The organism is Neobacillus vireti, from assembly GCF_036962465.1.
Lineage (GTDB): Bacteria > Bacillota > Bacilli > Bacillales > Cytobacillaceae > Neobacillus > Neobacillus vireti_B.
This window is the reverse complement of record NZ_JBALNF010000008.1, coordinates 4776-58560: the sequence shown is the minus strand read 5'-3', so window position 1 is coordinate 58560 and position 53785 is coordinate 4776. Positions and strand designations below refer to the sequence as shown.

Below are 53785 nucleotides of genomic sequence, written 5' to 3'. Positions count from 1 at the left end.
CATTCAAGATTAACACAGCAATATTAAAAGAAAAACTGCAAACCATTTGCAGTTTTTTCTTTTGATTGAAAGCTTATCCTCGCTCCTGTATAATTAGAAAGTCTGAGGGGTGAACGTACAATTGTTAAAATCAAAAACTAACTGGATTGTTCGCAAAACTGATCATAAACTTGCCCAAATGCTTGTAAATGAATTGAAAATAACACCTCTGGTTGCATCCCTGCTTGTAAACCGTGGACTGGATACCGTAGATTCTGCTCGGTATTTTTTATTTGGAAAAGATGGGTTTCATGATCCATATTTACTTATAGGAATGGAAACAGCGGTTGAACGAATTAAAGAGGCGATTGATAAACAAGAACCTATTCTTATTTTTGGGGATTACGATGCCGATGGAGTAAGCAGCACCTCGGTGTTAATGATTACACTTCGCGATTTAGGGGCAAATGTCCAATTTTATATCCCTAATCGTTTTAGAGAAGGATATGGACCAAATGAATCTGCTTTCCGTCAAGCGGCGGAAAATGGTATTAAATTGATTATCACCGTAGATACAGGAATAGCGGCTGTGCATGAGGCAGCTGTTGCAAAAGAACTTGGCCTGGACTTAATTATTACCGATCACCATGAACCTGGACCGGTTTTACCAGAGGCACTCGCCATCATTCATCCCAAACTGCCTGATAGCACTTATCCATTTCGCGAACTGGCTGGAGTCGGTGTCGCTTTTAAACTGGCCCATGCCTTATATGGGGAAGTTCCCGATCATTTATTTGAAATTGCCGTCATCGGAACAATTGCTGACTTAGTGTCGTTGAAAGGCGAAAACCGCCTGATCGCCAAAAAAGGTCTTGAAAAACTGAGAGTAACCCAAAATATTGGCCTCCGAGCTATTTTAAAAGTTGCTGGGGTTGACCTTAAGGCAGTTAATGAAGAAACGATTGGGTTTACAATTGCACCACGAATTAATGCGGTCGGCAGGCTCGAAGATGCAGATTTAGCCGTTCATTTGTTATTAACAGAAGACCCGGAGGAAGCTCAAAGTTTAGCTGAAGAAATGGATGCGTTAAACAAAACAAGGCAGGAGATCGTCAACACCATTACGGCCGAAGCAATCGCTGAGGTTGAAAAAAACTACCCGATTGAGACCAATAAAGTATTGGTGATTGGGAAAGAAGCCTGGAATCCCGGTGTTATTGGAATTGTGGCTTCAAGACTTGTCGAAAAGTTCTATCGGCCAACCATCGTGCTAAATTTTGACCCGGACAAAGGTGTCGCTAAGGGTTCGGCAAGAAGTATTCTCGGATATGATTTATTTAAAAATTTATCGACATGCAGAGAACTTCTGCCCCATTTTGGCGGACATCCGATGGCAGCTGGGATGACATTAAAACTTGAAGACGTTGCTGAACTCCGTGAGCGCCTTAACCGCCTCGCTGACGAGCAGCTGACAGATGAACATTTAATCCCATTAACGCAGCTTGATGAGAAGTTACATCTTCAAGATATCAGTTTATCTTCCTTAGATGAACTAAGTTTGCTCGCCCCGTTTGGCATGGATAACCCGAAGCCAAAAGTGTTAATCGATAATGTGGCGATTACGAGTATGAGAAAGATTGGCAGTGGACAAAATCATTTAAAGGTCTTAGTAAATGAAGAAGGCTCCACCCTTGATGGTGTAGGGTTTGGTTTAGGTGCGCTTGCTGACCAAATTTCTCCTGTCTCAAAAATTTCATTAATTGGAGAATTATCTATTAATGAATGGAATAATAATCGTAAACCACAAATCTTTATTCACGATATGGCTGTCCATTCGTGGCAATTATTTGATTTGCGCGGACAAAAACGAGCGAATCACTTCCAAACGATTGTACCTGCTGAAAACAGGAAAATTATTATTTTTAATCAAGAGCACCTTGAAAAAATAAACCCAGAGCTGCGTTCTGAGACGATCCTTATTCAAACTATTGAAGATGCCAAAGCCTTTGATGGATTAGGAGCCAATATTGCTTTAGTTGATTTCCCGCCAACCAAGGATCATGTAAAAGAATTAGTAGCTGGAAAAGAGCCTGCAAGGATTTATACTTATTTTTATAAAGAAGCAAGCGATTATTTTTCCACCCTGCCAACCCGCGACCACTTCAAATGGTTCTATGCCTTTCTGCTAAAAAAAGGCCCAATCGACTTGAAGCTTCATGGTGAAACCATAGCGAAACATCGCGGCTGGTCGCAGGAAACGATTAAATTTATGTCAAAGGTGTTTTCTGAACTAGATTTTGTTACAATAAACAATGGATTTATCACTTTAAATACGGGCGCGCCAAAGCGTGACCTGACTGATTCCCAAACTTATCAAACAAAACAGGCCCAGTATGCTCTTGAAAGAGAATTATTGTTTTCCTCCTTTCAAGAATTAAAAGGCTGGTTCGATCAAGTCATTCAAGGATCGGTTGAATCTGAGGAGGCAATTAAAGAATGGATTTAAGAGAATTTATCACAATCGTACCCGATTGGCCAAAACCGGGGATTAAATTTAAAGACATCACCCCTTTAATGAATAATGGTGAAGCCTATAAATACGCAACAGACCAAATTGTTGAATATGCAAAAGAGAAGCAAATCGATATTATCGTTGGACCGGAAGCACGTGGCTTTATTATTGGCTGCCCGGTTGCCTATTCGTTAGGAGTAGGCTTTGCCCCAGTCCGCAAAGAAGGTAAGCTGCCACGAGAAACCATTAAGGTAAGCTACGGATTGGAGTATGGTAAGGATGTTTTAACCATCCACAAAGATGCAATCCGACCTGGTCAACGAGTGTTAATTACCGATGACTTGCTGGCAACAGGCGGTACGATCGAAGCAACGATTCAATTGGTAGAAGAGCTTGGCGGTGTGGTAGCCGGAATCGCTTTTCTAGTGGAATTAAGCTATTTAGAAGGCCGTAATAAATTAGACGGCTACGATGTTCTAACATTGATGCACTATTAATGAAGGCATGAGGGCACTCAGGATACGAGTGCTCTCTTTATATAATGAAAAAGGTGGGCTTTTTACCTTGTATTGGGCGTCACAAAAACAACAAAAGCGACAAAATTATCGTATTTTAGTAAAAAAACAGCCCAATCCCTTTACAATTCCGCAAATTTTTTCGATAATGGTAACAATCATTCTAATTTAGTAACAATTTTTTTTAGAAAAGCATTCATATAGATAGATATTTTGTTCAGACCATCAGGTGGACTTACAAAATACGTTGATATAAAAAATGAGATGAAAATAAAGGTGATTTCATGGCGAACGATCAAGTGTTAACGGCCGACCAAGTCATCGACAAGACTAGAAAATATTTAAATGATGAGCATGTTGAATTAGTCAAAAAGGCTTATGAGTATGCGAAACATGCCCATCGTGAACAATATAGAAAATCGGGAGAGCCCTATATTATCCATCCGATTCAGGTTGCCGGTATTTTAGCGGACCTTGAAATGGACCCGGCAACGGTGGCGGCTGGTTTTCTCCATGACGTTGTAGAAGACACCAATGTAACCTTAGGGGATATTACAGAGGCTTTTAACAGCGAAGTGGCAATGCTTGTTGATGGGGTTACAAAGTTAGGGAAAATAAAATACAAGTCTCATGAGGAGCAGCAGGCCGAGAACCACCGGAAGATGTTTGTAGCAATGGCACAAGACATCCGCGTGATTCTGATTAAACTTGCTGACCGCTTGCATAATATGCGGACACTTAAGCATCTTCCTGTAGAGAAGCAGCGTCGGATTTCAAATGAGACACTTGAAATTTTTGCACCTTTAGCTCATCGTCTAGGTATTTCTAAGATTAAATGGGAGTTGGAAGATACCGCATTAAGATACTTAAATCCACAGCAGTATTACCGGATTGTGAACTTAATGAAGAAGAAACGGGCCGAACGCGAGCAATATTTAGATGATGTCGTCGATGAAGTGAAGAGCCGCTTAAATGAAGTATCGATTAAAGCTGAGCTTTCAGGACGCCCAAAGCATATTTACAGCATCTATCGTAAAATGGCCCTGCAAAATAAACAATTCAGTGAAATTTATGATTTGCTGGCTGTACGGATTGTAGTCAATAGTATTAAGGATTGTTATGCCGTTCTTGGCATTATTCACACTTGCTGGAAGCCAATGCCAGGGCGTTTCAAGGACTATATCGCAATGCCAAAGCCCAATATGTATCAATCATTGCATACAACGGTTATTGGGCCAAAGGGAGATCCGCTTGAAGTGCAAATTCGTACGTACGAGATGCACCAAATTGCGGAATTCGGGGTTGCTGCCCACTGGGCCTATAAAGAAGGTAAAACAATTAGCGACAGCTCAACCTTTGAACAAAAGCTTACCTGGTTTAGGGAAATTCTTGAGTTCCAGAATGATACCGCCAATGCCGAAGAGTTTATGGAGTCATTAAAAATTGACTTGTTTTCCGATATGGTATTTATTTTTACACCAAAGGGTGACGTGATCGAATTGCCTTCTGGCTCTGTTCCGATTGATTTTGCCTATCGGATTCACTCCGAAATTGGCAATAAGACGATAGGTGCCAAAGTGAATGGAAAAATGGTCACACTCGATTATAAATTGAAGACTGGCGATATTATTGAGATTCTCACTTCAAAACATTCGTACGGACCAAGCCAGGATTGGTTAAAGCTCGCTCAAACATCACAAGCCAAGAACAAGATTCGAGCGTTCTTTAAGAAGCAGCGCCGTGATGAGAATGTCATTAAAGGCAAAGAACTGGTTGAAAAAGAAATCCGCACAATGGAATTCGATATAAAAGAAATTTTAACACCGGATAATCTTAAAAAGGTTGCAGAAAAGTTTAATTTTTCCAATGAAGAAGATATGTATGCTGCTGTCGGCTATAACGGTGTTACCGCCTTGCAGGTGGCCAATCGTTTAACCGAGAAGTGGCGGAAAAAGCGGGATAAAGAACAATCAGCAACCATTGCGAATGCGATTACCGATTTAAAAGCCTTTCCGTCGACGAAAAAGCGGGAATCAGGTGTACGTGTGCAAGGGATTGATAACCTGTTAATCCGGTTGTCCAAATGCTGTAATCCTGTTCCGGGTGATGAGATTGTCGGTTTTATCACAAAAGGACGCGGGGTGTCTGTTCACCGTTCTGATTGCCCAAATATTGATTCGAACGATGCTCAATCTAGATTAATTCCGGTTGAGTGGGAATCTTCCTTAAACGATCGTAAAGAGTATAACGTTGATATCGAAATCAGTGGTTATGACCGACAGGGGCTGCTTAATGAGGTTCTCCAAGCGGTTAGTGAGACGAAGACCAATATTTCAGCTGTTAGCGGGAAGTCGGATCGTAATAAGATGGCGACGATTATTATGTCAATTGCCATTCACAATGTCAGCCACCTCCAAAAGGTTGTGGAGCGCATTAAGCAAATCCCGGACATTTATTCAGTTCGCCGGATTATGAATTAAGGAGTTTCTAGCATGAGAATAGTAGTGCAGCGCAGCAAGAAAGCCAAGGTTACTGTCGATGGTGAAATAACCGGGAGGATTAAGCAAGGCTTTGTCCTTCTGGTTGGGGTGACACATGAGGATAAAGAAGAAGATGCCCTCTATTTAGCGGATAAAATTGCGAACCTTCGAATTTTTGATGATCATGAGGGAAAAATGAATCTTTCGTTATTGGATGTGGGCGGTGAAATTCTCTCGGTTTCTCAGTTCACCCTTTATGGTGACTGCCGGAAAGGGCGGCGGCCAAACTTCATGGACGCTGCAAGGCCCGAACAGGCAGTGGTCTTATATGAAGCCTTTAATCAGATGCTTCGGGACAAAGGGATTACGGTTGAAACGGGTGTGTTTGGCGCCATGATGGATGTAGAATTAATCAATGATGGACCTGTTACGTTGATTGTAGAAAGTAAGTAGGCTGCCTTGGCATTCGTGCCGGGCTTTTTTTGTTGAGCCAGCCAACCGCAAAAAAGCTCTGGAAGAGTCATCTTCCAGAGCTTTTTGTTTAATTATTTTTAAAATACCTTGCTAAGCCTTCATAAAGCCCTGAGGCGGCGTTTTCTTGAAATACTCCAGAGTTAAGAGTAATTTCCTCTTGTGGGTCGCTTAAATATCCCAGTTCAATTAGAGCAGCTTTTTGACTGTTTTCCCGGATGACATGGAAATCACCAAATCTTACCCCGCGCCCCTCCAATTTTGTTTGAGCAACTGTTGAGGTATAGAGCGAATCCGCCAATCCTTCTTGATCGTTATAATAATAATATCCTGTCATTCCCCGCACACTTCGATCTAAACTGCTGTCGTAATGCAGGCTGATAAAGGCATCGGCATCATTGGCAGTGGCCGCATTTACCCTTGATGGCAGAGTAATAAAGGAATCACTGCTTCTTGTCAAGGTGACATTAGCTCCGGCAGCTCTTAGTTTATCGTACAAAAGCCGTGCGGTTCTTAATGTTAGTTCCTTCTCAAGCGTTCCATTTGCACCGGTAGTCCCATTATCCCCTCCGCCATGACCAGGGTCGAGGACAATCGTTTTGTTTTTTAGATAGCTTTCGGCGCCGCTCTTTTGAATTTGAGTATTGGACCCATTCATTGAAGCAATCCAGCCGGCGACGAACCCAGTACGGCCGTTCTTTAACTTGATCTCATACCAATCGTTGACAATCCTTTTTACTGTAAAAGTATCTCCTTCGTTAGCAAGAGCGACCACATTCGATTGGACCTTTGCTTCTTGTCTAATATTTGTTCCGTTATGTAAGATGGTCACTTTGCTATCCTTTAATGACTGCTTGGCAGGAGTGGAAGCAGTTGTTTTCTCCAAATACCATCCGGAGACCCATCCGTAACTGCCAGACTCATACTCTATTTTTGCCCAATTATTATTTTCTTCTAAAATAGCAAATTGCTGACCCTTTGCAACACTGCCAATAATGGCCGCATTTAATGAAGAGTCTGAACGGACACTAAGGCTTTCGGCTGTTACGGTACTGTATTCCCCAGTTGAAGTGTTCTTCGGTGTGTCTTTAGCAGTCCCAGATTGTTCTTCAATAAATTCAGCCTTTACCCAGCCTTTTAGACTTGAATAACTAATTTCCAGCCAGCTATTTTGTTTGGAAGTAATGGTGACGTTCGTACCATATGTTAGTTTACCAATAATAGGACTCGATGCAGACGCTTCCGTTCGGATGTTTATAGTATCTGCGGTGACTGTACCCATCTTGGGATTGCTAGATGAAGCAGAGGGACTGTTACCGCTTTGGATATCTAAAAATTCTCGGATTACCCATCCTTCGCCAAAGGACGAGGTGATTTTATACCAGTTTTCATTTTGATCAAGGATGGTTACTTCTTGTCCTTGATTGATAAAGCCGACAATCGGGAAACTTGTCCCAGGACCAGAACGAATTCTTAATTGGTCAGTGTTGGCCTTGGCCATTTTCTTTCCTGTTGACGTGGAAGCCTGTTCAGAGTTGGTTTCGTTATCCTTTGTGACCAGCCAATTAACGATCCAGCCTGTTTGGCCTAGTGCTAGTTTGATTTCAATCCAATCTCCAGTCTCTTTTACAATCGAATATTTTTCGCCTCTTTTTACGGTGAAAGTGAGAGGGTAACTTAATCCTGGGCCGCTGCGCACATTAACCGTATCAGTCGAAATGGTTACAGTTCCGCTGGAGGCCATGCCTTTTCCTTGCGGCAGGAAGGTACCGAAAATGAGAATAATAGAGAAGAGAAACAGTGTGAATTTTTTTGACATCGACAACCTCCTTTATCCGTTTATATTTTATCGTAAAAAGTAAAGAAATTCATTCCTAAAATGGCTAATTAAGTTAAATTTACTAGAAAACTTGCTTAAAAAAATTAATTTCCTGCAAGTTTTATGTAATTGGTGGAAATACTAGTAAAAAAGACAGAGGTGATGGGTGATGAGATCAAGTGAGAAGGGCATGAACATACAATCAATGGAGGGCCGTCTTTTTGGGGTGGATTTCCATGACTTTATTCAAAAAGAAGGTCATACGAACTCGATTGAGCTTGCATCGGAATTTGGGATCACAATGGGCGATGTCAGAAAGTTAAAAAAACACTTAGGAAGGTCTTAAATCTTTCTTGACATTACCACGGTTGCTCCGTATTATTAAATAAATATAGTCATATTAGGAATAACCAATGATGGAGCATAGTAATTAAGATCATCCATGGAAAGAGAGGAAGTGCCTTAGGCTGAGAGCATTTCTCCATGTACCTTAGTGAAAGAACACTCCGTAGGCTTCTCTTTGAAAAAGCAGCGCTTTAGTAGAAGATGAACGTAGCAGGCGTTAACTGTTTAAGAGGAAGAGCATATACGATGTTCTTCAACTAGGGTGGCACCGCGGGAACCAAACTCTCGTCCCTTGTATAATTACAAGGGATGGGAGTTTTTTTGTTTTTCCAGAAAAAGCAAGCACCTGTTATTGTGTCCATTTAACTATATATACATAAGCTTTATGTTTATAAGGAGGTATACCACCATGTCTATTAGCATTCCGAGAGGTACGCAGGACATTCTGCCTGGTGAAGTTGAAAAGTGGCAGTTAATTGAAGCAAAAGCTAGAGAACTATGTGAAAAATATCAGTACCAAGAGATTCGTACGCCAATCTTTGAACATACAGACCTTTTTTCAAGAGGTGTTGGTGACAGCACGGATATTGTTCAAAAGGAAATGTACACCTTTGAGGACAGAGGCAAACGCAGCATAACACTAAGGCCAGAAGGAACAGCAGCAGTTGTCCGCTCTTTTGTGGAGAAGAAAATGTTTGGCCTTCCTAATCAGCCTGTAAAGCTGTATTACATGGGACCAATGTTCCGGTATGAACGTCCTCAGGCAGGCCGCTTCCGCCAATTCGTCCAATTTGGGGTAGAGGCATTAGGCAGTAATGACCCGGCGATTGATGCCGAGGTAATCTCATTAGCGATGAATCTCTACAAAGAAATGGGTTTGCGTAAGTTAAAGCTTATTGTCAACAGTCTTGGTGATAAAGAGAGCCGCACAGCCCACCGTGAAGCGCTTGTCAATCATTTCAAACCGCGGATTGGCGAATTTTGTCATGACTGTCAAAATCGTCTCGAAAAAAATCCGCTTCGAATCCTTGATTGCAAACAGGACCGTGATCATGAACTAATGAAAACAGCACCTTCCATACTGGATTACTTAAATGATTTTTCAAAAGCCTATTTTGAAAAACTACAGCAGTATTTAACGCTGCTTGATATCCCGTTTGAGGTCGATTCAAACTTGGTTCGCGGCTTAGATTATTATAATCACACAGCATTTGAGATTATGAGTAATGCGGAGGGATTCGGAGCCATTACGACCCTATGTGGAGGCGGGCGCTATAATGGGCTGGCCGAAGAAATTGGCGGTCCAGAAACGCCTGGTATTGGTTTCGCCTTAAGTATTGAGCGGTTTATTGCTGCCCTTAACGCAGAAGGCATTGAACTGGAAATCAACCAGGGAATCGACGTGTTTTTAGCATCACTTGGAGAAGAAGCAAAAGATTATACGGTTGGACTATTACAGCAGCTCCGCACGGCTGGCTTTTCAGCGGAAAGAGATTATCTTGACCGAAAAATCAAGGCCCAGTTTAAAGCCGCTGACCGTTTAAAAGCGAAATATGTAGCAGTACTCGGAGACGATGAGCTTAAAAATAATAAAATTAATGTTAAAAATATGGCTACAGGTGAACAAGTAGAATTTGACCTAAACACATTTATTAAACAATTTCAGGAATTGCAAGCTTAAAAGGGGGATAATCATGTTTGGCAGATCGTATTTTTGTGGGGAAGTTCCAGAGTCAGCAGTTGGGGAGAAGGTAACGTTAAAGGGCTGGGTTCAAAAGCGCCGCGATTTAGGCGGGTTAATTTTTATTGATTTGCGCGACCGTTCTGGAATTGTTCAGGTTGTGTTTAATCCAGATTTATCAAAAGAAGCACTGCAAACCGCAGAAAAAATCCGTAACGAATATGTTTTGAATGTGGTTGGAACTGTTGTTCGTCGTGAAGAAGGAACCATCAACCAAAATATTGCAACAGGAACGATCGAGGTACAAGCTGAAGAAGTAACGATTATCAATGAAGCGAAAACTCCTCCGTTTCAGATCTCTGATCGAACAGATGCTTCAGAAGATGTCCGCTTAAAGTATCGCTATTTAGATTTCCGCCGTCCGGTTATGTTTGAAACACTGAAGATGCGTCATCAAGTAACAAAGCATATTCGAAACTACCTTGACAGTGAAGGTTTCTTAGATATTGAAACACCAATTTTAACAAAAAGTACCCCAGAGGGAGCACGTGACTATTTAGTTCCTAGCCGTGTCCATCCTGGTGAGTTCTACGCATTGCCACAATCACCACAATTGTTTAAACAATTATTGATGGTAGGCGGGGTTGAACGTTATTATCAAATTGCCCGTTGTTTCCGAGACGAGGACTTGCGTGCTGACCGTCAGCCAGAATTTACTCAAGTCGATATTGAAACCAGCTTTTGGAGCCAAGAAGACATCATGAGCATGATGGAGAACATGTTGTCTGGATTAATGAAAGAAGTTAAAGGGGTAGAAGTCCCTGCAAGTTTTCCGCGGATGACCTATGCTGAAGCCATGAGCCGCTTTGGGTCTGATAAACCAGATACCCGGTTTGGTTTAGAGCTTGTCGATCTTTCAGAAATTGTGAAGGATTCTGGCTTTAAAGTCTTTGCAGCAGCTGTTGCAAATGGCGGCCAGGTAAAAGCGATTAATGTTAAAGGCGCAGCTGAAAACTATTCACGTAAAGATATCGATGCGTTAACCGAATTCGTTGCTGTCTATGGTGCAAAAGGACTTGCTTGGTTAAAGGTTGAAGCTGAAGGATTAAAAGGACCAATTTCAAAATTCTTCTCTGAGGAGGATGCACAAGCGATTAAGGCTACGCTTGAAGCAACAGACGGTGATTTGCTTCTTTTTGTGGCTGACAAGAAAACTGTTGTCGCTGACGCACTTGGCGCCTTAAGACTCAAACTCGGAAAAGAATTAGGCTTAATTGACCCGAGTCAGTTTAACTTCCTATGGGTTACGGACTGGCCGCTCTTAGAGTATGATGAGGAGGAAGGCCGTTATTATGCTGCCCACCATCCATTTACAATGCCATTTAGAGAGGACCTTGAACTGTTAGATACAGATCCGTCTAAAGTTCGTGCCCAAGCATATGACATTGTCTTAAATGGATATGAACTTGGCGGCGGCTCACTAAGGATATTTGAACGTGAGGTTCAAGAAAAAATGTTTAGCGTGCTAGGTTTTACTCCTGAAGAGGCAAGAGAACAATTCGGATTCCTTTTAAATGCATTTGAATTTGGAACACCGCCACATGGTGGAATTGCTATTGGTCTAGACCGTTTGGTTATGCTGCTTGCTGGCAGTTCCAACCTCAGGGATACCATCGCATTTCCTAAAACAGCAAGTGCAAGCTGCCTGCTGACAGATGCACCGGGTGAAGTCTCCGAGGCACAACTGAAAGAATTAAATTTGTCATTAAATGTTAATAAATAACAGGAATTCGCTTTCATGAATCCTTGATGACTGTTGTAAATTATGATATGATAAAGGCAATTAAGAAGAGTCCTGAAATGTACGTTGTGTTACCTGAAGTTTTGACCGAACATTATTGATTCGGGAGTCTAGCGTTTTCTGCCATGCGTAAATGCCCCACCTATACGGTATAGGGACTTACAATCGCGGAAACAGGACACCCACCTGCTAGTAGCGGGATCAAAACGAAGGATTTAAGCGACGGCACCATTGGGACTCTTCGTTACTTACAAAAACCACCTTTCGCTCTCCGCGGAAGGTGGTTTTTGTAAGTAATCCCTACTATTTTACTTGTTTTTATAAGTGGGTATGATATATTCTTATGGTGAAAAAATATATATAAGTGATTATAAATTTGGAGTGAATCTAATGCTGCATCAATTTTCCAGAAACGAGCTTGCTATTGGTAAAGAAGGATTAACAATTATGAAAAACAGCACGGTTGCTGTTTTAGGAATCGGCGGAGTTGGCTCGTTTGCGGCTGAAGCTCTAGCGCGATCCGGTGTGGGCAAATTAATTTTGATTGATAAAGATGATGTTGATATTACTAATATCAACCGTCAGCTGATTGCCCTCTTGTCAACGGTCGGCAGACCAAAGGTGGATATCATGACCGAGCGGATTAAGGATATTAATCCTGATTGTGAAGTAATTCCATTAAAAATATTTTATACCGAAGAAACATATGAAGAAATTTTCAGTCATAAATTGGATTTTGTTGTCGATGCTTCTGATACCATTGTTTATAAAATTCACCTCATGAAAGAATGCCTAAAACGAAATATCCCGATTATTTCCAGCATGGGTGCAGCAAATAAAATGGATCCAACTCGGTTTCAGATTGCCGATATTTCGAAAACTCATACGGACCCGATTGCAAAGGTCATTCGGACTAGACTTCGCAAAGAGCGGATTCATAAAGGCATTCCAGTTGTCTTTTCTGATGAAAGCCCAATTGTGATACGTGAGGATATTAAAAAAGAAGTAGGAAATGAAAATGCCCCTATCCGTAAAGCACAAATGCCGCCAGCATCCAATGCCTTTGTTCCATCGGCAGCCGGTTTGATTATGGCAAGCTATGTGGTAACACAATTGTTAAAAGACATTAAAATCCAGCGTGTTGCGGATGAGAAATAAACTGTTAGCCCTAAACTGCCTAAGTTTAGGGCTTTTATTTTTCGATCAGTCATGAAATTAAGGAAATTTTTGCTAGATTCAGGTACACTTAATTTGGATTGTTCGCTTTGAAAGGAGATTAGAATTTGGAGACAATTGTAGAACTAAAAGATGTCACTAAGATCATTAAAGGGAGAAAAATAATAGACAGGATTAGTTTCAAAGTAAATAAAGGGGAAGTGTTTGGATTTTTAGGTCCAAATGGAGCAGGGAAAACAACAACCATTCGGATGATTGTTGGCTTAATGGGAATTACCTCTGGTGACATTCTGATTGGCGGGGCTAGTATTAAAACACAGTTTGAACAGGCTGTAGGTCATGTCGGAGCGATCGTTGAAAATCCTGAAATGTATAAATTTCTGACCGGATATCAGAATTTAGTTCATTATGCGCGAATGTCAAAAGGTATCTCACATGAAAAAATAGCCGAAACAGTAGAATTGGTGGGTTTATCTGGACGAATCCATGAAAAGGTAAAAACGTATTCGCTTGGAATGAGGCAGCGGTTAGGCCTGGCTCAATGCCTCCTCCATGACCCAAATGTCTTAATCCTTGATGAACCTACTAACGGGTTGGATCCTGCTGGTATAAGAGAGATTCGTGACTATGTCCGCCTTCTCGCCCGGGAAAAAAATATGGCAGTGATTGTTTCGAGTCATCTATTGTCTGAAATGGAAATGATGTGTGACCGTATCGGGATTATCCAAGATGGCAGGCTGGTAGATGTACAGCTTGTCCAAGAATTTGTTCATGGTACTGCATCCGCCTATGAATTAGAAGTAGTTCCCAGCGATAAGGCGTTGGATTTGTTATCGGCCAATTATCCAAACAATAAAGCAAACCGTTCTAGAAATGGATTAACCGTAGAAATGGATAGAGAGGAAATTCCACATTTGGTAAAATTGTTGGTGGCTGAGGAGATTTCTGTATTTGGGATAAAAGAAGTATCGAAAACATTAGAAGATCGCTTCCTTGAAGTGACATCGGAAAAGGAGGCGGGTGTACGTGGTTAATTTAATCAAAAACGAATCGATGAAAATTTTCAGACGACCCGGGACGATTGTTATGATTGCAATTTTGGTTCTATCCCTAGCCCTGGTTGGCATTGTTATTAAGTCTCAACAAAATAGTATGGATATTCAGCAAGATAAAAACTGGCAGCAGATATTAAAAGAGGAAAATGATGCCTTAAAGCAACAGATGGTGAAAAGCCGGACTGATACGGAAAAACAGTATTTCAAGAAAGAAATTGCGATAAATGATTATCGAATTAAACATGATATGCCGCCAAAAGAAAAATATACGGTTTGGTCGTTTGTTAAAGATTCATCACAGCTGATTTTACTGGCAGGTGTCTTTATTATTATTATATCTGCAGGTATTGTGGCCAGTGAGTTTAATTGGGGAACCATAAAACTATTATTAATCAGGCCGATCAATCGGACTAAAATTTTATTCGCAAAGTATGTAACAGTGCTATTATTTGCTATTATGATGTTGGCAATTATGTTTATTTTCTCCAGCTTACTGGGTGCGATTTTGTTTGGTATGCCTGACAAAGCAGTTCCGTATTTAAATTATTATAATGGCCATGTGACTGAACAAAATATGGTTGTTCATTTACTGATTTATTATGGGCTGAGTTCCATTGATACAATCATGTTAGTAACAATGGCATTTATGATGTCTGCTGTGTTTCGAAACAGTTCCCTTGCAATCGGACTTTCCTTATTTTTGCTATTTACCGGCGGTCAGTTTACCGCATTGTTAGCAATGAAATTTGACTGGGCTAAATATATATTATTTGCCAACACAGATTTAATGCAATATTTTGAAGGAACGCCACTAGTCGAAGGCATGACTATTCCCTTCTCCATATTCATGTTAGTCATTTACTTCGCCTTATTCCAATTTCTCGCTTTCTACGTCTTCCAAAAACGAGATGTAGCAGCATAAACACAAACGGTGACAGGCACCTTGTGAATTCTTCACATGGTGCCTGTCACCGTTTCTACCCTATCTACTTTTTTGATCTTGTTAATTTTTCATATACTGTAGCTAAAGCTTGTTCGAATTTTCCTGTTTTCTTAGGCTGATAGTATTTTTTGTTTTTTAGTTTGTTCGGTAAGTATTGCTGTGGTACCCAGCCATTTTCAAAGTCGTGCGGATATAAGTAGCCGATACCTCTGCCAAGCTCTTTTGCGCCTTTGTAATGGGCATCCTTTAGATGATCTGGCACTTCGCCGACGATTCCTTTTTGAATGTCATCTAAGGCCGCTTGAATCGCCAGCACGGCTGAGTTTGATTTAGGGGATAAGCACAGCTCAATCACAGCGTTTGCAAGTGGTATCCTTGCCTCGGGAAATCCAATTCTTTCAGCTGTTTCAATTGCTGCTAACGTCCGTGCCCCTGCTTGGGGATTAGCTAATCCTATATCCTCGTAAGCAATCACAATCAATCTGCGGCTGATACTAGGAAGGTCACCTGCTTCAATTAAACGGCCAAGATAGTGAAGGGCGGCATCCACATCGCTCCCGCGAATCGACTTTTGAAAGGCTGAAAGGACATCGTAATGACCGTCTCCATCTTTATCGGCAACCAAACTTTTCTTTTGCAAACACTCCTCTGCTGTCTCTACATCGATATGGATCACACCATCCTCATTCTTATCTGTTGATAGAATGGCTAGTTCTAATGCGTTTAAGGAGCTGCGAACATCCCCGTTAGAACCTTGGGCAAAATGCAGTAATGCTTCCTCGGAAATGTCTACTTTTTCTTTTCCATAACCACGTTCATCATCCTGGAGTGCCCGCAATAAGGCTTGCTTCACTTCATCAGGCGCTAAGGGCTTTAGCTCAAATATTTGACAGCGGCTCCGAATCGCCGGGTTAATCGCATGATAGGGATTGCTGGTTGTGGCTCCAATTAAGACAATCATTCCGTTTTCCAGATAGGGAAGAAGGAAATCCTGTTTGGCTTTATCTAAACGGTGGACTTCATCTAAAAGCAAAATGACTTTCCCTGACATCTTTGCCTCTGCTGCTACAATCTCCATATCCTTTTTATTATTCGTTACGGCATTTAAAGTTCGAAAGGCATATTTTGTACTGCCCGCAATAGCGCTTGCGATCGAGGTTTTGCCAATTCCCGGCGGTCCATATAAAATCATTGATGTCAGCTGTTTTGCTTTCACCATTCTTGCGATAATTTTTCCATCCCCGACAAGATGCTCCTGACCGACAATTTCTTCAATCGTTCGTGGACGCATACGGAATGCTAAAGGTTTTTGCTGCATAATCATCTCTCCAAAATTGAACTCGTGTCTAGCTCAAAATTTTGATATAAGGTAAATAGACTTTTAATTTATAAGTTGTTAAAATAGATTTTCTCAATTTAACTTTACCATTTTCCCTTGAAAAAGCATATTAAACAAGAATATGATATAATTTTGAATGCCTATCAATTTACTGAGAATTTTTTTATATAAAATAGATCCAATAACGAATAGGAGTGCAAGAGATGAAGATATCAACTAAAGGTCGTTACGGTTTGACCATTATGATCGAACTAGCAAAAAAACATGGTGAAGGGCCGACCTCTTTAAAAACGATTGCTCAAGCAAATGAACTATCCGAGCATTACTTAGAACAATTGATTGCTCCATTACGGAATGCCGGATTAGTTAAAAGTATCAGAGGGGCTTATGGCGGCTATGAATTAACAAGTGCGCCTTCCAAAATTACTGCAGGTGATGTGATTCGTGTGTTAGAAGGGCCGATTACTCCTGTCGAAGGAATAGAGGATGAAGAGCCTGCTAAGCGTGAGCTTTGGATTCGCATTCGCGATGCCATTAGAGATGTTTTAGACAATACAACATTAGAAGATTTGGCCAGCCATAGTGAAGACCACGAGCCAGAGGGTTATATGTTTTATATTTAAGGTTAAAAATAAAAGCGAGTTTGTTAAAGTGTGATGACCACTTTTCAACGATACTTTTACGTTTTAAACTGAATGATAAATGAGAATTATTTGATTGAAGGTGTAATAATGGAACGAATCTATCTCGACCATGCGGCAACGAGTCCGATGCACCCTAAGGTGATCGACAAGATGATATCGATTATGAATGCTACATTTGGGAACCCATCAAGCATTCATTCCTACGGAAGAGAGGCACGTCATTATATTGATTTAGCGCGGGCTGCACTTGCCCGCAGCATCGGAGCACAAGAAACCGAGATTATTTTTACAGGCGGCGGCACAGAGGCGGATAATATGGCATTATTTGGTGTGGCTGAGAGCTATCAAACGAGGGGCAAGCATGTGATTACAACCCAGGTTGAACATCATGCCGTCCTCCATGCCTGCAAAAGGTTAGAAAAGATGGGCTTTGAAGTAACCTATCTCCCAGTGGATGAAACAGGTAGAATTTCCATGAGTGACCTGCAAGCGGCGTTAAGGGAAGATACGATTCTAGTATCGGTGATGTACGGTAATAACGAAGTAGGAACAATCCAGCCTATTAATGAAATTGGCCAACTGCTTGAAGGACATCAAGCCCTATTTCATACAGATGCCGTCCAAGCTTACGGAATAGTGGACATAGATGTTAACGAAAGTAAAATTGATTTATTATCTGTTTCAGCTCATAAAATTAATGGCCCAAAAGGGGTCGGCTTTCTTTATGCAAGGTCAACTGTTAAATTAGCGCCACGCCTTTTTGGCGGTGACCAAGAACGAAAACGCCGGGCCGGGACAGAAAATGTTGCCTCAATCGTTGGTTTTCATGAAGCAGTTTTAATAGCAAGTGAAGCGCGTCCAGCCAAGCGTGAAACGTTTGTTGAACTGAAGGAAACGTTACTTGAAAAGCTGCATGATGGACAGGTTGAATTTAACATAAACGGATTGCTTGAATATTCTCTGCCACATGTATTAAACTTAAGCTTTCCGGGAACTAGTGTGGAGGCAATGCTGGTCAACCTTGATTTAGCAGGTATTGCTGTATCAAGCGGCTCAGCTTGTACGGCTGGATCAATTGAGCCATCCCATGTTCTTGTTGCCATGTTTGGTAAACAATCAGAGCGGCTGACCAATTCCATCCGCTTCAGCTTTGGCTATACTACGACGAAGGAAGAGGTTAGTAAAGCGGCTGATGAAATAACGAAAATTGTAAAGCGCCTGAAAAAATAGAGGTAGAGGAAGTTGTTAAAAGAGAGGTGAAAAACATGGAAAGAAAGGATCCAAAGGATACACGGGTAGTAGTCGGGATGTCAGGTGGAGTCGATTCCTCCGTTGCAGCGCTATTATTAAAGCAACAGGGCTATGATGTCATCGGTATCTTTATGAAAAACTGGGATGACACTGATGAAAATGGCGTTTGTACAGCTACAGAAGATTACGAGGACGTAATTCGTGTCTGCAATCAAATTGGCATTCCCTATTATGCAGTAAACTTTGAAAAACAATATTGGGACAAGGTATTTACCTATTTCCTTGATGAATATAAAGCGGGCAGGACGCCAAATCCTGACGTAATGTGTAACAAAGAAATCAAATTTAAGGCCTTCCTGGAACATGCGATGAACTTAGGGGCAGATTATCTCGCGACAGGGCACTATGCCCGCGTCGAGTTCCGCGATGGTGAATATAAGATGCTTCGCGGGCTTGATGAAAATAAGGACCAAACGTATTTCCTAAATCAATTATCGCAGGAGCAGATCAGTAAAGTGATGTTCCCAATTGGTAATCTTGAAAAGTCACGGGTTCGGGAAATAGCCAAGGAGGCAGAGCTTGCTACTGCAACGAAAAAAGACAGTACCGGGATATGCTTTATTGGCGAACGGAATTTTAAAGAGTTCTTAGGTCAGTATTTACCCGCACAGCCCGGGAATATGGAGACGTTTGAGGGTGAGGTCAAAGGCAAACATGAAGGGCTGATGTATCATACGATCGGCCAGCGTCATGGTCTTGGGATTGGCGGATCTGGCGAGCCATGGTTTGCGATTGGTAAGGATTTAAAAAGAAATATTCTTTATGTCGGCCAAGGCTTCCATCATGAAAAACTCTATTCCGATGCAATTACAGCTGTGAATGTCAGCTGGGTTTCAAATCGTGAAAAAACAGCTGAATTCGAATGTACAGCGAAATTCCGTTATCGCCAGGAAGACCATAAGGTCACAGTTCGCCTGTTAGAAGGTGATAAGGTTCAAGTCTTGTTCCATGAACCGATCAGAGCGATTACACCTGGACAAGCTGCCGTTTTTTATCAAGGAGACGAATGCCTTGGAGGCGGAACGATTGATGAAGTTTATAAAAATGGTGAACGTTTAACATATGTTGGCTAACTAAGACCCTGATTCCCTTGCTGGAGTCAGGGCTTTTCTGCTAGTTGGCGGAAAAAAACTGACTAAAATATGGTATACTTTCTTTTAGAAATGGAGTTGGAAAAATGGATAAAAACCAATTAGGTGTACAATACATGCAAGAAGGTAACTGGGAAGAGGCAGCAAAAGCGTTCAACGATGCGATCGAACTAAACCCATCAGACCCAGTTGCCTATATTAATTTTGGCAACGTTCTGTCAGCAGTAGGCGACGATGAAAAAGCAATTAAATTCTACCAAAGAGCCATCGAAATAGACGAAAATGCCGCTGCTGCTTACTATAGTATCGGAAACGTCCTTTTTAGCCATGACCGTTTCGCAGAAGCAAAGCATAGTTTCGAGCAAGCCATGAAAAAAGGCCTCGAATCGAGCGACTTGTATTTTATGTTAGGTCTTACCCACCTGCAATTAGACCAAGGCAGACTGGCTCTCCCGTACCTGCAGAGAAGTGTCGAACTAAACGAAAATGATGGAGAAGCTAGGTTTCAGTATGGATTATGTCTCGCACAGAATGAACTCATCGATGAAGCCATCATCCAACTACATAAATGCATCGAACTTGATCCCGGCCATTCGGATGCTTATTATAACTTGGGCGTTTCGTATGCATTTAAAGAAGATCAGACACAAGCATTAGCTATGTTTAACAAAGCATTAGAAGTTCAGCCTGATCATCTGCTCGCAGGTCACGGTAAAAAATTACTTGAACAAAATCTCTAATACTAAATTGAACTGAAAGGAGGGAGCAGAATGGAAAAGCAAGACACCCTTGATTTATTCGCTGAGCAAGGAAAATTCGTAAAAGGAAGGCCGATTGTAACTATTTTCCATAACGAGCAAAATCTCTATACGGTCCTTAGAATCCGTGTCGATGAAACCAATGATCAATATGATGACAAAGAAGCAGTGGTAACCGGTTATTTTCCAAAAATTCATGAACAAGAAACATATGTGTTTTTTGGGGAGTTTAAAGAACATCCAAAATTTGGGGTTCAATTTCATACCCAACATTTTCGGAAGGATATGCCGCAGACGAAACAAGGGGTTATTGCTTATTTATCAGGTGAAATGTTTAAAGGCATCGGGAAAAAGACAGCGGAGAACATCGTTGAGACACTTGGCGAGAATGCCATCTCCAAGATTCTTAATCAGCCATCCATACTTGATTCCATTCCAAAGCTTCCTCCTGAAAAAGCGAAAATGCTGTATGATACCTTAATGGAACATCAAGGGCTTGAACAGGTAATGGTAGCCCTGAATCAATATGGATTTGGACCACAGATTTCAATGCGTATTTATCAAGCCTATAAAGACGAAACGCTATCGGTTATTCAAAAAAACCCCTATCAACTCGTTGAGGATATTGAGGGGATTGGGTTTGGCCGGGCAGATGAACTAGGTTACCAATTGGGGATCTCAGGAAATCACCCTGATCGAATAAAAGCAGCCTGCCTTTATACCCTCGAAAATGAAAGCATGCAAACAGGTCATGTTTATTTACATGCTGAAACATTACTCGAGCAGGTAAAGTCACTTTTAGAAGATAACAAACGCGATCAAATTGACTTTACTGATATCTCAGGAGAGCTAATCAAGCTTGAGGAAGAGGGCAAAATTATCGGGGAAGAAAGACGCATTTATCTGCCGTCCTTATTTTTTGCAGAAAAAGGGTTAGTTACAAGTATCAACCGAATTTTAAAGCAAAGCGAATATCGTGAGCAATTTCCTGAATCAGAATTCCTCTTGGCCTTAGGCGCCCTTGAGGAACGTCTTAGTGTTCAATATGCCCCGTCACAAAAAGAAGCCATTCAAACGGCGCTCATGTCGCCCATGCTCATTTTAACTGGAGGCCCGGGAACTGGGAAAACAACGGTTATTAAAGGAATTGTCGAGCTATACGGTGAACTTCACGGCTGTTCACTTGAACCTAAGGATTATTTTAAAAAAGATGAACCGTTTCCAATTTTACTAGCAGCCCCGACAGGGAGAGCGGCGAAACGAATGACCGAATCCACTGGTTTGCCTGCAGTGACGATTCACCGCTTACTTGGTTTTAATGGAACAGAAGGATTTGACCGTGATGAAGTTAGTCCGCTTGAGGGGAAAATATTAATTGTCGATGAGACGTCGATGCTCGATATCTGGTTAGCCAATCAATTATTTAAGGCTCTGCCAGAACATATCCAAGTCATCATGGTAGGGGACGAGGACCAGCTTCCATCCGTTGGGCCTGGACAAGTCTTAAAGGACTTGCTTCAATCACAAAGAATTCCTACCGTCCGACTTACCGATATTTACCGCCAGGCCGAGGGTTCTTCCATTATAGAACTAGCCCATGATATAAAAAAAGGCTATCTTCCGGAAAATGTGACAGCAAAGCAGCCAGACCGTTCTTTTATTCGATGTTCAACCGCACAAGTTGCACAAGTTGTCGAAAAAGTGGCCCAGAATGCTAAGAATAAAGGCTATACCGCAAAGGATATTCAAGTGCTGGCACCGATGTACCGCGGTCCGGCCGGAATTGACCGCCTAAATGTCTTATTGCAGGAAATATTTAATCCGAATCCGGATGGCAAGCGCAAGGAAATAGTGTTTGGCGACGTCAAATACCGGATTGGAGATAAGGTGCTTCAACTTGTGAACCAGCCGGAAGACAATGTTTTTAACGGTGATATTGGAGAAATTATTTCCATTATCTATGCCAAAGAAAATACTGAAAAACAAGATATGATCTATATTTCATTTGAAGGAACAGAAGTGGAATATACCAGACAGGACTTAAATCAAATTACACATGCCTATTGCTGTTCGGTTCATAAGTCGCAGGGCAGTGAGTTTCCGATTGTTATTATGCCCATCACGAGAAGTTATTACAGAATGCTGCAAAGGAATCTAATCTATACGGCCATCACTAGGAGTAAACAATCGTTGATTATTTGCGGTGAGGAAGAGGCCTTCAGGCTGGGGGTCGAACGGGCAGATGAGCTTCAAAGACAAACGACACTCTGCCAAAAGCTGCAGGAATCGATTACAATTGGCACTCAACTAGAAGAAGATCCTTCAAGTGAATTATCCTATGAGGAGCAGTTAATGCAAGTCCATCCTATGGTTGGAATGGAAAACGTTACACCTTATGATTTTTTAACAAATGACGGAAACTAAGAAATGTTCGGGGGTGGAAACTCTTTGCGGACATTCTCTTTATTAAAAGGGCAGCCTGTTTTTGAAACAAAAAGTGGAACAAAGATAGGTGAGATTACGGACCTTTGTATATCCGGCACCGGAAAAGTGAATGGCCTATTGGTCAAAAAAGGAATACTCTTCAAGCAACTCTATTTCCTTGAGATCGAAAAAGTGGCTTCCTTTGGCTGGGATGGGGTAATGGTCCAGGATGGCAGTTACTTAGAGAAACTAAAAGTGAGTCCTGAATATACCTTAAACCATCAACATTCTTTAGATGGGATGATGATGCTCTCTAAGAGCGGTGAGTCACTTGGATTGTTAACGGATGTATATTTTCAGGAAGAATTGGGCACAATCGTAGGGTATGAAATTACGGATGGCTTCTTTTCGGAGATTACGGAAGGTAAACAAGTCATTCAATCCGGGAAGCCCGTTGCGATCGGAAAGGATGCCATTATCGTAGATGTTAAAAATACGTGAGGTGTCTTTTCATGTTCAAGTGTCCCAATTGCCAAAGCAAAGATATTGGCAAAATAGGTATTAACCAATATTATTGCTGGAATTGTTTTATCGAACTCTCCGTTAACAAAGGGATTATCAATACCCATCAGGTTGAAGAAGACGGGTCACTAAGTTCCTTGGATGATTTGTTTGAAGAAGAAGAACGTCGTTATACGATTTAAACCGGGGTTCCCTCGGGATGTTTAGTCTGGCCAATCTGTCGAAGAGGTGAGACGATGAATAAAATGATGACGACAATGCTTGTTTTTGGTGCAGGGATGGCAGCTTACAATATTGCCCAAAGAAATAATATGATGTCAGCCCGCAATATGAAAAGGATTCAGAAAAAGGTAAAGCGCGCGATATTTTAGATGGATCATCCTCCTCAAGGACATTGAGGGGGATTTTTAGCATAAACGCTGTATATTTCCAACGTCAGTCTCCAAAACTAATTGAAGGAGGGCCTTGACGTGGATATTCGTGTGAAATGGTATTATCGAATTGGGTTTTTGCTCCTTTTATTAATAGCAATTTTTGTTTTCCTTAAGATTAGTTCATTATGGATGCCGATTATTAAAATAATTGGAACGATTATTTTTCCTTTCATTATTTCGGGGTTTATTACCTATTTGCTGCACCCAATTGTGGAGAAATTGCATGAAAAAGGACTACACCGTGGTCTTGCGATTATCCTCATTTATATTATCTTTTTTGGCGGAATTGGCTTTTCTTTATATAAAGGGATACCAGTTGTTATTGATCAAATCAAAGATTTATCAGAAAGTGCGCCCGCTTTTGCTGAGCAGTATCGGGAGTGGATTACACTCCTGCAAAAGCATACAAGAGAATGGCCTGATGGTCTTCAGGCACGGGTGGATGAAGGAATTGATGCATTTGAAAATAAACTTGATTCCTTATTAACGATTATCGTTAACATCCTTGTCAATCTGTTAAATTCCGCCTTACTAATGATGATCATTCCGTTTATTACCTTTTATATGCTAAAGGATTATCCGTTATTAAAAAGGACAGTCTGGTACCTAACACCGAAGAAATGGCGAAAGAAAGGAACGTTATTTCTAAAGGATGCCGATCAATCACTGGGCGGTTATATTCGCGGTCAGCTGCTGGTTTGTATGATCATCGGAAGTATCTCTTCGCTATTATTTTGGATTTTTGATTTGAATTATCCGCTGCTTTTAGGTCTGATTGTAGGGGCCACAAATGTGATTCCTTATTTTGGTCCTCTCATTGGGGCCATACCGGCCGTGTTTGTTGCGGCTACTGTTTCAATGAAATTAGTCATTATTACAATTGTGATTGTTTTTGGCTTGCAGTTTATCGAAGGGAACATTTTATCTCCCTATATTGTCGGAAAGAGTCTCCATATGCATCCATTATTGATTATGGCCGCTTTAACAACTGGCGGTGAAATTGGCGGAGTTTTAGGATTGATCCTTGCTGTGCCCATTCTAGCTGTCCTGAAAGTGGGCATAGTCCATGCAAAAAAACATCTTATGAACGAATCAAATTGACAAACGTTTTGATGGTGGCTATAATTCGTCATATAGAATATTTGTTTGAAAATGTAGAAGGATTGAGTATGTTGTAGTCCATCTGTAACGCTTTTTTGCGTAAAAGAGAGGAGCTTCCCAGGCTGAAAGAAGCTCTAGATGAAGGATAACAGAAAGCTAATCTGGAGTGCAGCTAATCCCTGCCGTCCTTGCCGCGTTAAGGCGAATTTTGAGAGATGGATACATATGTTTGTATTCATAATCAGGGTGGTACCGCGAGATCAGCTCTCGTCCCTGTTTTGGGATGAGGGCTTTTTTGTATGCTTTTTTATATTAAAGGAGGTCTGTAATTTTATGAAGAAATTAACAGGAGCACAAATTCGTTCCATGTTTCTACAGTTTTTTAGTGAGGAAAAAGGTCACAATATTGAACCAAGTGCCTCACTTGTCCCGCACGATGACCCATCATTATTGTGGATCAACAGTGGAGTGGCAACCTTAAAAAAATACTTTGATGGTCGTGTGGTTCCAGAAAATCCTAGGATTACAAATGCACAAAAATCGATTCGTACAAACGATATTGAGAATGTCGGAAAAACTGCCCGCCACCATACTTTTTTTGAAATGCTTGGAAATTTCTCAATCGGAGAATATTTCAAGGACGAAGCAATCGTTTGGGCATGGGAGTTTTTAACCTCTGAAAAATGGATGGGGTTTGATCCTGAACTGCTAAGTGTTACGGTTCATCCTGAGGATCATGAAGCCTATGAAATTTGGCATAAAACGATTGGCATCCCAGAGGAACGCATTATCCGCTTGGAAGGGAACTTCTGGGACATCGGGGAAGGACCAAGCGGACCTAACACAGAAATTTTTTATGACCGCGGTCCTGAGTATGGAGACGACCCTAGTGATCCTGAATTATATCCTGGCGGCGAAAATGAGCGGTACCTAGAGGTTTGGAATCTTGTATTTTCTCAATTTAACCATAACCCTGATGGAACCTATACACCGCTTCCAAAGAAAAATATTGATACCGGGATGGGACTAGAGCGGATGGCCTCCGTTGTTCAAAATGTGGCAACCAACTTTGATACTGATTTGTTTATCCCAATTATCCGGGCAGCAGAAGAAATCTCTGGTGTCAGCTATGGCGTAGACAAGGAACAAGACGTTGCATTTAAAGTCATTGCTGACCATATCCGGACCGTTGCCTTTGCTGTTGGGGATGGAGCCCTTCCTTCAAACGAAGGCCGCGGCTATGTGCTGCGCCGTTTACTGCGCCGGGCAGTACGCTATGCAAAGCAAATCAATATTAACCGTCCGTTTATGTTTGAACTTGTTCCGGTTGTAGGCGAAATTATGCAGGACTACTATCCAGAGGTAAAGGATAAAACCGAATTTATTCAAAAAGTAATTAAAAACGAGGAAGAGCGTTTCCATGAAACCCTTCATGAAGGCTTGACCATTCTAGCTAGTGTCATCAGCAAGGAAAAAGAAAAAGGCAGTGATACGATCTCTGGCGCAGATATTTTCCGTCTCTATGACACTTACGGTTTCCCTGTTGAATTGACAGAAGAATATGCAGAAGAAGAAGGCATGAAGGTTGACCATGAAGGCTTCGAGATAGAAATGGAGCAGCAGCGTGAGCGTGCCCGTGCCGCCCGTCAAGATGTTGATTCCATGCAGGTTCAAGGCGGTGTCCTCCGGGATGTAACGCTTGAAAGTAAATTTGTTGGTTATGATCAATTAAAAACCGAATCAATCGTGACCGCCATTATTAAAGACGGTAACCTTGTTGATCAGGCTGGAACAGGTGAAGAAGTTCAGGTAATCCTTGATATCACTCCTTTTTATGCAGAAAGTGGAGGTCAAATTGCGGACCGAGGCTTACTAAAGGGTGATGGTGTGACAGTTGCGGTGAAGGATGTTCAAAAAGCACCAAATGGTCAAAACCTTCACAAGGTTATGGTAGAAAGCGGACAACTGAAAACCAATCAACAGGTAACGGCTGAAGTTGATGCGGAAAATCGAGTCAAAATTATTAAAAACCATACAGCCACACATCTTCTGCATCGTGCTCTAAAAGATGTGCTTGGGGAACATGTTAACCAGGCAGGCTCCCTTGTTGAACCTGATCGTCTCCGGTTTGACTTTTCGCACTTTGGTCAAATTACACCAGAAGAATTGGAACATGTTGAACGAATTGTTAATGAAAAAATTTGGCGCAATATCGCCGTAGATATTAGCTTAAAGCCAATTGCGGAAGCAAAGGCACTTGGAGCAATGGCCTTGTTTGGTGAGAAATATGGGGACATTGTCCGCGTTGTTAGAGTGGGCGATTACAGCTTAGAGCTTTGCGGGGGATGCCACGTACCGAATACCTCTGTTATTGGTTTGTTTAAGATTGTATCAGAGGGCGGAATTGGTGCAGGAACTAGAAGGATTGAGGCGGTAACCGGTGAAGCAGCTTATCAATCATTAAATGATCAAGTTGGTTTATTAAAGGATGCAGCCGAAAAGTTAAAAACCAATCCTAAAGATATGGGCAGCCGAATTGAAGGGTTACTGGCTGAAATTAAGCAGCTTCAGCGTGAGAATGAATCACTTGCTGCAAAGCTTGGAAATATCGAAGCAGGCAACCTTGTTTCAAATGCAAAGCAAGTTGAAGGTGTAACAGTTTTATCGGCAAAAGTTCAAGCTGCCGAAATGAATAACTTGAGAAATATGGCCGATGACTTGAAACAAAAGCTGGGATCTGCGGTTATTATTCTTGGCAGTGTCCATGAAGGCAAAGTGAATTTAATCGCGGCAGTGACAAAAGACCTAATTGAAAAAGGTTTCCATGCTGGTAAATTGGTTAAAGAAGTTGCCACACGCTGCGGCGGCGGCGGCGGCGGACGTCCGGATATGGCGCAAGCTGGCGGCAAGGATCCAGAAAAATTGGATGCAGCACTCCAATTCGTTGATGAATGGGTGAAATCCATTTGATAATGGGACAAAGTAGTGTAGAATGTAGGTACTACACTAGAGAAGCTGCCTAGACCGTGCAGCTAAACAATATAATTCTCGTCAAATTATAAGCGAGGTGCATGAAATGAGCTCATTTGATAAAACGATGCGGTTTAATTTTCCGGAAGAACCGTTTGAACATGATGTTAACGATGTTCTTTTTCAAGTCTATGAAGCCCTGCAGGAAAAAGGATATAATCCAATCAACCAAATAGTTGGCTATTTACTATCTGGAGACCCTGCCTATATTCCACGTCATCGTGATGCACGTAACATTATTCGTAAGCTAGAACGAGATGAAATTATTGAGGAATTGGTAAAATCCTACCTAAAACAACAACGAGAGGGTTAATGAATGCGTGTATTAGGATTAGATGTAGGCTCAAAGACCGTCGGGATTGCCGTAAGTGATGAATTAGGCTGGACGGCGCAGGGCTTAAAGACCCTTAAAATAAACGAAGAAAAACAAGAGTTTGGTTTCGAGGAAATTGGGCAATTAATAAAGGAGTATCAAGTCGATACGGTCGTCATCGGTTTACCTAAAAATATGAATGGGACGATTGGACCGCGCGGTGAAGCTAGTCAGCAATATGCTGCTGAAATTGAGAGCAGATTTGCTGTTCCCACCGTTTTGTGGGACGAGCGGTTAACGACAATGGCTGCTGAACGTGTCTTGCTTGAGGCGGATGTCAGCCGTAAAAAGAGAAAAAAGGTCATTGATAAAATGGCAGCCGTAATGATTCTGCAAGGTTTTCTTGATAGCAAAAATTAATGAGGTGGAAAAATGGCACACGAACATAATCACGAAGAAGATCGTTACATCACACTTGTCGATGAAAATGGCGATGAACAATTATTTGAAATACTTTTCACATTTGATTCAGATGAGTTTGAAAAGTCCTATGTTTTCTTTTACCCAGTGGGCGCAAATGAAGATGAGGAAGAGGAAATCGATATCCTTACTTATGCCTATATACCTACTGAAGACGGCGGTTTTGGTGAGTTAATGGAAATTGAAACGGACGAAGAATGGGATATGGTCGAAGAAGTATTTAATACCTTTAATGAGGAACAAGAAGAATAGGTTTCATGACCGGCTATTGATTTAGCCGGTTTTTTTATGGTTTTGGATATGACTTTTACTTCGAGAATTGTCCAGCTTCAGCGCCCTAGCGGCTAGTATCCTTCGAACTTGCCCGACATATTCATTGTTAAATTGACATTTTTCTTACTATATGCTCAAATTATTATGGATATCTATTTTACGATAATATAGATAAATAGGAATCATGTCACATTGGCCTTGGGAAGGGGGAACAGGATGACAACAAATGAAAAAGGCAATAAAAAGAATGTCATTCGACAAAAAATGATAGAACAACACTATGAAGCAAAACTTGTCCGTAAGATTGTTTTAATGATCTCTATTTGCCTGCTATTATTGATCATTTTAATTGGCGGTGGGGGTTACCTCTACATACAGTCTGCCCTAAAACCTGTTGATGCAAAAAGTAAGACGCATAAAACAGTCGATATTCCAATCGGATCTTCTGTAACGGGAATTGGTGAAAGATTAGAGAAAAATGGAATTATTAAAAATGCAAAGGTTTTTAAATACTATGTAAAGCTTAAAAACGAAGGCGGCTTTATGGCGGGCAAATACCAACTAAGTCCTTCCATGGATGTACCTGAAATTGTCAGCCGCTTGAAAACGGGTAAGGTCCTAGCTGGAGCAACATTTAAGATTACCATTCCAGAAGGGAAGCAGCTGAAGGAAATTGCCGGGATTATGGCAAAAGCCACTCATCAAAATGAAGCGGATGTGTTTAATAAACTAAATGATAAACAATTTATTAAATCTCTTATGAGTAAATATCCTGATATCTTAACAGATGAAATCTTCCATTCTACCGTAAAGTATCCACTCGAGGGGTATTTATACCCGGCAACCTATCCATTTTACAAGCCAAACCCAACAGTTGAAGAAATGGTCATGGCAATGCTTGATAAAACAAGAATCGTGTTAACTGATTACACGGAAAAGAGTAAAGAAAAAAAGCTATCCATTCATCAGTTGTTAACGATGGCCTCTCTAGTTGAAGAGGAAGCTACCGGTAAGGCTGACAGGAAAACGATCGCTAGTGTTTTTTACAATCGACTGAAACAAGGAATGCCGCTTCAAACGGATCCAACCGTTTTATATGCACAAGGAAAACACAAAGAAAAAGTTTATTATAAGGATTTAGAAGTGAATTCCCCTTATAACACTTATAAAAATACCGGACTGCCGCCGGGGCCGATTGCCAACTCCGGCAGGGACTCAATTGAAGCGGCACTTGAGCCGAATCAAACTGATTATTACTATTTCCTAGCGACAGCTGATGGTTCCGTTATTTTTACGAAAACATTAGCTGAACATAATCAAAAAAAAGCTGAGTATATTTCCAATAAAAAATAAGCAGAACCTTGGGGGAAAGATTAGCATTCCCCCTTTTTTTATGGTAAAATAATTCAGGTGTTTTAATAAGTATTCTATAGCGTAACCCACAGTAACAGGAAAAATGGCGGTATTATTGCCCCTAAAAAGCACTCAAGCCATTCAGCTTGCAGGGCTCCGAAGCTGTGAACGCTATTTTTTCATGTCTAAAGAGTTCTTTTTTAGCGAATAATAAAAGTATTTGAATTTATGAACGGTCCGGATTTTAGCGTGTCTCGCGCTGCCGGCTTTCTTATGAGGATAGAGGTGACGGCAGCTTGTTAAATAATGAGAAGCTGCAGGCTTATATAGACGGTTTATTTGCTGACAGGAATGACTTGTTTAGCGAAATGGAAAATTATGCAAGTGAACACCATGTTCCAATTATGGAATTGGTCGGAATTGAAACGATGTTGCAATTGTTAAGAATCCACCGGTCAAAGCGTATCCTTGAGGTTGGAACGGCAATTGGTTATTCAGCTTTAAGAATGGCCGCAGCCCTTCCTGAAGCTGAGATTGTTACGATTGAACGGGATATCGAGAGAATTCAAATAGCAAAAGAATTTATCGAGCGGTCCGGTAAGGCTGAACAAATTAGCTTAATTGAGGGAGATGCCCTTGAGGTAGAAGAAGATGTCCGTAAACATGGCCCTTTTGATGCTATTTTTATTGATGCGGCAAAAGGCCAGTATAAAAAGTTCTTTGAGCTTTATGCAAAATATCTGACAGCTGAAGGGATGGTTGTGACAGATAATGTCTTGTTTAAAGGACTTGTTGCAGAAGAGGAGATTGAATCAAAAAGAACACGCAATCTTGTAAAAAAAATAGCTGAATTTAATCAGTGGTTAATGAGCCACTCTGAGTATGATTCTGTTATTTTGCCAGTTGGTGACGGAATCGCTATAAGTAAAAAGAAGAGGTGAGTGTGATGAAAAAACCGGAATTACTTGTCACTCCATTAACCGTGGATGATATTTTGCCATTGGCCGAAGCGGGTGCCGATGCATTTGTGGTGGGTGAACAGCGCTATGGTCTTCGACTTGCCGGTGAATTCAACCGTGAAAATGTCCGCAAAGCCATTGAAGTGGCGCATAGTAAAGGTAAAAAAGTCTATGTGGCCATGAATGCTATTTTTCATAATGAAAAAATTGATGAGCTTGGCGACTATATCCAATTTGCTAAAGATGCCAATGCCGATGCGATTATTTTCGGTGACCCAGCCGTTTTAATGACGGCAAAAGAAACAGCTCCCGAGATGAAGCTGCATTGGAATACAGAAACAACCGGGACGAACTGGTTTACATGTAATTATTGGGGTTCGAAGGGGGCAAAACGTTCGGTTCTAGCCCGTGAGATTAACATGGATGCCATTGTTGAGATAAAAGAGAAGGCGGAAGTGGAAATTGAAGTTCAGGTTCATGGTATGAGCTGCATGTTCCAATCTAAACGTTCCTTACTGGGAAACTATTATGAATATCAGGGCAAGGTTATGGAAGTGGAAAACCGCAAAATGGAAGAAAATATGTTTTTGCATGATAAAGAACGCGGTAATAAATATCCAATTTTTGAAGACGAAAATGGAACCCATATTATGAGCCCAAATGATATCTGTATCATTGATGAACTTCAAGAAATGATTGAGGCCGGTGTCGATTCCTTTAAAATTGATGGGATCTTAAAAAGCCCGGAATATATTCTTGCCGTTACAAAAGCCTACCGCGCGGCAATTGATTTATGCGTTGACGACCCGGATGCATATGATGACAAAAAGGACGAACTGTTAGAGGCGATCGAAGAAATTCAGCCAGCAAACCGTTCCTTAGATACAGGCTTCTATTTCAAAGAAACCGTATATTAAATGAAAACCAGAAGTGCCTTAACCAGGCAATGCAGTTAAATATAAAGAAATAATTAATTGGGAGGGGTTCAATCGTGAATACCGTTACAGACAAAATTTCTGAACTAATCGATGGAAAACGTGTCATTGTAAAGAAGCCGGAACTCCTTGCTCCAGCAGGCAATCTTGAAAAATTAAAAATTGCTGTTCATTATGGTGCTGACGCTGTTTTTATCGGCGGCCAGGAATATGGACTTCGTTCGAATGCTGATAACTTTACCTTCGAAGATATGAAAGAAGGGGTAGACTTTGCCAAGAAATACGGTGCTAAAATTTATGTGACAACGAACATTTTTGCTCACAATGAAAATATAGAAGGCTTAGAAGAATATATTCTTGGCCTAAAGGAAACCGGAATCGCAGGAATTATCGTTGCTGATCCGCTGATTATTGAAACATGCCGCCGGCTGGCTCCTGAAATTGAAATTCATATTAGTACCCAGCAATCGCTTTCTAACTGGAAGGCTGCTCAGTTTTGGAAAGAAGCAGGAGCAGAGCGAGTTGTGTTAGCTCGTGAGGTTGGAGCAGATGAAATTAGAGAGATGAAGGAAAAGGTTGATGTTGAAATTGAGACCTTTATCCATGGGGCGATGTGTATTGCCTATTCCGGCCGTTGTACTTTAAGTAATCACATGACAGCAAGGGACTCAAACCGAGGCGGCTGCTGTCAATCATGCCGCTGGGATTATGATTTGTATAAGCTCGAGGGCGCGGATCAGGAGACTGCCCTGTTTGGCGAAGCGGACGCTCCATTTGCGATGAGCCCAAAAGACCTTAACCTAATTAAGGCCATTCCGAACATGATTGAGCTTGGAATCGATAGTTTAAAAATTGAAGGCCGCATGAAATCAATTCATTATATTGCTACGGTTGTTAGTGTTTATCGTAAAGTCATTGATGCCTATTGTGCCGATCCTGAGAATTTTGTGATTAAAAAAGAATGGCTGGAAGAGCTTGACAAGTGTGCAAACCGAGAAACAGCTCCAGCCTTTTTTGAAGGAATTCCTGGGTATAAAGAGCAAATGTTTGGTAATCATAGCAAGAAGACAAACTTTGAATTTGTAGGACTTGTGTTGGATTATAACGAGGAAACACAAATTGTAACCTTGCAGCAGCGGAATCATTTTAAACCAGGGGATGAAGTGGAATTCTTTGGTCCTGAAATTGAAAACTTTACACATGTAGTTGATAAAATTTGGGATGAAAAAGGGAATGAATTGGACGCAGCTAGACACCCACTTCAGATTGTACAATTTAAATTGGACAAACCGGTATACCCTAACAACATGATGCGAAAGGAGAACGCATAATGCGCAAACCGGTTGTTATTGGTGTAACGGGCGGCTCCGGCTCCGGAAAAACCAGTGTAACAAATGCGATCTATGAAAGTTTGAAAGATCTCTCTATCTTAGTTCTGGAACAGGATTATTATTATAAAGATCAGCAAAATGTTCCATTTGAGCAACGATTAAAAACAAATTATGATCATCCGCTTGCCTTTGATAATGACCTGCTGATTAATCATATTGAGAAGCTTTTACGTTATGAAGCAATCGATAAACCTGTTTACGATTATTCGATTCATACACGCTCTGATAAGGTAATACCTGTTGAACCTAAAGAAGTGATTATCCTTGAAGGGATTTTAGTGCTTGAGGATGAGCGGCTTCGCAATTTAATGGATATAAAGTTGTACGTTGATACAGATGCCGATTTAAGAATTATCCGCCGGTTAGAGCGGGATATTCGAGAACGCGGCCGCACGTTTGATTCCGTCATTGATCAATATTTAAATGTTGTCCGGCCGATGCATAATCAATTTATTGAACCAACTAAACGCTATGCAGATATCATTATCCCTGAGGGCGGTCAAAATCATGTGGCAATTGATTTAATGGTCACTAAAATTCAAACAATTCTTGAACAAAAGTCATTTTTATGACACAATAGCAACAGAATAGACGAAAATAAATAGTATAGTGCGCGCCCTTTTTTGAAAGGACGCGCTACTATGTATTTACCGTATGGTACAATACCTACATAAAATTACATACACAATTCTATTGGGGGATTGTGAAGACTAGAAGGAGTGAGGGTTTTGGCTACAGAGAAAGTATTTCCAATGACACAAGCAGGTAAAGAAAAACTAGTACAAGAGCTTGAATACTTAAAATCAGTTAAACGTAAAGAAGTGGTGGAAAGAATTAAAATTGCCAGAAGCTTTGGTGATTTATCTGAAAACTCCGAGTACGATTCTGCGAAAGAAGAGCAAGCATTTGTAGAGGGCCGGATTACAACATTAGAAAATATGATTCGTAATGCTAAGATTATTGCTGAGAGTGAAATGGCAGGAGATTCAGTTGCTCTAGGGCGTTCTGTTACCTTTATTGAGCTTCCAGATGGCGAAGAAGAAACGTATTCCATCGTCGGCAGTGCAGAGGCTGATCCGTTTGAAGGAAAAATCTCAAACGATTCACCTATTGCGAAAAGTCTTTTAGGGAAAAAAGTGGGCGACCAAGTAACGGTTCAAACTCCAGGCGGAGAAATGAGCGTTCGTATTGTTTCCATTAAATAATTAATAATGGTTTGAAAACCTCTCACCTCGTCAAAACTTTTGACGAGGTGTTTTTTTATGTGGAAAAGACGGGCACTTGGATGGCTTTTTATCTGTATTACAGGACTGGCACTGCTTTTAGTCCGGCTTATGGAAATTCAATTAATGGAAACAGAGACATTTTCAAAGCATAACGTTAATTTACTTGAGGAAAGTGTCAAGCAAAGAACACAAGAGTTAGTGATTGATAATGGCAGAGGAAATTTTCTCGACCGGAATGGAGAAATGCTTACCCATAAAAAGGTTTCCGTCCTTGTTCTGTTTCCTTTTTTAAAAAAAATCGATTGGGATGCTAACAAGGTTTCTGACATTACCGGAATCCCAGAAAGTGTCCTTAAAAATGCTGTAAAAGGTGCGAAAAAGCCGTTTGCCTATGGTGATCCACAGCCCTTGGAGTTAACTGCATCACAAATGGAGCGAGTGAATCAATTAAATATTCCTGGTGTTTTTGCGATAGAAAAGAAGTTTGAGCGTTCTCAAGTACCTGCAGAACAATTAATTGGTTTGACAGGTGAAAATCCAAAAGAAGTGAAAAAGCGTTATCCTACTAAGGAATTATCTGAGAAGACCTTATTGGGTGTTTCTGGGCTGGAGGAGAGCTTTGATGAATTTTTGCTGCCTGAAGGAAAATCTAAGCTTGTATACCATGTCGACGGTTCTGGCGGTCCTTTATTTGGAATCAATGTTAAGTATGTCGATCCTGCCAATCCATTTTATCCTGTTAATGTACGTACCACTATTGATAAAAGTATTCAGCAGAGAGCAGAGGAATTAGTAGACAAGTACCAAATAAAAAAAGGCGGCCTTGTCCTTCTGAATATTGAAGACAATAGCGTACTTGCAATGGTTTCTCGTCCTGTTATTAATAAAAAAGATCCATATAGCGGTGCAGGGATCACCAATAAGATGTTGAAGCAGCAGATTATGGGCTCTGTGTTTAAAACCGTCGTTGCAGCGGCAGCAATTGACCATAACCTCGTTAACCCTGCACGTCAATTTGATTGCAGTAAAAAGATAAATGGAAAACCGGAACTAAAATATAATTATGGAATGTTGGATTTTACCAATAGCTTTGCAAGGAGCTGCAACCGAACCTTTGGTGAATTGGCAAAAGAATTACTAAAAAAGGACCCCCATCTATTAGAGGAGTATGCTGACAAATTATCCTTAACGAACACTGTTGGCTGGCAGGGAGATGTCTATCATACCAGTAATTTTAAGCAGCTTCCTGACGAAGATAAGGGCAGAGTCTTTGTATCCGACGAGGCGAGAAAGGATGCTAATATGGCAGCTATGTCCGGGATCGGACAAAATGAGGTCCGTGCTACCCCTTTAGCGGTTGCTAACATGATGGCAACCATTGCTAGAGGAGGAAAAAAGGAAATGGTCAGGGCGGTATCAAAAATTGAGTATAAGAATGGGACAACGATGGTCGATTTTCCAGTTCAAAGCCTACAGGGAGATAGCATCTCTCCTTATACCACCATGCGGCTCCAAAAATTGCTTCGCGAGGTTGTTACAAGCCCCAATGGTACTGGAAGATGGTTTAAGGATTTACCATATGAAGTAGCCGGAAAATCAGGTACAGCTGAAACAGGAAAATATGTGGCGGGTAAGCAGCTTCATAATAAATGGTTTGCCGGGTATTTTCCCTACAAAGATCCAAAATATGCACTTGTTGCTGTAAATTTAGATGTGTATGATTCCGAGGGCGGGGTTAATTTGTTATTTGCTGACATGGTCAAGCTGCTCTATGAAAATGATCATGACGAAAGAAGAAAGTAGGTTTTCCCTTCAAGTTCTCTATAAATCATGTTAGAATATGAAGAGCCTTATTTTATAGGAGGGAAAAATTTTGAGCAAAGATTCCAATTCTCGTTCTGGTTATCGAGCGAAACGAAAAAAAACAAATGTCGTTTTAAATACTTTGATTGTGGTTGTCCTGCTATTAATTATCTTTGTTGCATATAATATATTTTCATCAGGAAATGATAATGCTTCGTCATCAAAAACGGTTAGCCCAAAAACGGAACAAACAAAAACTACCAATAAAGAAAAAACAAAAGAGAAAAAAACAACAACCGATGAAAAGACAAAGGATGATACTGTATCAAGTGATGACAGTTCTTCTTCAGAGGATCAAACAGCAGCCGAACAAGAAAGTGAAGAAGCAACCACACCTGAACAGCCAGAAGATACACAGGCAGTGGTTACTGATGATGGAAGTACAACTCAAACAGGCGAGCATAAAATGACATTTGAGGGTGAGGATTGGCAGGCGATGTTAGCTGCCATTTCCAAAGCAACAGGTCTAGACCAAAGCAATATGACCGTAAATTGGCTTGGCAGTGATAAGTCTACTACTAATGCGGCCATTGGGACAGTTACTGCTAAAGATACGAAACAGAAATTTAAGGTTTATATAAAATGGGTGGATGGCCAAGGCTATGTTCCTACAAATGTTGAACAACAATAATGAAAATAGGATGGTGCGCTTACTAGCACCATCCTATTTCTTTTTAAAATGCACAACAGCTGTAAAATAAGTTTGACCGTTTTCGTTGACATGCATTTGATGTGAAACAGAATGTACGGCTAACATAATGGCACGATTTTCATCAATTTGTGATTCAATCTTTTTCTGTAATGTCTGTAAATTAGTGGCTTCGAAAAATTCTACCTTATCCTCAATAAAGTCGAGCTGAAAATTCATCAAGTAAATCCCCCTTTCCCTATGTTTCATTTTAGTTATTTTCTTGTTTGTATACAATTGCTTTGTCATTAATCTAGCAGGTTGTTTTTAATGGTGATAGAATAGGGTTTGCGGATACGATAGCGAAATCAGAGGAAGATTATAATCGTATAAATGCGAAAATAAAAAACAAGTGCCAGCACTAACCCGACACTACATAATTGAATACAATAAAACAATCACGTTTTACATGTTTTCGTTTTCAGGTTAATGGCTGGTTCAAAAAAGAAAGAGGTCATTTATGAAGATTGCAATAATTGGAGCAATGGAAGAAGAAGTAACCTTACTACGAGAAAATATCAAGGGTCAAACGCAAGAAACGGTAGCCGGCTGCGAGTTTACATTTGGCAACATGCATGATTCAGAGGTCATTTTACTGCGTTCCGGTATTGGGAAAGTGAATGCGGCGATGTCGACGACGATCCTGCTTGAAAAATATAAGCCTGATTGCATCATCAATACCGGTTCAGCAGGAGGATTTAATCCTTCCTTAAACGTTGGGGACGCCGTTATATCAACAGAAGTCCGTCATCACGATGTGGATGTTACTGCCTTTGGATATGAATATGGCCAGGTACCTCAGCTTCCTGCTGCTTTTTTAGCGGATGACAAATTAATTTCTGTGGCTGAATCTGCGGCGAGAGGACTTGAAAATTTTCAAATTGTTAAGGGATTAATCGTAACTGGTGACTCCTTTATGGAAGATCCAAACAGGGTTGAGTTCGTTCGGTCAAAATTTACGGACCTTCAGGCGGTAGAAATGGAAGCTGCAGCAATTGCACAAGTGGCCCACCGTTTTGAAGTTCCATTTGTTATTATTCGTTCGCTTTCCGACATTGCCGGAAAAGAGTCTGAAATCTCATTTGATCAGTTTATCGACAAAGCGGCAACTAATTCTGCTACTTTGGTTATGAAAATGGTCGCTGCCTTAAAATAGTATTTAGGGGTGGAGCAATGCAGTTTTACAAAAACGTCCATGAATTAATTGGGCATACACCTATGGTTGAAATTACACAATTTTCTTTGCCTGAAGGCGTTCGTATTTTTGCAAAGCTTGAATTCATGAACCCAGGGGGAAGTGTCAAGGACCGCCTTGGAATCGAACTTTTACAAGAGGCATTTTCGAGCGGGAAACTAAAGCCTGGCGGTACTGTCATTGAACCCACTGCTGGAAATACCGGAATTGGCCTGGCTCTTGCCGCGATTAATAAAGGCATACAGGTTATTTTGTGTGTACCAGAGAAATTTAGTATCGAAAAACAGGAATTAATGAAAGCACTGGGAGCTAAGGTCGTTCATACTCCAACAGAACAGGGGATGAAGGGAGCAATAGCTAAAGCTGACGAGCTTTTAAAAGAGATCCCGGGTTCCTATTGCCCGCGGCAATTTGGGAATCCCGCTAACCCTGAAACCTATTACAAAACACTTGGACCTGAAATTTGGGAACAAATGGATGGGCATGTTCATGTTTTTGTGGCTGGCGCGGGTACGGGCGGAACCTTTATGGGGACTGCCCGGTTTTTAAAGGATCAGAGCCAAGCCGTTAAGACTGTTATCGTGGAACCAGAAGGATCAATATTAAACGGCGGAGAGACTGGTCCCCACAAGACAGAGGGAATTGGGATGGAATTTCTACCAGGCTATATGGATCCCGCTTATTTTAATGCGATTTATACTGTTTCAGATGATGATTCCTTTCGTCTGGTGAAGGAATTAGCTATGCAGGAGGGACTGCTTTGTGGAAGTTCTTCAGGTGCAGCCTTCTATGCTGCTTTGGAAGAGGCAAAGACTGCAAAAGCAGGGACCAATATTGTGGTTATTTTTCCGGATGGCAGTGAACGTTATTTAAGTAAGAAGATTTTTGAGGGAGGAATATAGCTTGAAACCGAAAACAAGATTAATTCATGGCGGAATCAGTGAAGATCCTGCTACTGGCGCTGTCTCTTTCCCAATCTATCAAGTAAGTACGTATAAGCAGGAAGGGGTTGGAGGTCACAAGGGCTTTGAATATTCCCGAACAGGTAATCCAACCAGACACGCGTTAGAGGAGCTTATAAAGGAAATTGAAGGCGGTACAGCAGGTTTTGCTTTTGGCTCCGGAATGGCGGCCATTACGGCTGTCTTTATGCTGTTTAACAGTGGGGATCATGTTGTCATCACAGACGATGTCTACGGTGGGACGTTCCGTGTGCTGACTAAAGTGTTAAAACGGGTTGGAATTGATTCAACCTTTGTTGATACGAGCAATTTGGAAAATATTGAACGTGAAATCCGTCCTAATACGAAGGCAATTTATATCGAAACACCAACCAACCCTCTTTTAAAGATTACCGATATTGATGCCGCAGCTAAGCTTGCAAAGAAGCATAACTTGTTAACAATCGTTGACAATACTTTTTCCACCCCTTATTGGCAAAATCCGCTTGAGCTAGGAGCAGATATTGTTCTTCACAGTGCGACAAAGTATATTGGCGGTCACAGTGATGTGGTGGCTGGTTTAGCTGTAGTAAACAGCGAAAAGCTTGCAGAAGATCTCCATTTCGTGCAAAACTCCACTGGCGGAGTGTTAGGACCGCAGGATTCTTGGTTACTAATCCGAGGGATTAAGACATTAGGAATTCGTATGGAGGAAACAGAAGCCAATACAAAGGCGATTGTAGAGTTTTTACAAAACCATCCGAAGGTTAATAAAGTATTTTATCCGGGCCTTGAAACACACCCGAATCATGAGATAGCCAAAAAACAGGCCAGAGGGTTTGGCGGCATGGTTTCCTTTGATGTTGGCAGCGGCGAAAATGCAGATCAAATCCTGAGCAGGATCAAGTACTTTACACTGGCAGAAAGCCTTGGAGCAGTCGAGAGTCTTATTTCCGTACCAGCACGAATGACACATGCTTCGATCCCTGCTGAACGAAGAGCTGAACTTGGCATCACCGAAGGCCTAGTACGAATCTCCGTTGGCATCGAAGACGTCGAAGACCTAATCGAAGACCTATCGCAAGCATTAAAATAGTATCAACACAACCAAAGGTGACAGGCACCATGTGAAAATTTCACATGGTGCCTGTCACCTTTTCTAATATTTACATAAGGCTTAGATTCGATATCTGTGGTAAAGTAGGTTAGTAGATTTTAAGAAAGACAGGTGATAAGTAGTGAAGCAGCAAACAAAAGTGTTGTATGAGAAAATGGTTGATTTTAAACGTTTCGGAACTGTCTTATTGGCTGTTGGAATCTTTTTTTATTTAGGAGTTATCATTCCGGTTGTAACAAAAACCGAATTCACCTTAAATTTGATGGTCCTTGCTTCTACATCGTTTATAGCAGTATCCATTTTATTTTTTATCCAGTCGAAGCAATGTCACCTAAAGCTATTAGAAATAGATGAGAACGAGGAATTATATAATTAAACGTCAGGCGTACCCGATTTTTTATCGGGGCGCCTTTTTGCATTTCAAAAAGGGCTTTTTACTTATTTATCAAAAAGTTGGCTAAAAAGGTTTACAAAGTTAGTTAGCGTGGATATAATTACCATATGAAGTTAAATATTCCAAAGGAGGTCGAAGACAATGATGTTATATCCTACTGCAAATACACCCGCGACAATTGGCGTTGAAGTTAAAACAGCATATTTGAATAACACGCATTCGACCAGATTGGAATGGATTGCTTAGCGCATTATTTGCGTATTGTGACAATACATATCCATGCCGCAGGGAGAATGACGCCTTGCGGTATTTTTGTGCCTAATATTCAATTGGCCGCAGGGGGATATCTTCCTGCGGCCTTTTTGTGCCCTTTTTACGAGCTTTATGGATATGTTTGGCATAAGGTAAAACTGTGACCTTAGAGCAATCGGTCTTTAGGGTTCGGCTGTTATCAGAAAACTCATTTAAGGAGGTGTAGTCCATGACCCTGAATATTCTATTTTTCTCGATTACAATCAAAAAAAGAAGTTATAGCCTTGAAGAAGCGGCTGACCAGGAAATGATTGAAAAACTGTATGAAAAAAACAAAGATCGGCAAATTTCCATGTATCGGTTTATGTAATTTGCTTGAAAAAGGATGTGAAACAAAATGACTCTAAATATCTTATTTTTAACGATTACCATCTCTAAACGAAAAATCAGCACACAAGAAGCTGCCCATCAAGAGATGGTTGAAAAGCTTTATGAACAAAATAAAGACCGGCAAATCTCAATGTATCGCATGATGTAGTTGTTACAAAAAAACGCGAAGAAAGGTGGTTTTTTATATGATGTTTTTTCTAATGCAAGGCCGTGGAGCTAGCTTATGGGGTATGAAAGATACCACCTAGTCAAGAAAAAATAGGAGGTAGAACAAGATGCCGCTGCATACCTTATTTTTATCTTTACTATTTAAACTGCTGAAAACAAGCAAAAACACGAATTAAAAACGAGGTCATAAGTTGCCAGTCTTAACAGTAAAAGTGAGTGTTAACAAAATGTTCAATTTTCCTTAAGATTGGTACTATGAAAATATGATAAATTCAAATTAGAATAAGACAGATCTCTAAGGGGTGGAGAAGATGTTTATGGTTGTTATGGCTCTCGTTATTACCGGGGCGATTGGTTGCGTAATTTCAGCAGAGATTAGTGTAGAATAAAGAAGAAAAATGAGCATTGGCAAATACATGGCCAATGCTCATTTTTTTGAAATTATTATTTATTCTCTGTAAGCTTAATAAACTCATCTATATCAGCCAGACATGTACCTACTGCTTTTTCCCAAAAATCTTTTTGAGTTAAATCCACTTGTAAATGTTTTCGTGCTAAATCCTCTACCTTCATGGAAGCAGTGTCTTTTAACAGAGCAATGTATTTTTCCTCATACCCTTTTCCTTCTTCAAGTGCCTGAGCATAAATACCCAACGAGAAAAGGTAACCAAATGTATAGGGAAAGTTATAAAACGGTACATCCGTGATAAAAAAGTGAAGCTTCGAAGCCCAAAATAGTGGATGATACTCTTCTAACGAATCGCCATAAGCTTCTTTTTGTGCAGCCAACATCAATTCACTGATTCGATCTGCAGCCACTGTTCCAAGTTTTCGCTCTTGATAAAAATTAACCTCAAACAAGAAGCGTGCATGTATATTCATGAGCAGGGCAACAGTCCGCTGGATTTTATCATCTAACAGAGCAAGTTTTTCTTCTTCGTCCTTAGCGTTTTTTACAGCCGCATCCGCAACGATCATTTCAGCAAAGGTCGAGGCTGTTTCGGCCACATTCATAGCGTAGTTACAATTAAGAAAGGGAACATCCCTCATTGCATAGGAATGAAAGGCATGTCCGAGTTCATGTGCTAGTGTAGAAACATTCGATGGCGTACCGGAATAGGTCATAAATATTCGTGATTGTTCTTTCACGGGAAAATCAGTACAAAAACCTCCAGGTGCTTTCCCTGGACGATCCTCCGCTTCAATCCAGCGTTCGATAAACGCATTTTTCGTAAAAGCAGCAAGCTTTTCGCCAAACAAGGCAAAGTTATCTTCAATGAATTTGGCCCCTTCTTGATAAGGTACCTTTGTTTCTGTTTTTCCATATGGAGCATCTAAATCGAACCAGGATAACTTCTTAAGCCCTAATAGTTTAGCCTTGCGCTCCAGATAATCAACGAGCTTTTGTTTATGTTCCGAAATCACTGCCCACATTGTTTCCAACGTGACTTTCTCCATCCGGTTAATGCTGAGCGGCTCTTTTAAAACATCTTCCCAGCCTCGTTTTTGATAAACACTTAACCGGAATCCGGCAAGATGATTAAGCGTTTTAGCAAGAATGTCTGCTTGATTTCCCCATGCTTGCTCCCACTTTCTAAAAATCGCAGCCCGAACTTCGCGGTCGGGGTTTGAGAATTTATTAAAGGCTTGGCCAACAGAAAGTTGTTGTTCCATACCATTTTCACTAAAAGGGATTTTAATCTTACTTACAATTAAATCATATAGTTGGCCCCAGCTATGATAGCCGTCAACCTCAAGCGTGCTGATTAATGCTTCTTCTTCTTTTGAAAGCTTTTCTTTAGCCTTTTCCCGGCTCTCAGTTAGGACGAAGCTAAATTCTTTTAACGGCTCCTTAGCCACTAGCTGCTCCCAGACGGAATCATCAATCGTCGTTAATTGATAGTCCAGCGAACCTAATGCAGCATGAAATACAGCCCCCAAACTCGTTATTTTAGCATCAAGAGAATAGGCCTTTTTATCTTTTGTGTTTTGTGCTAATAAGCAGCCAACAAACGCTCCTGCTTGAGTTAACTTCTTCGCTGCCTCTTCTAAATTACGTAAGAGCTCCTGCAGGTAGTGGGTGTCCTCCACTGAAATAACAGGTGTCCAATTCTTTACCTTTTCTTCCAACCCTTTAATGCTTTCCTCCGTTTGAACTAAAAAGTTTTCTAATTCGGCGGAATCACTTCCTCCTGAAAAAAATACATCAAGATTCCATACTTCTGAATATGTATTGACTGTCATCGTTGTACCTCCTCAATTATGTACTTTTACATTATAATCATTTATCAAAAAATTCTCTAATTTTCACTTATATAAAAATGGCTTAAACAAGAAGTATGAGAACTTCTATTGCCGGCAGGTAAACGGTTTGTCCAATTTAATACAAATAAATCTAGAAATTTGTGGCCTTGTTTATAGTATAATTTTATCAACATTTATAAAGCTGGAGATGAAACCAAGTGACCAAGATTTTGCTAGTGGATGATGAATCAAGAATGCTAGACCTACTGTCCCTCTATTTAACACCAAAAGGGTATCAATGTATAAAAAGAACCTCCGCAGCGGAGGCCATTCAGTACTTGCACGAAGATAAAGCAGATCTTCTTTTATTAGATGTCATGATGCCAGAAATGAACGGCTGGGAAGCCTGCGTTGAAATTAGAAAAGAATTGGATATCCCAATCATCATGTTAACAGCGCGCAGTGAGAAATCAGATATTATAAAAGGGTTAAACATGGGAGCAGATGATTATATTTCTAAGCCATTTGATGAAGATGAATTGATTGCTCGAATCGAGGCTGTTTTAAGAAGGAAACAGGGTTCTGGTGGTTTGGTTTTCTTTAATGAATTAAGCTTAAACGAAGATTCCTTTCAGGTATCCTATAAACAACAGCCTATTTCGGTCACGCCAAAGGAGTTTTCCTTACTGGCTCTTTTATTAAAAAACAAAAATAAGGTATTTACGCGTGAGCATCTCTTAACGACAATTTGGGGGTATGCTGCGTTGACTGAAGATCGGACGATCGATTCCCATGTCCGTAATTTACGTGATAAATTACGGAAAGCCGGATTTCCCGTGGAGGATTATTTGACAACCGTATGGGGAGTGGGGTATAAGTGGATGGATAACGATTTCTAACAAAAAACTATCTCATAGTTTAATATGAATTCTTAGTAGGAGGATATCATGAAGCTTAATAGTAAAACGTTTCTTGCTTTCTTTTTAGGAGTACTGCTAATTACGTCAGGCTGCTCCAATCAGAGTCAGGAGAAAAAAGAAACGAGTTCAAAAAATAAAACGCCTTTTCATATCGTAGAAGCAGGGGTCATAAAGCTGAAAAATATTCGCGGGATTGGCTATCCTGGCAACGACACTGCTCTATATATAGCCGCAAGTGATGGTTTAAAATTTTATAAAGATAAAAAATGGTACAAAACAACAGCTAATCAACATGACTACATTGGGTTTCAGACGATCAAAACGGGGTTTATAGCAAGCGGCCATCCTCAAAAAGGTTCGAGCTTGGATGATCCGCTAGGTCTAGTTAGAAGTGTTAATAAGGGAAAAACCCTTCAGAAGCTGGCTTTTTATGACAAAGCAAACTTTCATTTTACGGCGGCTAGTTACGCAGGAAATGGTCTGTATGTAATTGGTGAAGAGCAAAGTAGTTCTGTCAATTTAGGTGTAAACTATTCAACCGATAACGGGAAGACATGGAAGAAAAGTGCTTTTAAAAATTTTTCTGCTGATTCTATGGGGATGATGGCGGTTCATCCGACTAATGGAAATACCATGGCCATGTCAACAAGATCTGGTATCTTTTTTTCAACTGATAACGGGAACACCATGAAACTAATCACAGGGCCGATCATGGTAACTGCATTAACCTTCAGTGGGGATTCCATTCTTTTTTCCAGTGTGGAAGAGGAGAAAATCCTATTAAAAACGATTTCACCATTAACTGGTGAACAGGTCAATCTGATCATTCCATTTCTTGATTATGATAATCCAATTACTTATTTGGCAGTTAATCCTAAAAATACAACACAGATTGCTTTTACAACATACAAAAATGATTTGTATGAATCCACTGATGGCGGAAAAACATGGAACAATTTATTGAAAGACGGTAAAAATAAATAAATCTAAACCAAAAGGGCAGGAGGAGAAATCCTGCTCTTTTGGAACAATCCTTTATAAATATTCATGTTCAAATTGGGTTATCGCTTCTTCCGTTCTTTCTCAGCACGGTAAAATTCATGGAACATTTTCATCAATGCCCGTTTTTCAATCCTCGAGACATAGCTTCTTGATATTCCTAACTCTTTAGCAATCTCACGCTGCGTTTTTTCTTTTTGTAAATCCAGTCCGAAGCGGCCAATAATCACTTCCTTTTCCCTGTCATCAAGTACTTCGATATATTTTTTGATTTTTTCTAACTCCATGTTAAGTTGAATGGTATCTACCACATCCTCTGATTCGGATTTCAGTACGTCAATTAATGAAATCTCATTGCCTTCTTTATCCTGACCAATCGGGTCATGCAGTGAAACATCCTTTTTCGTCTTTTTGAGCGCCCTTAGATGCATTAGAATTTCATTTTCTATACATCTTGCTGCATAAGTTGCCAGTTTTGTTCCTTTCCCTTCTGAATAGCTCTCGATTGCCTTGATTAAACCTATCGTCCCAATTGAAATCAAATCTTCTGAATCCTCACCGGTATTTTCGAACTTTTTTACAATATGAGCGACAAGTCGTAAATTGTGTTCAATTAACATATTGCGTGCGTGCGCATCCCCTTCTGCCATTAACCGTAAATACTTTCTTTCTTCCGCCGCAGAGAGGGGCTGGGGAAAGGCATTATTTTTCACATAAGATACAAGAAATAAAAATTCCTTCATTAAATATCCGAGAGCTGTTAAGATTCCAGTCATCTACTCCACCCCCGTGCTTTATTGGACTCTAGCCCACTTATTAATTCCTATGAAAAAAACAAAAAATTGTGTCTGTCCTGTTAATTTTATTTATAAATAAAGTATGTTTACTTGGTTGTTGATTTCCGCTCCAATCAACAAGTGTTAAATAAATAATAACTAGTCATACAGAAAAAATAAAAATGACCCTCTAGCTCGCTGCTAAAAAGGGTCAAATTTGTCTAATGTTATTATGGCTATTATACTTTTTTCAGTTTAAAGGTACTTACCATTAGAAATGATAAAATAATCATAATAAACAAGAAGGTTTGTGAAGGGAGGTAGGGGATTGCCAGAAAACTTAAGGTTGCCAGGCATCCAGCCGCCGTAATTGGCAATCCAGTAAAATATCCGTTACTTTCTGTAATATTAAATCGTGCTAATCGAAAAGCACCACAGGCGATGTAAAATACGGTAAAAAATGAACCAGGTCCGCCAAATTCAGATAAAATACCTTGATATAGTAATAGTGCTGGTGCAACTCCAAATGATATAATATCACTCATGGAATCTAATTGTTTGCCTAGCTCAGATTCGATATTAAACTTTCTGGCGATCATGCCGTCAAACCGATCGGCTAGAGCGGCAATGAAAATGAGCAATAAGCTTAAACGTAAATTTCCATGTATACCAAGCACGATTGCAAATCCGCCCAGTGAAAGGTTCGTTATGGTAATAACATTTGCTGTTTGCGATTTCAGTTTTTTTATTGTGAGATCTAATACATCCAATAAAAACATTCTCCACACCACTCCTTTTTTTTGAAAAATAGAAGGGAATATATTATAAGCTAGATTATTCTATATTATTTAATTCTACGGGTTTTATGTCATTTCGTAAAGAGTATTTTTACACTATTTGGAGGTATTGTTATGTTGCAAGGTTTGTATCGGTTATTAATAGAATTGACCAATGGAAGGTGGTCATCTGGGATTTTAAAAAGGTTTGCCCGTTCACCGTTAAGTCGTGTTGTTGTCCCATCCTTCGCAAGGATTTATCAATTAAATCTAGAGGAAATAGATAAAGGATTGTCTGATTATCCAACCTTGCATGATCTTTTTGTGAGGACATTAAAAAAAGAGGCCCGGGCAATTGACCAACAGGCTGATTCAGTAGTCAGCCCGGTTGATGCCGTTTTGGAAGATGTAGGGAACATTAAAGAAACCAGTGACATCGTTGTCAAAGGGAAAACCTATTCAATTGGGGAGATGCTTGGTGATCCTGATACCTTGGCCAAATATCTGAATGGTACATATATGATTTTATATTTGAGTCCAAGCCATTACCATCGTATTCATAGTCCTGTCAATGGGACTATTACTAAACAATGGCAGCTTGGTTCAAAATCATACCCAGTTAATAAATGGGGATTAAAATACGGACGCGAAGCCCTGTCTAAAAACTATCGAGTTATAACCGAAGTGAAAACAAACCGTGGTCATGTTGCCATCGTGAAGGTTGGAGCAATGTTTGTAAATTCAATTGAGACTACTCACAAGGGCAGCGAGCTGGAAAAGGGCGGGGAAATGGCTTACTTTAGTTTTGGTTCGACCGTGGTCCTCTTATTTGAAAAAGGAGCTTTTCAACTGGATGAATCCCTTCATACCCCGCAAGAGCTAAAGGTTGGGGAAAGACTCGGAATGCTAGTAAAGTAATTCAAAACGGCGCTTTAGTGGCGCCGTTGTTCGTTTGTAGTTATTTATGCTGTAAAAAAAGAAAAGCCCTCAAACGGGGCAGGTATCAAAATTAAGAAGACTTTTTGATTTTATTGTATAAAGAGCGTCGGTGCATTTCAGATTCAATGAGACCAATAAATTCCGGGCTTAAGTTGAGCTCTCTTGCTTTAAAATATGATTCAATTAATAATTCATCTGACAGGTTCCGCATATCAGAATCCACCTCCGATTTAGAAAAAATGGTTCTATTTTATAAGAACAAAACATAAATTGGTAAGTTCAAATGCTGTAACCTAAATCTACCAAATTAATCCCTTTAGAACAATCGTTCTCGTTATCCACAGTTTCAAGTGGATAACTTGTGATTAATTTGTTTATAAAGTAATAAAATGTAAATTATTCAATGGGTATAATGTTAATAAGGTTATCCACAGAAGGTGAAAATGTTGAATTTTGTCGAAAAGTTTTTATAAAAATACACGCAAACAGCAAATCCATTAAATTAATCAAAAAGTAATTGTATTTCAATCTCATGTATTGTCGATATATGAAGGATACTAAGATATAAAGTATTTTTATTGATTAAATTTGTGCTGTTTCACTTTTTCTTTTGAAACAAAGGGGGAAATTGGTTATGATGGTACAAGAAAAGAAAATGGTGGTTCTACATCCAGCATTTTATTTAGAGCTAATGAGGTGTACGCTTAGTGTTAAAACAATTTTTACCGAATGAACATGTGAAAAGCATTCTCGATATTTCACCTGAAGAATTAAAAGTAAGAGGGATTAAAGGGATTATAACTGATTTAGATAATACCTTGGTAGAATGGGACCGTCCCAGTGCCACTCCTCAATTAATTAAATGGTTTGATGAAGTAAAAAAACATAATATCCTGGTAACCATTGTTTCCAATAACAATGAAGAAAGGGTCAAGTTTTTTTCAGACCCGCTAAAAATACCGTTTATTTATAGAGCACGGAAGCCTATGGGGCCCGCGTTTCACCGGGCCGTGCAACAAATGGGAATAAAAAAGGAAGAAGCAGTTGTTATAGGAGACCAATTATTAACTGATGTTTTGGGTGGAAACCGCAGCGGATTTCATACAATTTTAGTTGTCCCTGTCGCCTCATCCGATGGGTTTTGGACAAAATTCAATCGGTTTGCGGAACGAAGGATTTTAAATTGGTTCCGTAAAAAAGGGATGCTTCAATGGGAGGATTAATAAGTGAGTGATCAACAATATATCTGTATGGGCTGTGGGATAAAAGTTCAAACTGAAAACCCAAATGAAATGGGCTATGCCCCTTCTTCCGCCTTAGAGAAGGAAACGATTATATGCCAAAGATGTTTTCGGTTAAAGCACTATAATGAGGTTCAGGATGTTAATTTAACCGATGATGACTTTTTAAAAATTTTAAATGAAATAGGCCGGACTGATGCCCTTATTGTCATGATTGTCGATATCTTTGATTTTAACGGAAGCTGGCTTCCAGGCTTACACCGGTTCGTAGGTAACAATAAGGTAATACTTGTGGGAAATAAAGTCGATTTATTACCAAAGTCTGTAAAGCATGCCAAGTTAGTTCAGTGGATGAAGCATGAATCAAGAGAATTAGGGCTTAGACCAGAAGAAGTATTTTTAGTTAGTGCTGCAAAAGGATTAAATATTAGGGATACGGCTGCAGCTATTGATGTTTTACGAAATGGTAAAGATGTCTATGTGGTCGGTTGTACGAATGTTGGAAAATCCACTTTTATTAATCGGATTATTAAAGAAGTAACTGGGGAAGAAGACGTCATTACAACGTCTCATTTTCCGGGAACAACATTAGATATTATTAAAATCCCGCTTGATGATGAAAAATCGTTGATTGATTCGCCGGGAATTATCAATCACCATCAGATGGCACATTTTATTAATAAAAAAGATTTGAAAGTTATTACACCCAAGAAAGAAATAAAGCCAAAGGTATTTCAATTAAATGAAGGACAAACATTGTTTTTCGGAGGATTGGCTCGTTTTGATTATATTTCGGGTGGCAGAAGATCATTTGTTTGTTACGTTTCAAACGAAATAAATATTCACCGCACAAAAATTGAAAACGCGGACAGTCTCTACGAAAAACATGTAGGAGAATTGCTTACGCCACCAGGACCGGATGAATTAGAATTATTTCCGGAGTTGGTTAAACAGGAATTTACCGTCAAAGAGGCAAAAACAGATATTGTTTTTTCAGGACTGGGATGGATTACGATTAATGAACCGGGGGCAAAAGTGGCTGCCTATGTGCCAAAAGGCGTCCAAACTTTAATGCGAAGGTCATTAATCTAAAGAGAATATGTAAACAGGGTGGAGAAACAGGTGAAAAAGCTATTTGGAGTTTTGGGTAATCCGATTGGGCATACCATGTCCCCAGCAATGCACAATGATTTGTTTTCGCTTTATAACATGGATGCCATCTATCTTCCTTTTCAAGTAATGGATGAAGACTTACACGATGCTGTTAACGGATTAAGAGCATTAGGAGCCGTTGGCTTTAATGTCACCATTCCCCACAAGAGTAAAATCATCCCATTCTTGGATGAAGTGGATGAATTAGCCGCTAGTATCGGAGCTGTAAATACTGTAGTTAATCAAGATGGAAAGTTGATTGGTTACAACACGGATGGTTTAGGTTTTTTGAAAGGGCTAAATGGTATTGTTTCTAAAGTCAAAGGAAAAAGAATATTAGTGATTGGAGCAGGTGGCGCCGCAAGAGCCATCTACTTTACCTTAGCTAAAGAAAACCCTATTCAAATTGACATCGCTAACCGCACGATTGAAAATGCCGTCGATCTTATTGCGGAATGCCCGTATCCGATCTCCTCAAGGGCGTTTACCATTGAAGAAGCAGGTAAACATGTGGGTGACTATGATATGTTTATACAAACAACGATGATCGGAATGTCTCCAAAAATAACGGAACAGCCCTTAAGTCTGCAAAATTTAAGAAAGCAGACTGTTGTTTGTGACATCATCTATAACCCTCTTGAAACCAGGTTTTTACATGAAGCCAGTGAAAGAGGGGCAACGGTACAGAACGGTATTGATATGTTTGTCTATCAGGGTGCACTAGCTTTTGAAAAATGGACAGGTATATTTCCAGATATACAACGAATGAAAGAAAATGTATTGGGACAACTAGGAGGAAAATAATGTTAACAGGTAAACAAAAAAGATTTTTACGGTCAAAGGCACATCATTTAGATCCGATCTTTCAAGTAGGTAAAGGCGGCGTAAATGAGAATATGATTAAGCAAATAGCGGATGCCTTGGAAGCAAGAGAACTTTTTAAAATAAGTATCTTGCAAAATTGCGAGGAAGACAAAACGGAAGTAGCTGAGCAGCTGGCAAACGGCACAGGCGCAGAAATCGTCCAAATTATCGGAAGTACGATTGTCTTGTATAAAGAGTCTACAGAAAAGAAAACAATCACTCTTCCATAAAAAAGGACCTTAAACAAGGAAAAGGATGGCGACTGCATGAAGAAAGTTGGAATATTGGGCGGCACGTTTGACCCGCCCCATTATGGACATCTTTTGATTGCCAATGAAGTTCTTTCGGCACTTGAGCTTGATAAAATTTGGTTTATGCCAAACCATGAACCGCCGCACAAGAAAAAACCGGAGTCGGTTAAAGATGAGGACCGCCTCAGGATGCTCGAGGTTGCGATTGCAGGAAACTCAGCCTTCAGTATTCAACCAATCGAACTTGATCGTAACGGGCCCTCTTATACAGTTGATACAATGAAATTACTTAACGCTGAGTATCCTGATCATCAATTCTTCTTTATAATTGGTGCTGATATGATTGAATATTTGCCGAAATGGCATGATATTGATATACTTATTAACCTTGTTCAATTTGTTGGGGTTGAGAGACCTTCATACAGCCAACAAACGGACTACCCTATTCTTTATGTAGATGTACCAGCTATTGATGTGTCTTCTAGTATGATAAGGGATAGAGTGAAAAAAGGTAAATCAGTTCGTTATTTGCTGCCAGATCCGGTTATTGATTATATTGAGGAGAAACAATTATATGGAACGTGAGAAAGCATTAGCCTTAGTTAAAATCCAATTAACAGAACATCGTTATCAGCACACATTAGGGGTAATGGAAACATCGATTAGCTTGGCTGAGAAATATGGTGCGGATGTGAAGAAGGCAGAAATAGCTGCTATTTTTCATGATTATGCCAAGTTTCGCTCAAAGGATGAAATGAAAGAAATCATCCAGTCACAAGGACTTCCACAGGACTTGCTTCTTTTTAATACTGAATTGTGGCATGCGCCAGTTGGTGCATACCTGGTAGAAAAAGAAGCAGGTGTCCGTGATTTAGAGGTACTGGATGCAATCCGCTATCATACTTCTGGAAGACCTAATATGACGTTACTGGAAAAAGTCATTTATTTAGCGGATTATATTGAGCCGGGCAGACATTTTCCAGGTGTAGAGGAAGTAAGAGAAATAGCAAAAGAAAATTTAGAAAAGGCACTCGTAAAAGCCATTCAAAATACCATTCTTTTCTTAATGAAAAAGAACCAAACGATTTATCCGGAAACATTTTATACCTATAACGACTTAATTCAAAAACTGGAGGACTGATGAATGGATAATCAAGAACTTTTGAAAATTGCGGTAAAAGCAGCAGACGATAAACGTGCAGAAGATATTTTGGCGTTGGATATGAAAGGAATTTCGTTAATTGCTGATTATTTTATTATTTGTCATGGTAATTCTGACAAACAAGTACAGGCAATTGCAAGAGAAATGAAGGAAAAGGCCCAAGAGAACGGTTATGACGTAAAAAGAATCGAAGGGTTTGATGAAGCAACATGGGTGCTGATTGATTTAGGTGATGTTGTAGCCCATGTGTTCCACCGTGATGAACGAAGCTATTACAATTTAGAACGTTTATGGGGCGATGCACCGCATGTTGATATCCTCAGTGAGTTAAATTCATGAGCTATGAGCAATTTGCCTATCTCTACGATGAGCTTATGAAGGATGCACCATATGATCAATGGGTATCGTTTGTTAAAAATATGCTTGTCAAATATGAGATTGAAGCAACCAGCCTGCTGGATCTAGCCTGCGGGACAGGGGAACTCTCCGTCCGGTTTGCTAAACAAGGCCTTGATGTTACAGGCGTTGACTTATCAGAAGATATGCTATCAGTGGCCCAGGTAAAAGCGGAGGCAGCGGGTGTCAAAATCCCGTTTTTTCAACAGGACATGGCAAATTTGGAAGGACAAGGGCAATTCGATGTCATAGGTATCTTTTGTGATTCATTAAATTATTTGCAAACAGAAGAAGATGTCCTATCAACTTTTTTGAATGTACATCAACATTTACATGATCATGGGATATTTATTTTTGATGTACATTCTATCTATAAAATGACCGACGTGTTTATTAACCAAACCTTCGCCTTAAATGAGGATAAAATTTCTTATATTTGGAATAGTTTCCCTGGGGATGATCCCAATAGCGTTGAACATGAATTAAGTTTTTTTGTTTTGGACGAACGGACCGGGAAATATGATCGCATAGACGAACTTCATTATCAGCGTACGTATTCGATTGACCAATATTCAGACTGGTTAGATACTGCCGGCTTTCAATTACTTGAGATGAGTGCCGATTTTGAACAGTTTGAACCAATGAAGGAATCAGAACGAATTTTCTTTGTTGCCAAGAAAAAATAAAAAAAGCCAT

55 protein-coding genes, 1 other RNA gene and 1 other annotated feature are annotated in these 53785 nt (G+C 40.3%); of the genes, 49 read left to right on the top strand and 7 right to left on the bottom strand.

What is annotated here, in order from left to right; all coding sequences use genetic code 11:
• Nucleotides 1–121: 121 nt before the first annotated feature.
• From recJ to dtd, 4 genes are all read left to right on the top strand, one after another.
• Nucleotides 122–2485, top strand: a complete 2364-nt coding sequence (gene recJ, locus V7077_RS03645; protein ID WP_335498482.1) for a single-stranded-DNA-specific exonuclease RecJ — start codon at nt 122–124, stop codon at nt 2483–2485.
• Nucleotides 2476–2988 carry an adenine phosphoribosyltransferase gene (locus tag V7077_RS03640; protein WP_235740557.1) on the top strand — a complete coding sequence of 171 codons (513 nt, stop codon included), beginning with the start codon at nt 2476–2478 and terminating at the stop codon, nt 2986–2988. Before recJ ends, V7077_RS03640 begins: the two co-directional genes overlap by 10 nt.
• Nucleotides 2989–3290: 302 nt before the next feature.
• Nucleotides 3291–5486, top strand: a complete 2196-nt coding sequence (locus V7077_RS03635; protein ID WP_215043863.1) for a RelA/SpoT family protein — start codon at nt 3291–3293, stop codon at nt 5484–5486.
• 12 nt (nt 5487–5498) lie between these two features.
• Nucleotides 5499–5939: a D-aminoacyl-tRNA deacylase gene (dtd, locus tag V7077_RS03630; RefSeq protein WP_335498481.1), complete on the top strand. Its 441-nt coding sequence runs from the start codon at nt 5499–5501 to the stop codon at nt 5937–5939.
• Nucleotides 5940–6027: 88 nt separating this feature from the next.
• On the opposite strand, the gene V7077_RS03625 is transcribed toward dtd, so the two are convergent.
• On the bottom strand, nt 6028–7776 hold the full coding sequence (locus V7077_RS03625) for an SH3 domain-containing protein (protein ID WP_335498480.1): 1749 nt from the start codon (nt 7774–7776) through the stop codon (nt 6028–6030).
• Between the two features lie 169 nt (nt 7777–7945).
• Here V7077_RS03625 and V7077_RS03620 point away from each other — a divergent pair, with 169 nt between their 5' ends.
• The 7 genes from V7077_RS03620 (at nt 7946) to V7077_RS03590 (ending at nt 14756) form a co-directional block, all read left to right on the top strand.
• Nucleotides 7946–8122, top strand: a complete 177-nt coding sequence (locus V7077_RS03620; protein WP_215043858.1) for a hypothetical protein — start codon at nt 7946–7948, stop codon at nt 8120–8122.
• A gap of 58 nt (nt 8123–8180) precedes the next feature.
• Nucleotides 8181–8417 (top strand) — a binding site (T-box leader).
• A 113-nt stretch (nt 8418–8530) separates the two neighbouring features.
• On the top strand, nt 8531–9802 hold the full coding sequence (gene hisS / locus V7077_RS03615; RefSeq protein WP_335498479.1) for a histidine--tRNA ligase: 1272 nt from the start codon (nt 8531–8533) through the stop codon (nt 9800–9802).
• A 13-nt stretch (nt 9803–9815) separates the two neighbouring features.
• Nucleotides 9816–11585: an aspartate--tRNA ligase gene (aspS, locus tag V7077_RS03610; protein ID WP_335498478.1), complete on the top strand. Its 1770-nt coding sequence runs from the start codon at nt 9816–9818 to the stop codon at nt 11583–11585.
• 66 nt (nt 11586–11651) lie between these two features.
• Nucleotides 11652–11845: non-coding RNA, 6S RNA (gene ssrS / locus V7077_RS03605), on the top strand.
• Between the two features lie 148 nt (nt 11846–11993).
• On the top strand, nt 11994–12761 hold the full coding sequence (locus V7077_RS03600; protein ID WP_215043852.1) for a tRNA threonylcarbamoyladenosine dehydratase: 768 nt from the start codon (nt 11994–11996) through the stop codon (nt 12759–12761).
• 125 nt (nt 12762–12886) lie between these two features.
• The gene (locus V7077_RS03595) at nt 12887–13813 is read left to right on the top strand and encodes an ABC transporter ATP-binding protein (protein WP_335498477.1); all 927 of its coding nucleotides are present in this window, start codon (nt 12887–12889) and stop codon (nt 13811–13813) included.
• Nucleotides 13806–14756, top strand: coding sequence for an ABC transporter permease (locus tag V7077_RS03590; protein WP_335498476.1), 951 nt, complete (start codon nt 13806–13808; stop codon nt 14754–14756). The genes V7077_RS03595 and V7077_RS03590 overlap by 8 nt, the downstream gene beginning before the upstream one ends.
• A gap of 64 nt (nt 14757–14820) precedes the next feature.
• Here the strand turns inward: V7077_RS03590 and V7077_RS03585 are convergent, their stop codons facing one another.
• Nucleotides 14821–16095, bottom strand: coding sequence for a replication-associated recombination protein A (locus tag V7077_RS03585; RefSeq protein ID WP_335498475.1), 1275 nt, complete (start codon nt 16093–16095; stop codon nt 14821–14823).
• 224 nt (nt 16096–16319) lie between these two features.
• Here V7077_RS03585 and cymR point away from each other — a divergent pair, with 224 nt between their 5' ends.
• From cymR to V7077_RS03480, 21 genes are all read left to right on the top strand, one after another.
• The gene (gene cymR / locus V7077_RS03580; RefSeq protein WP_335498474.1) at nt 16320–16739 is read left to right on the top strand and encodes a cysteine metabolism transcriptional regulator CymR; all 420 of its coding nucleotides are present in this window, start codon (nt 16320–16322) and stop codon (nt 16737–16739) included.
• Nucleotides 16740–16847: 108 nt separating this feature from the next.
• Nucleotides 16848–17990, top strand: coding sequence for a cysteine desulfurase family protein (locus tag V7077_RS03575; protein WP_335498473.1), 1143 nt, complete (start codon nt 16848–16850; stop codon nt 17988–17990).
• A gap of 35 nt (nt 17991–18025) precedes the next feature.
• Complete coding sequence (mnmA, locus tag V7077_RS03570) at nt 18026–19144, top strand: tRNA 2-thiouridine(34) synthase MnmA (RefSeq protein ID WP_335498472.1); 1119 nt, start codon at nt 18026–18028, stop codon at nt 19142–19144.
• 104 nt (nt 19145–19248) lie between these two features.
• Nucleotides 19249–19902 (top strand): tetratricopeptide repeat protein, encoded by a 654-nt coding sequence (locus V7077_RS03565; protein WP_335498471.1) that lies wholly within the window; start codon nt 19249–19251, stop codon nt 19900–19902.
• Between the two features lie 30 nt (nt 19903–19932).
• The gene (recD2, locus tag V7077_RS03560; RefSeq protein WP_335498470.1) at nt 19933–22344 is read left to right on the top strand and encodes an SF1B family DNA helicase RecD2; all 2412 of its coding nucleotides are present in this window, start codon (nt 19933–19935) and stop codon (nt 22342–22344) included.
• Between the two features lie 24 nt (nt 22345–22368).
• Nucleotides 22369–22845 (top strand): PRC-barrel domain-containing protein, encoded by a 477-nt coding sequence (locus V7077_RS03555; protein ID WP_235740543.1) that lies wholly within the window; start codon nt 22369–22371, stop codon nt 22843–22845.
• Between the two features lie 11 nt (nt 22846–22856).
• Nucleotides 22857–23048, top strand: coding sequence for a hypothetical protein (locus tag V7077_RS03550; protein ID WP_098529891.1), 192 nt, complete (start codon nt 22857–22859; stop codon nt 23046–23048).
• Between the two features lie 54 nt (nt 23049–23102).
• The gene (locus tag V7077_RS03545; RefSeq protein WP_215043833.1) at nt 23103–23237 is read left to right on the top strand and encodes a YrzQ family protein; all 135 of its coding nucleotides are present in this window, start codon (nt 23103–23105) and stop codon (nt 23235–23237) included.
• A 99-nt stretch (nt 23238–23336) separates the two neighbouring features.
• On the top strand, nt 23337–24401 hold the full coding sequence (locus V7077_RS03540) for an AI-2E family transporter (RefSeq protein ID WP_335498469.1): 1065 nt from the start codon (nt 23337–23339) through the stop codon (nt 24399–24401).
• 333 nt (nt 24402–24734) lie between these two features.
• A complete protein-coding gene (alaS, locus tag V7077_RS03535; protein ID WP_335498468.1) occupies nt 24735–27371 on the top strand; it encodes an alanine--tRNA ligase in 2637 nt (878 codons plus the stop codon).
• Between the two features lie 106 nt (nt 27372–27477).
• A complete protein-coding gene (locus tag V7077_RS03530) occupies nt 27478–27744 on the top strand; it encodes an IreB family regulatory phosphoprotein (protein ID WP_101579205.1) in 267 nt (88 codons plus the stop codon).
• 3 nt (nt 27745–27747) lie between these two features.
• The gene (gene ruvX, locus V7077_RS03525) at nt 27748–28164 is read left to right on the top strand and encodes a Holliday junction resolvase RuvX (protein WP_215043827.1); all 417 of its coding nucleotides are present in this window, start codon (nt 27748–27750) and stop codon (nt 28162–28164) included.
• A gap of 12 nt (nt 28165–28176) precedes the next feature.
• On the top strand, nt 28177–28476 hold the full coding sequence (locus V7077_RS03520) for a DUF1292 domain-containing protein (RefSeq protein WP_215043825.1): 300 nt from the start codon (nt 28177–28179) through the stop codon (nt 28474–28476).
• A 237-nt stretch (nt 28477–28713) separates the two neighbouring features.
• Nucleotides 28714–29850 carry an endolytic transglycosylase MltG gene (gene mltG, locus V7077_RS03515; RefSeq protein WP_335498467.1) on the top strand — a complete coding sequence of 379 codons (1137 nt, stop codon included), beginning with the start codon at nt 28714–28716 and terminating at the stop codon, nt 29848–29850.
• Nucleotides 29851–30146: 296 nt separating this feature from the next.
• Nucleotides 30147–30791: an O-methyltransferase gene (locus V7077_RS03510; protein ID WP_335498466.1), complete on the top strand. Its 645-nt coding sequence runs from the start codon at nt 30147–30149 to the stop codon at nt 30789–30791.
• A gap of 5 nt (nt 30792–30796) precedes the next feature.
• Nucleotides 30797–31726, top strand: coding sequence for a peptidase U32 family protein (locus V7077_RS03505; RefSeq protein ID WP_335498465.1), 930 nt, complete (start codon nt 30797–30799; stop codon nt 31724–31726).
• A 74-nt stretch (nt 31727–31800) separates the two neighbouring features.
• Entirely contained in the window at nt 31801–33075 is a 1275-nt protein-coding gene (locus tag V7077_RS03500) for a peptidase U32 family protein (protein ID WP_335498464.1), read from the top strand.
• Nucleotides 33072–33707 (top strand): uridine kinase, encoded by a 636-nt coding sequence (udk, locus tag V7077_RS03495; RefSeq protein ID WP_235744430.1) that lies wholly within the window; start codon nt 33072–33074, stop codon nt 33705–33707. The genes V7077_RS03500 and udk overlap by 4 nt, the downstream gene beginning before the upstream one ends.
• 156 nt (nt 33708–33863) lie before the next feature.
• Complete coding sequence (greA, locus tag V7077_RS03490) at nt 33864–34340, top strand: transcription elongation factor GreA (protein ID WP_215043817.1); 477 nt, start codon at nt 33864–33866, stop codon at nt 34338–34340.
• 57 nt (nt 34341–34397) lie between these two features.
• Nucleotides 34398–36164 (top strand): peptidoglycan D,D-transpeptidase FtsI family protein, encoded by a 1767-nt coding sequence (locus V7077_RS03485; RefSeq protein WP_335498463.1) that lies wholly within the window; start codon nt 34398–34400, stop codon nt 36162–36164.
• 70 nt (nt 36165–36234) lie between these two features.
• Nucleotides 36235–36855, top strand: coding sequence for a YrrS family protein (locus V7077_RS03480; RefSeq protein ID WP_335498462.1), 621 nt, complete (start codon nt 36235–36237; stop codon nt 36853–36855).
• 33 nt (nt 36856–36888) lie between these two features.
• Here V7077_RS03480 and V7077_RS03475 read toward each other — a convergent pair whose 3' ends face one another.
• Complete coding sequence (locus V7077_RS03475; protein WP_335498461.1) at nt 36889–37092, bottom strand: DUF2536 family protein; 204 nt, start codon at nt 37090–37092, stop codon at nt 36889–36891.
• A 280-nt stretch (nt 37093–37372) separates the two neighbouring features.
• Here V7077_RS03475 and mtnN point away from each other — a divergent pair, with 280 nt between their 5' ends.
• The 6 genes from mtnN to V7077_RS03445 all read left to right on the top strand — a co-directional run bounded on the left by mtnN (nt 37373) and on the right by V7077_RS03445 (nt 41349).
• Entirely contained in the window at nt 37373–38068 is a 696-nt protein-coding gene (gene mtnN, locus V7077_RS03470) for a 5'-methylthioadenosine/S-adenosylhomocysteine nucleosidase (RefSeq protein ID WP_335498460.1), read from the top strand.
• Between the two features lie 17 nt (nt 38069–38085).
• Complete coding sequence (locus V7077_RS03465) at nt 38086–39009, top strand: PLP-dependent cysteine synthase family protein (protein WP_335498458.1); 924 nt, start codon at nt 38086–38088, stop codon at nt 39007–39009.
• A 1-nt stretch (nt 39010) separates the two neighbouring features.
• Nucleotides 39011–40144, top strand: a complete 1134-nt coding sequence (locus tag V7077_RS03460) for a bifunctional cystathionine gamma-lyase/homocysteine desulfhydrase (protein ID WP_335498457.1) — start codon at nt 39011–39013, stop codon at nt 40142–40144.
• Nucleotides 40145–40286: 142 nt separating this feature from the next.
• A complete protein-coding gene (locus V7077_RS03455; protein WP_335498456.1) occupies nt 40287–40541 on the top strand; it encodes a YrhC family protein in 255 nt (84 codons plus the stop codon).
• 499 nt (nt 40542–41040) lie between these two features.
• The gene (locus V7077_RS03450) at nt 41041–41181 is read left to right on the top strand and encodes a YrzI family small protein (protein WP_335498455.1); all 141 of its coding nucleotides are present in this window, start codon (nt 41041–41043) and stop codon (nt 41179–41181) included.
• 27 nt (nt 41182–41208) lie between these two features.
• Entirely contained in the window at nt 41209–41349 is a 141-nt protein-coding gene (locus V7077_RS03445; RefSeq protein WP_215043800.1) for a YrzI family small protein, read from the top strand.
• 464 nt (nt 41350–41813) lie between these two features.
• Here V7077_RS03445 and V7077_RS03440 read toward each other — a convergent pair whose 3' ends face one another.
• On the bottom strand, nt 41814–43613 hold the full coding sequence (locus tag V7077_RS03440) for a M3 family oligoendopeptidase (RefSeq protein ID WP_335498454.1): 1800 nt from the start codon (nt 43611–43613) through the stop codon (nt 41814–41816).
• Between the two features lie 218 nt (nt 43614–43831).
• Between V7077_RS03440 and V7077_RS03435 the strand changes: the two genes are divergently transcribed.
• Together V7077_RS03435 and V7077_RS03430 are read left to right on the top strand one after the other, a co-directional pair.
• Entirely contained in the window at nt 43832–44512 is a 681-nt protein-coding gene (locus V7077_RS03435; RefSeq protein ID WP_335498453.1) for a response regulator transcription factor, read from the top strand.
• A gap of 48 nt (nt 44513–44560) precedes the next feature.
• Nucleotides 44561–45517 (top strand): F510_1955 family glycosylhydrolase, encoded by a 957-nt coding sequence (locus tag V7077_RS03430; RefSeq protein WP_335498452.1) that lies wholly within the window; start codon nt 44561–44563, stop codon nt 45515–45517.
• Between the two features lie 77 nt (nt 45518–45594).
• Here V7077_RS03430 and sigK read toward each other — a convergent pair whose 3' ends face one another.
• Both sigK and pssA read right to left on the bottom strand, forming a co-directional pair.
• On the bottom strand, nt 45595–46308 hold the full coding sequence (gene sigK, locus V7077_RS03425; RefSeq protein ID WP_215043791.1) for an RNA polymerase sporulation sigma factor SigK: 714 nt from the start codon (nt 46306–46308) through the stop codon (nt 45595–45597).
• 239 nt (nt 46309–46547) lie between these two features.
• Complete coding sequence (gene pssA / locus V7077_RS03420) at nt 46548–47087, bottom strand: CDP-diacylglycerol--serine O-phosphatidyltransferase (protein WP_335498450.1); 540 nt, start codon at nt 47085–47087, stop codon at nt 46548–46550.
• Nucleotides 47088–47219: 132 nt separating this feature from the next.
• On the opposite strand from pssA, the gene V7077_RS03415 reads away from it, so the two are divergent.
• Nucleotides 47220–48002, top strand: a complete 783-nt coding sequence (locus tag V7077_RS03415) for a phosphatidylserine decarboxylase (protein ID WP_335498449.1) — start codon at nt 47220–47222, stop codon at nt 48000–48002.
• Between the two features lie 91 nt (nt 48003–48093).
• On the opposite strand, the gene V7077_RS03410 is transcribed toward V7077_RS03415, so the two are convergent.
• Nucleotides 48094–48234, bottom strand: coding sequence for a sporulation histidine kinase inhibitor Sda (locus tag V7077_RS03410; RefSeq protein ID WP_215043785.1), 141 nt, complete (start codon nt 48232–48234; stop codon nt 48094–48096).
• Between the two features lie 496 nt (nt 48235–48730).
• Between V7077_RS03410 and V7077_RS03405 the strand changes: the two genes are divergently transcribed.
• From V7077_RS03405 to V7077_RS03370, 8 genes are read left to right on the top strand one after another with little or no spacing between them, the layout of a single operon-like run.
• Complete coding sequence (locus V7077_RS03405) at nt 48731–49246, top strand: YqeG family HAD IIIA-type phosphatase (RefSeq protein ID WP_335498448.1); 516 nt, start codon at nt 48731–48733, stop codon at nt 49244–49246.
• Nucleotides 49247–49249: 3 nt separating this feature from the next.
• Nucleotides 49250–50356 carry a ribosome biogenesis GTPase YqeH gene (yqeH, locus tag V7077_RS03400; protein WP_335498447.1) on the top strand — a complete coding sequence of 369 codons (1107 nt, stop codon included), beginning with the start codon at nt 49250–49252 and terminating at the stop codon, nt 50354–50356.
• A gap of 30 nt (nt 50357–50386) precedes the next feature.
• Nucleotides 50387–51220: a shikimate dehydrogenase gene (aroE, locus tag V7077_RS03395; protein WP_335498446.1), complete on the top strand. Its 834-nt coding sequence runs from the start codon at nt 50387–50389 to the stop codon at nt 51218–51220.
• A complete protein-coding gene (gene yhbY / locus V7077_RS03390) occupies nt 51220–51510 on the top strand; it encodes a ribosome assembly RNA-binding protein YhbY (protein ID WP_335498444.1) in 291 nt (96 codons plus the stop codon). Before aroE ends, yhbY begins: the two co-directional genes overlap by 1 nt.
• Before the next feature lie 36 nt (nt 51511–51546).
• Nucleotides 51547–52116, top strand: coding sequence for a nicotinate-nucleotide adenylyltransferase (locus tag V7077_RS03385; RefSeq protein WP_335498443.1), 570 nt, complete (start codon nt 51547–51549; stop codon nt 52114–52116).
• Nucleotides 52106–52672, top strand: coding sequence for a bis(5'-nucleosyl)-tetraphosphatase (symmetrical) YqeK (gene yqeK, locus V7077_RS03380; protein ID WP_335498442.1), 567 nt, complete (start codon nt 52106–52108; stop codon nt 52670–52672). Before V7077_RS03385 ends, yqeK begins: the two co-directional genes overlap by 11 nt.
• 3 nt (nt 52673–52675) lie before the next feature.
• Nucleotides 52676–53032 (top strand): ribosome silencing factor, encoded by a 357-nt coding sequence (gene rsfS / locus V7077_RS03375; protein WP_335498441.1) that lies wholly within the window; start codon nt 52676–52678, stop codon nt 53030–53032.
• On the top strand, nt 53029–53775 hold the full coding sequence (locus tag V7077_RS03370; protein ID WP_335498440.1) for a class I SAM-dependent DNA methyltransferase: 747 nt from the start codon (nt 53029–53031) through the stop codon (nt 53773–53775). The genes rsfS and V7077_RS03370 overlap by 4 nt, the downstream gene beginning before the upstream one ends.
• Nucleotides 53776–53785 lie beyond the last annotated feature (10 nt).

Excerpts from the sequence above, each read along its gene's own strand:
- V7077_RS03640 (WP_235740557.1), top strand. The coding sequence starts at position 2,476 with ATGGATTTAAGAGAATTTATCACAATCGTACCCGATTGGCCAAAACCG.
- V7077_RS03635 (WP_215043863.1), top strand. The coding sequence starts at position 3,291 with ATGGCGAACGATCAAGTGTTAACGGCCGACCAAGTCATCGACAAGACT.
- dtd (WP_335498481.1), top strand. The coding sequence starts at position 5,499 with ATGAGAATAGTAGTGCAGCGCAGCAAGAAAGCCAAGGTTACTGTCGAT.
- V7077_RS03625 (WP_335498480.1), bottom strand. The coding sequence starts at position 7,776 with ATGTCAAAAAAATTCACACTGTTTCTCTTCTCTATTATTCTCATTTTC.
- V7077_RS03620 (WP_215043858.1), top strand. The coding sequence starts at position 7,946 with ATGAGATCAAGTGAGAAGGGCATGAACATACAATCAATGGAGGGCCGT.
- hisS (WP_335498479.1), top strand. The coding sequence starts at position 8,531 with ATGTCTATTAGCATTCCGAGAGGTACGCAGGACATTCTGCCTGGTGAA.
- aspS (WP_335498478.1), top strand. The coding sequence starts at position 9,816 with ATGTTTGGCAGATCGTATTTTTGTGGGGAAGTTCCAGAGTCAGCAGTT.
- V7077_RS03600 (WP_215043852.1), top strand. The coding sequence starts at position 11,994 with ATGCTGCATCAATTTTCCAGAAACGAGCTTGCTATTGGTAAAGAAGGA.
- V7077_RS03585 (WP_335498475.1), bottom strand. The coding sequence starts at position 16,095 with ATGCAGCAAAAACCTTTAGCATTCCGTATGCGTCCACGAACGATTGAA.
- cymR (WP_335498474.1), top strand. The coding sequence starts at position 16,320 with ATGAAGATATCAACTAAAGGTCGTTACGGTTTGACCATTATGATCGAA.
- V7077_RS03575 (WP_335498473.1), top strand. The coding sequence starts at position 16,848 with ATGGAACGAATCTATCTCGACCATGCGGCAACGAGTCCGATGCACCCT.
- mnmA (WP_335498472.1), top strand. The coding sequence starts at position 18,026 with ATGGAAAGAAAGGATCCAAAGGATACACGGGTAGTAGTCGGGATGTCA.
- V7077_RS03565 (WP_335498471.1), top strand. The coding sequence starts at position 19,249 with ATGGATAAAAACCAATTAGGTGTACAATACATGCAAGAAGGTAACTGG.
- recD2 (WP_335498470.1), top strand. The coding sequence starts at position 19,933 with ATGGAAAAGCAAGACACCCTTGATTTATTCGCTGAGCAAGGAAAATTC.
- V7077_RS03550 (WP_098529891.1), top strand. The coding sequence starts at position 22,857 with ATGTTCAAGTGTCCCAATTGCCAAAGCAAAGATATTGGCAAAATAGGT.
- V7077_RS03545 (WP_215043833.1), top strand. The coding sequence starts at position 23,103 with ATGAATAAAATGATGACGACAATGCTTGTTTTTGGTGCAGGGATGGCA.
- alaS (WP_335498468.1), top strand. The coding sequence starts at position 24,735 with ATGAAGAAATTAACAGGAGCACAAATTCGTTCCATGTTTCTACAGTTT.
- V7077_RS03530 (WP_101579205.1), top strand. The coding sequence starts at position 27,478 with ATGAGCTCATTTGATAAAACGATGCGGTTTAATTTTCCGGAAGAACCG.
- ruvX (WP_215043827.1), top strand. The coding sequence starts at position 27,748 with ATGCGTGTATTAGGATTAGATGTAGGCTCAAAGACCGTCGGGATTGCC.
- V7077_RS03520 (WP_215043825.1), top strand. The coding sequence starts at position 28,177 with ATGGCACACGAACATAATCACGAAGAAGATCGTTACATCACACTTGTC.
- mltG (WP_335498467.1), top strand. The coding sequence starts at position 28,714 with ATGACAACAAATGAAAAAGGCAATAAAAAGAATGTCATTCGACAAAAA.
- V7077_RS03505 (WP_335498465.1), top strand. The coding sequence starts at position 30,797 with ATGAAAAAACCGGAATTACTTGTCACTCCATTAACCGTGGATGATATT.
- V7077_RS03485 (WP_335498463.1), top strand. The coding sequence starts at position 34,398 with ATGTGGAAAAGACGGGCACTTGGATGGCTTTTTATCTGTATTACAGGA.
- V7077_RS03475 (WP_335498461.1), bottom strand. The coding sequence starts at position 37,092 with ATGAATTTTCAGCTCGACTTTATTGAGGATAAGGTAGAATTTTTCGAA.
- mtnN (WP_335498460.1), top strand. The coding sequence starts at position 37,373 with ATGAAGATTGCAATAATTGGAGCAATGGAAGAAGAAGTAACCTTACTA.
- V7077_RS03465 (WP_335498458.1), top strand. The coding sequence starts at position 38,086 with ATGCAGTTTTACAAAAACGTCCATGAATTAATTGGGCATACACCTATG.
- V7077_RS03450 (WP_335498455.1), top strand. The coding sequence starts at position 41,041 with ATGACCCTGAATATTCTATTTTTCTCGATTACAATCAAAAAAAGAAGT.
- V7077_RS03445 (WP_215043800.1), top strand. The coding sequence starts at position 41,209 with ATGACTCTAAATATCTTATTTTTAACGATTACCATCTCTAAACGAAAA.
- V7077_RS03440 (WP_335498454.1), bottom strand. The coding sequence starts at position 43,613 with ATGACAGTCAATACATATTCAGAAGTATGGAATCTTGATGTATTTTTT.
- V7077_RS03430 (WP_335498452.1), top strand. The coding sequence starts at position 44,561 with ATGAAGCTTAATAGTAAAACGTTTCTTGCTTTCTTTTTAGGAGTACTG.
- sigK (WP_215043791.1), bottom strand. The coding sequence starts at position 46,308 with ATGACTGGAATCTTAACAGCTCTCGGATATTTAATGAAGGAATTTTTA.
- pssA (WP_335498450.1), bottom strand. The coding sequence starts at position 47,087 with ATGTTTTTATTGGATGTATTAGATCTCACAATAAAAAAACTGAAATCG.
- V7077_RS03415 (WP_335498449.1), top strand. The coding sequence starts at position 47,220 with ATGTTGCAAGGTTTGTATCGGTTATTAATAGAATTGACCAATGGAAGG.
- V7077_RS03410 (WP_215043785.1), bottom strand. The coding sequence starts at position 48,234 with ATGCGGAACCTGTCAGATGAATTATTAATTGAATCATATTTTAAAGCA.
- yhbY (WP_335498444.1), top strand. The coding sequence starts at position 51,220 with ATGTTAACAGGTAAACAAAAAAGATTTTTACGGTCAAAGGCACATCAT.
- V7077_RS03385 (WP_335498443.1), top strand. The coding sequence starts at position 51,547 with ATGAAGAAAGTTGGAATATTGGGCGGCACGTTTGACCCGCCCCATTAT.
- yqeK (WP_335498442.1), top strand. The coding sequence starts at position 52,106 with ATGGAACGTGAGAAAGCATTAGCCTTAGTTAAAATCCAATTAACAGAA.
- rsfS (WP_335498441.1), top strand. The coding sequence starts at position 52,676 with ATGGATAATCAAGAACTTTTGAAAATTGCGGTAAAAGCAGCAGACGAT.
- V7077_RS03370 (WP_335498440.1), top strand. The coding sequence starts at position 53,029 with ATGAGCTATGAGCAATTTGCCTATCTCTACGATGAGCTTATGAAGGAT.